Raw genomic sequence first — 57671 nt, forward strand, 5'->3', positions numbered from 1 at the left:
AATTACCTGCGCCATCCGGCCAATCATGGAACGGGTGCGCGACGCTAACCTGGCGGTTTACGAGAAAACGACCTTAGCGGCCTTTGCCCGCCGGGAAGCCGAACACCAGGAAGTTGTGGTGAATCTGGTCGACACCGAAAACCAGGCAGCCGATCCAATATAACAGGAAAGCCCACGGCGCAAACCGTGGGCTTTTTGATTTTTATGCTCCCGGACCGCTTGCACAGCCGACAAGTTTCCTAAGCGGGCTGGTGCTCCTTGCGCAGCAGGTCGTTGACGGTTTTGACCGGATTGAACGTAACCAGCGGCACTTCCACAAAAACCGTATTCCAGTCGGCCATCGCGCCATTCCACAAACCGGGCAGTTCCTGCGCTTTCAGTTCCTTTCCGTCTTTTGATTTCGAGGTAATAAAACCCGTTTGCGGATCGCGGTAAGCGGGCAGGTTGTATTTTTCGCCGTCACGGTTCTTCAGCGCACAAACCAGATCAACCGGGTTGAAGTGCGTGGCCGTATCAAAAATCTGCTTTTGATCGGCATTGCCCAGATCAATCTGCGCAGATTCCACAATTTGGAGTGAAACCGACCCATCCGAATTTTTGGCCCAGAACGGCCCACCACCGGGTTCGCCCACGTTTTTCACCATACCGCAGGCTCGGAGCGGACGGTCGAGCTTCTGGCGGAAATACTCCACTTTTTCATCCTGCGACCAGCCGTCAAAACCGGCGGGCGGCAGAATGCAGAGCGTCGTCCGTACAAACTCGTCGAGTTCGGTCACGTAGCCTTCGCTGACCATATCGTCGTTCAGCAATTCCTGGAACCGGAAAATCTGTTGCTGAATATCGAGCAGAATAGAACCCAGCACTTTCTTGTACGTAATAGTTTGCTCTTTGAGGGCATCCGGCACCACGTTGTCGATGTTTTTGATAAAAACCACATCGGCGTCAATGTCGTTGAGGTTTTCGATCAGCGCCCCGTGGCCCGCCGGGCGGAACAGCAGCGAACCGTCGGCGTTGCGGAACGGGGTGTTATCCGGATTGACCGAAATTGTATCGGTCGATTTTTTCTGCTCGGAAAACGTAATCTCGAACGTAACACCCAGCCGGGCTTCGTACTCCGGCTGAACCCGGTTGATCAGTTCTTCAAACCGGCTGCGGTGCTCGGGCGAAACCGTAAAGTGAATCCGCACCCGGCCGTTCGAGTTGGCATAAGCCGCTCCTTCGATCAGGTGCTCTTCGACGGGCGTGCGCGGCCCTTCCGCATACCGGTGGAACAACAGCAAACCCTTCGGCAGATTGCCGTAATCCAGCCCTTCGCTGGTCAGCAGTGCACTCAGTACGTGCTGATCGGTTTCACCCGACACGCCTTTTAGAGCATCGTAAAACGCAAAATCGGACAGCCGGTCGAAAAATTCATCGACGGACTTGTCGCGCTTTCCTTCCAGGGCAGCAAACAACGACTTAAACATCCGCGTAGCCGCCCCCGACGCCGGAACAAATTTCAGCAGCGAGAGCGCTGGCGCCTTCTGGTCGAACGCCGATACGATCGACGTTAAACTCTGTTCGTCAACGCGGATAATCCCATCCCCCACTGTGGCGGCTTTGATGACGGGCAGATAAGGGAAGTTATCGATAAAATGCTGGATCTGTTCGTCAACCTGCTCAAGGGTAGCGCCCTGCGCCAGAATCTGATGCTGATCTTGTTCGGTAAATTGCATAGAAAATTCGGTATAGAATGCGGTTTTGTCTGAATGGCAAATACGAAAATTTGCCGTATTGAACCAAGCCGTTAGCTACTAACTTCGTAAACAACTTCGTGGGCCTCCCAACTGGCCGGAACTTCCAGCCGGGCAATCATCCGGTCCATCGCCACATCGGGTACGACATGGAGCCGGTTACGGTTCTGCTGCCGGAGCCGGGGGTAGGGCACTTCCAGGTACACAAGCCGGACGCGCGCTTTATAAGCCGCAAACAACTCCATCAACTGCTGACGGATCTGGCGGGTCAGGGTTGTTGCGTTCCAGACAAACGAGGTACGCTGCCGGAGCAGGCTTTTGGCCTTTTCTTTGGCCAGCTGTACCACGTATCCCGTACCTTCGCGGTCGGCCGGATCAATCCGGAGTTGCCGCCGAAAATCGTCCAGACTCACCACCGGCCAGTCCGGCAGGCGTTGGGCGATGTACGTGTCTTTCCCCGCTCCCGGCAACCCCGACAGCAGCACCACTTCGCAGGCCGTTGTATCGAAAGGTTCGTAGGTGGGAAACGCGTCCTCCTTGTAGAAGTACGTAAACCGGCTCAGACCGGAAGAAAACGGATAGGGCCGCCCCCAACACTTGTTTTCTTCGCAATAGGCCCGAAAAAAGGCGATTCGCTCCAGCAATTCATCCCGATCGGGAGCAATGCGCCCGCGGACATCGGCTTCGGCCAGGAGCGCCAGCAATTGCGTATTTACTTCCAGACTGGCCTGAAGCAAGGACTTCAGCGGGTCCGGTTTCTCGAAAATCCACAGCGGCAGACCGTGATAACGCACCAGTTTGGCAATCGGCTCCCGGATTGTGAAGGGAGCCGGAAAATAGCGGTACAGCAGTTCGCGCGTTGTTTGCTCCCCCCGGCGGGCATGACCCCGGGACGTAATGCTGCCATCGGCCTCGATAACGGTCGTCGAGCGTTTTTCTACATCATGCAGCAGGGCCGCCGTCCACAGGATTTCCCGATCAAGTGGCGCAAGTTGCTGGTAGCCGGAAAGCCGTACCAGTTCTTTGATGACCATTTGGGTATGAACGGCTACATCGCCCTCGGCATGGTGGCGCGGGTCCTGGGGCACGTCCTGCATGGCCCGGACAAACCGGAACTGCTGCTCCAGATCGGCCCATTTTTTCTGAGAAGTCAACTGCCACATCACCGCACCGTTGTTTGCTGTAAAACCGGGCCGGACCGTTCCCAGGACAGCGGAGCCCGCTTCCAGTTGCGGGTCCAGTGCGCGTCGGTCTGTACGTGTCCTGCCCGAACATATTTGAACACGTTCTGTTTGAACGCAGCCACGGGGTATTCGGTCGCGTTTCGGCTGACAACGCCTTCCATGGTGCAGGGCTGCCCCGTCCGGCCGTCGCAGGAATCGAACCGGCTGGCCTGCGAAGCCCACTCTTCCACCTGGCTTTCAACCCTTTCGGCATCAAAAGGCGGGTAAGCCATCTGCAATTCAGGCACGACCGGAAAATCCAGCAGGTGGGCGTAAAACCGGGTTTCTTCCCAGGAAAGCCAACGGTCCCGTTCGCGGATGGCGAAAACGAAGAAATGGTGTTCCAGCCGCCGGTATTCAATGGAATGGATGGCGTAAAGATTTTCGCCAAACACCTCAAGAGTACCGAGGTCCCGGCGAATCATTTCCCACCGATCGCGGAGGTGCCGGGTCCAGGGCGATTGGGTCGGGGCCGCGTGGGAACGGGCAAAAACACCGTAGCGGCTCAGGCAGTTGTTTTCGCCGTCGAGTTTTTCGGTATGCACCAGGACCGGAATCCGGCGAAGGTCTTCCTGGTAATGATGATTGAAGCGGTTGTCGCTGGTCGTACCGGGTGAAAAAGGATAATGGTACGTGCGACCGTATTTTTGGGAAATAACCATGTTCATAAAGGATAAACGTAACACAGGCACCCGGTCGGGCGACCGGGGCAAATCCGTTAACGGAGAAAATCCTGTGAACAATTACATGGCTTCAATCGGTAAAACCTGAGATCAGGCGCGCAAAAATACGATTTTAATCATTCTCCCGAGGACGGATCGGTAACATTAAGCGAACGGTTGGTCCAGGCGGCCAGGCTTTCGTCCTCCTTCTGCCGCATCAGCCGGGCTTCTTGTTCGGTTTTATCGCCGTAGCCGCACAGATGCAGGACACCGTGCGCCAGCACCCGGCGAAGCTCCTGCTCTTCGGTTGCCTTTACCTGCTGGGCGTTGTCGCGAATCCGGTCGATGCTGACGAAAATGTCTCCTTCCAGCCGGTATTCTTCTTCGGAATTGTCAAACGTGATGATGTCGGTGTAATAATCGTGGTCCAGGTATTCGCGGTTGACCTGAAGCAGGTACTCATCGGAGCAGAAGATGTAATTCAGTTCGCCGACCGTGAAGCCTTCGTGTTTCGCCAAAGCCGTGAGCCACTGGCGGGTTGGTACTTTCTGAAGGAGGTTAAACTGAATGTCTTCCGTAAAAAAACGAATCATACTCTGCGTTTATATTTTCACAAAAATTTTATTGCGGTACAGCACGTAAAGCATCGTCCAGACGAGCAGCAGCGAACCCAGCGCCTGAAAAACGGTATGCCATTGCTCGGGAGCGTATTTATAAAAACCGGCGAACAGAAGCTCCGAAGTGTGGTCGAAAGCAATAAACCGGTACGCCAGGTAAACAACAATGGAGTTCATGCCGATCACCTTGAAAAAGAACGACCATCGCCGGTACCCGAGCACATCAATAATACCGTAGAAAAGCGCCAGAAAGAGCAACCCCATCCCCGCCGTCAGTAAAATAAACGAACTGGACCACAGGTGCTTGTTGATGGGAAAATGCTGGCCCCACACCAGCCCAAGCCCGATGCTGATCAGTCCCGAAACAATCAGGTAAGTCAGTTTAGTTCGGTCGGCCTGACGGGAACGCAGGAGTTCACCGGCCACAGTTCCCAGAACGGCCAAACAATGGGCCGGAAACTGCGTGAGCAGCGCGTTTTCGTCGTACGTTTTCTGCAACAGTCGCCCGGGCATAAACGTCTGGTCAAACCAGGCCACCAGATTGCCCTCAAACGAAAGGTCCCCGCTACCGTACCCCGGAACCGGGATGAGAAACAGGGCCGCGTAGTAGGCCACCAGAACAGCCGCCACCCACAACAGCCGCTGTTTCCAGGTAAAATTCAGAAACAAAAGCGTCGCCACGAAACTGGCCAGACCGATGCGTCCCAGAACCGTCCCGAAGCGAATGTTGGCCGGGTCGAAAATGTCCAGCGGAATGTTTTTATCCAGGATTCCCAACAGAAAAAGAATCATCCACCGGCGGAACGCCTTGCGGTATAGAACCGGTTTCGACAGACCGTTTTCCAACCCGGATTGTAAGGAAAACGCTAAGGAAACACCCGCGATGAACAGGAAAAGCGGGAAAATGAAGTCATAAAACGTAAACCCGTGCCAGGCCGGATGGGTCAGTTGCCCGGCAATCCAGTCGACCCAGGGCAGGCCCGTTTTGCCTTCCATGCGCTCCAGGAACGTACCGCCCCCCGCAATCAGCAACATGTCGAAACCGCGTAGCGCGTCGATGGACAACAGCCTTTTCGGCTTAGCTGCTTCCTCGGGTTGTACCGAAAGGGCCGCAGCACCGGTTTTGGTATCGGAATACATAACGAACAGGGGAATCGTTTGAACCAAAAGGTGGTACGCAGGCCAGTATACTCACGCTGTCAGAACGAGCGGTCTGCCAGTTCTGACAACGTGTATCTTAAACGACAATCTTCAGTTTCGCAAAGCTCAGCAGCAGCGTCTTTTCCCCCGCCGTTTCAAACTTGATCACGGCTTTCCGGTCGTTGCCGTCCTGATCAACTTTCTGCACCAGACCAAAGCCAAACTTCATGTGTTCGACGCGCATCCCTTCGGCCAGTTTGGACGTATCGCTGGGGGTAAAATCGCTCGACGGAACATGGGCCACCGTTGGCTGGGGTGTCTGCTGGCGGGCGGTTTTCTGGGCCAGACTTCGCACAAAACTCATCGATCCGCCAGAGGGCACTTCCCGATTAGCTTCCCGACGGTCTTCCCGCTCGGTCTGACGAACCTTGGCCATCTTCAGAAAATCCGGGTTAACTTCCATCAGAAAGCGGCTCGGTTCACAGACTTTCAGACGGCCGTAGTGATACCGCGATTCGGCGTAGGAAACCGTTAGTTTTTTCTCAGCGCGGGTGATGGCAACGTAAAACAACCGCCGTTCTTCTTCCAGGTCGGCCCGGCTTTCGAGCATCATCTGCGACGGGAACAAATCTTCCTCCAGCCCTACGATGTAGACGTTCCGAAACTCCAGCCCTTTGGCTCCGTGAATGGTCATCAGCGTTACCTTGTCGGTGTCGCCATCGTCGTCTTTTTCGTCGGCGGTTGTCAGCAGCGATACCACCTGTAAAAAGGCGCTCAGGCTCTTGTCGTCGTTGTCCGGATTGTCGACAAATTCCTTGATGGAGTTCAGCAGGGCCTGTACGTTTTCGTAGCGGGACAAACCCTCAACGGTTTTGTCGTCGTACAGTTCTTTCAGAATTCCGGATGCCTTGGCCACGTGCGCGGCTACGTCGTAGGCGTCTTTTTTGTCGAGCAGCAGTTGAAAGCTCTTGATCAGATCGGCGAACCCTTCGATGGCAATACCGGCCCGACCAGCTACGTATTTACTCACGTTGCTGACCACTTCCCAGATTGGCACCTGGTTTTCGGCGGCCACGACCGATATTTTGGCCACGGTGGTATCGCCAATGCCGCGTTTGGGCAGGTTAATGATCCGCTTGAACGCTTCTTCGTCGTTCTGGTTGACCGTAAAACGCAGGTACGCCAGCAGGTCCTTGATTTCCTTGCGCTGGTAGAACGACAAGCCGCCGATGATGCGGTATTTGATGTTCAGCTTCCGAAGCGCTTCCTCAAAGGCCCGCGACTGGGCGTTGGTGCGGTACAGAATGGCAAAATCGGAGTTTCGCAGCCCTTCCTGCATCTTGGCTTCGAAGAGCGAAGTGGCAATTAGCCGGCCTTCCTCGTTGTCGGAAGCGGCTTTGACAACCTCGATCAGCGTACCCTCTTCGTTGTCGGTAAAGACGTTTTTGCGCAGCTGCTCCCGGTTCCGGGCAATGATGGAATTGGCCGCGTTGACGATGGTTTTGGTCGAGCGGTAATTCTGTTCCAGCTTGATCGTGCGGACATCCGGAAAGTCTTTCTCGAAATTCAGAATGTTTTCGATGTTGGCCCCGCGGAAGGCGTAAATACTCTGGGCGTCGTCGCCCACCACGCAGATGTTTTGATTGACGGCGGACAACTTCCGGGTAATCAGGTACTGCGACACGTTGGTATCCTGAAACTCATCGACCAGGACGTGTTTGAATTTGTGCTGGTATTTGTTCAGGATGTCCAGGTGATCGCGGAACAGGACGTTCGTGTTGTAGAGCAGATCGTCAAAATCCATGGCGTTGGCCTGGAAACACCGCGTCGAATAGGCTTTGTAAATCCGGCCAATTTCGGGCATCCGGGCGGCTGCATCGTCGGCCTGAATCAGCGGATTGGCCAGGTAATCAGCCGGACCCACCAGTCGGTTTTTGGCCCCCGAAATGCGCGCAAAAACCATGTTTGGGCGGTATACCTTGTCATCCAGCCCAAATTCCTTGATAATGCTTCGCAGCAGCGATTTGGAATCGTCGGTATCGTAAATGGAAAAGTTACTCGTGTAGCCCAGCGCCTTCGCTTCAACCCGCAGAATCTTGGCAAAAACCGCGTGAAACGTGCCCATCCAGATGTTGCGGGCTTCCGTGCCGACCACGCTCTCGATCCGGTGGCGCATTTCACCGGCCGCTTTGTTGGTAAACGTCAGGGCTAAAATCCGAAATGGATCAATCCCTTTTTCAATCAGGTGGGCAATCCGGAAGGTTAATACCCGGGTTTTGCCTGATCCGGCACCGGCTATAATCATCAGCGGACCGTTTTCGTGCAACACGGCCTGCCGTTGTGGCTCATTCAAGGTTGAAATATAATCCGTCATCAACAGCTCTCCCTCTTCAGTGGTTAGTCATCTTAAAATAACATTCAAAACTACTAAAAAAGTTGCGGATGAACGGAAATGCAGGCAGAATCTGGGCGGTATTTGAAAGGACGCGATGAAGTTGAAAAACAGCCGGGTGGAGCCCCTATTTCCAGATGCGGACCAACCCGCTTTCCCGACCCAGCAGCGGATCGGTTTGGGGAAGTGGAACGGCGGCAATGTTTTGATCGGCTTTGGGCCGGTCGCCGGGCTGTCCGCGCAGGACGTCATAATCGCGCCCGTCGGGATACGCCCCCACGACGCCGAAATCCGCCGAAGCGTCAAGCCGTTTGTGACCGACCCCCGCCGGAATGACCACAACGTCGCCGGTTTTCACCCGGATTTTCTCACCCTGCTCCCCGCCCAGGTGCAGCAGGGCCGAGCCGCTGTAAACGCCCAGCACCTCGTGCGAAATGCTGTGGTAATGGTGATACGGAAATACGCCGTTGCGCCAGGAATTGGTCCAGTTGTTGGCCGCAAACCGTTTTTCGAGCCAGGAAGCCCCCGCCGAACCGGTTTCCGAAAAGGCGTTGTGGTAAATCAATAGTGGATAACGGCTGTTTGGAATCGTGCCGTCGTCTTTAAAAAGATGGGCTTCCGGCTCCGGGGTCGATTGCGCCATAACGGTTCGGGTTAACAACAGTACAGAACCGCCGATTGACAAAAATTCGCTTCGGTTCATCGTGTTTTTTCTGAAAGATGTTCTCCTTCAAGAACCACAATCCCCGAAACTTGTTTTCCGCGCCATTGTTGCTAAGCCGTGCGCAGGCTCATCAGGCCGCGGTCCGGTCGTACAACGGCAACGTTTTAACGGCCGATTGCCCGTCGATTTGCCGCAGAACGGCTTCCGCCGGGAATTGTCCGTCAAAATCCTTGTCAACGTAGCTAAACTGAATGTGACGGTCCGGAGCAACGACGAATAACGCCGGGTAGGGTACATCTTCGGTAATTCCGGCAATCCAGTTCCAGACCGGATCATCCGTCGAGTGAACCCCAAATTTGCCGGCAATCTGGTTTTCCGCATCCTGCACGATCGTAAACGGCAAGTCGTGCTGTTCTACCAGAATTTGCAACGATTCCGGCGAGTCGGGAGAAACCACCAGCAGGTTTGCGCCCGCATCCTGTACATGGGCCTGAAGTTCAATTAATTTTTGCAGATACTTTTTGCCGTATCCGTTCCAGCCAGCGCTGTAAAAAGCAACTACCAGCGGACCCGTTTGGAGCCAGTCGTGCAGGTGAACGGTTTTGGAATAATCAGCCTGCCAGGTAACGTACTGCCCAATCGTCCGCTGGCGATGAACGCCGAATAACGGTGCTTTCTGGCCGGATTGCAGCGGTTTCACCGGGACCAGCTTCCGGAATACCTGAGGAATCGAATACAGATCGGTGTCTTCGTGAACGGTGTCGAAAAAGGCAATCATTAGCTTAGTAAGTTTATAGACTATCTATGTTTTTAGAACAAACCTTTGAACTGGCGTTTGGTTTTGAAAGCTGACCAAAAATTGCGCCAGATTATCAGAAAAAAATGGGGTAAGGGAATTATCGGGAGCGACGGGCGGTGTGCATCAACAACCCATCCTTGTTGCAGACTGACAACAACCGTCCTTTGCAGAAACGTGGTGCAAGGCAGAAACCGATCGAGACCGGCGAACAGCGTTATGTTGTGCAGAAACTGACATTAACTATACTTTGTCAATAGATTATATGCAAATATAGAAAATGGAGTTTATTCGCTCCAAATTTTTGCCCCCTTAAATTTAGGAAACGGTTGGTGTTGCTTCCACAGAGCGGTTTTCAGGGATTCTTTTTTCGTCCGCTAAATCGGGCCTGGTTGTGTTGACGACGGCCGATTCGCCAGCATCGGTATCCACCGGACGAATACGTCGGGCGATGAAAACACTCACGAAAATAGCCGCCATCGCCAGATAGCCCACCCATGAATAATGGATCAGCGCTCCGCTTTCGGTTTTGGTCACGAGCAAACCGGCCCCGTAGGTAGCCAGGGCCTGCGCCAGAAGCTGAACCGACGAATTCATGCTCATAAAACCACCCCGGCGCTTCGGCTCCACCACCGCCGTCACCATCGCTTGCGTTGGAATGAAACGGGCGTTGGAGAAGATGAAGAACACAGCATTCACCGCCAGAATGTAGGTCAGACCGGACGGTTGCATGGACGTCAGCAAAAACATCGGGATCATAGACAGCAACGCAAAAACGACAAAAACCGGGTACTTGCCCCGCTTATCGGCCAGACGCCCAACGAGCGGCCCCGTGAAAATGGTGACCAACCCGCCAACCAGGTAGATCAGGTACAATTGATCTTCGCCCAGCCCGACATTAGCCACCAGGTAAGGCGACAGCAACGGAATGATGCTGAAATGACCCAGCATGATGGTGGTCGTCAGCCAGAGCGCCCGGAGCTGGTTGGGGTTACGCAGGATAGACGTGATTACATCCAGTGGAGCAGACTGGTTTTCGCTGGTTTGCAGGTGCCCATTCAGCCGCGGCACGTAACGGATGATCAGGGCCGTTACCAGAACGCCCAGACCGCCAATGGCCAGAAACGGCGCGTGCCAGCTAATTTTGGTTGCCAGATACAAGCCGAACGGCACACCCACCACCGAAGCCACCGAAAAAGACGTAGTAATGATCGACATGGCCGTAGCCCGCCGTTCGTATGGAACCACGTCGGCAACAATGGAGAAAACCTGCGCTCCCAGAACGCCCCCGAACAAACCGGCGGTGGTGCGGGCAACAATCAGCAGCGGAAAGGTCGGGGCCAAGCCACAGGCGATGGTTCCGACGACAAAACCAATGTAAGCCGTCAGCACGACTTTTTTCCGGTCGAAACGGTCGACGTAGAAAGCCGCCAGAAAACCGGAAATTCCGGCGCTCAGGCTGTAGGCCGACACAATAAAGCTGAACTCATGCGGATTGAGGCTGAAATACCGCATCAGTTGCGGCCCCATCGGCATCATGATGATAAAATCGACAATGTGCGTGAAGTTGATGCACGCGAGAATGAGAAGCAGGACTTTCTCCTGGCGGGTCATGTTCATTATGGTGTGGAAGTTCAGACAAAAGAGGCTAGATGCGAGCCGAAAGAGTTGCCTTTTCTCTCGTGTCAAAATCTTTTGTCTATTCGCAATTTGTTGTTTACTCTGCGGTTAGTTTATCAATCAGCCGGTTGAAATCGGCCACAAACTCATCGTAGTATTTTCCCGTTCCGGGACCGCTGAAACCGGTATGAATCTGGCGGACCGTTCCTTTTTTGTCCAGCACGATGGTGGTCGGAAAGCCTACCACCTGGTTCAGCATCGGCAGGGTTTTCGACGCTTCCGATTTAACGTTGGTACCCGCCAGAACAACGGGGTAGTCAATCTTGAAGCGGTCAATCATGCGCTTTATCTTCGGGGCCGACTCGGTCAGTTCAGCCGATTTTTCGTAGGCCAGTCCCACAATCTCGACGCCCCGGTTTTTGTTCTTTTTGTACCACGGACTCAGAAACTTGGTTTCGTCCATGCAGTTCGGACACCACGAACCCAGAATCTGAACCACAACCACTTTATTCCGAAACCGCGCATCCTTGAGCGAAACCGGTTTTCCGTTTACATCCGGAAACGTAAAATCAATGGTTTTGTAGCCCGGCTTTAAGTATGTCAGGCTGGTAGGATCCGGTAATTTAGCGTTCGGGTCAAACCGGGCCGTCCAGCTTTCGTAGCCGCTCTCGCCCGACCAGAAGCCGCCCACCAGCGTATTATCCGGTTTGCGCTTGGCCTTGAACAGGTACAAGTGCGTTCCGTCGAAGGTAGACAGCATCAGGCTGTCGCCTACCACGTTGCCTTCCAGATACCGGTAGTCGCCCGTTGTGGTCAGGAATGTTCCGGTCAGCCGGGCGCCTTTCTGCTCGAAAACACCGACTGCAACCGTCGAATCCGTTTCCGAGCGGAAGGTTGTGGCCCACTTGCCGGTCAGGTTGATGGCAGGGGTTTGGGAGGTAGGCGTAAAACGGTATCGAACGCCGTGCTGCGCCTGAAACGGCAGCGAGGTATAGTTTTGCCCGGTCCGGCGTCGGCGCCAGAATCCCCGCAGCGTATTGCCCTCGACTTTTGCCCGGATTTCTGCCTCAAAGATATCGATTGCCAGCCGAACCGAATCGCCGGTAAGTGTCACTTTATCAAACGGTAACCGCTCGGCGCCATTGAGCGCAAAGGCGGAATACGCAGACCCGTTGGCGCTGATCTCCAGGCCGAACGGCAGCTCCCCGCCTTTGCTTTGCAAAACCGCCCGCCAAACGCCGGTTTTCAGCTTGGGGACCGATTGAGCACCGCCGGAGAACGAAATTCCGAACAGGGTTACTAACAGTACTGCAACAATTTTTTTCATACAATAAAAAATAGCAGATCCAGTTCTCTTCCCGGTAGAAATAGGGGCGGTTTTGTTAAGTTTGTAACGGACGAAGATTTTGTTTTAGTTCCGAAAAGGATTTTGAAACCGATGACAAATCGGAAATCTACCAGAAAAGCCCGAAAAAATTCTGTGACTGCTGCGGGAGTGCTGATTAACAATGTGTTTATAGTTTCATGACAGGGACCAACTACCACGAACCGGTTTTATTGCAGGCTTGTATTGAAGGACTGAACCTCAAACCCGGCGGCACGTACGTCGATGTGACGTTCGGGGGCGGGGGCCATTCCCGCGAGATTTTACGGCAGTTGCAGCCCGGTTCTGATTCGGAGGGTCGGCTTGTCGCCTTTGATCAGGACCCCGACGCCCGGGCCAACGCCGACGCCATCGACGACCCGCGCCTGACGTTCGTTGCGGCCAATTTCCGGCACTTGAAACGGTATTTACGGCTTCACAAAATCGATCACGTCGACGGTATTCTGGCCGATCTAGGCATTTCGTCGCACCAGATTGACACGCCGAAACGCGGCTTTTCAACCCGCTTCGACGCCGATCTCGACATGCGCATGAGCCAGTCGGGTGAGCTGACGGCCCGCAAAGTCATCAATGAGTATCCGGAGGATCAGTTGCATAAAATTTTCGGGATGTACGGCGAGGTGATCAACGCCCGAACGCTGGCCAGCGTCGTTGCGTCGAGCCGCGTCAACCGGTCGATTGAAACCGTCAATGACCTGAAAGCCGTGCTGCAACGGTATGCGCCCCGCGGAAAAGAACATAAATATTTCGCGCAGGTCTTTCAGGCGCTGCGCATTGAGGTCAACCAGGAACTGGCTACTTTGGAAGAATTTCTGACGCAGGTTCCGGAGGTGCTGGCGCCGGGCGGGCGGCTGGTGGTGATGTCCTACCATTCGCTGGAAGACCGGCTGGTGAAAAACTTTATCCGGTCGGGCAACTTCCGGGGCGATGTGGAGAAAGACCTGTACGGAAACGAACTGAAACCGCTCCAGTCGATCACGCGCAAACCGATTGAAGCCTCGGCGGAGGAAGTCGACCGGAATCCGCGGGCACGAAGCGCCAAACTACGGATTGCTGAAAAACGGTCAAGTTAACCATTCAACGATATGGCCCAAAACACCTATAAAACACCGCCCAAAGCGCCCGTCGTGAAGAAAAAGCGCGAGAACCGCCTTCTAAACTACCTGAACCAGACCATCGGGTTCGACCGGCTGTTTGGCGAAGACAACCCCTGGCCCATCAAGCATTTCGACCGCATTATGTGGATTTCGTTTCTGCTGATCCTGTACATCGGATTCAACCACAACGCCGAGCGCCTGATCCGGAACATCCAGCGGGTAAAAGCGGTCGTGGACGAGAAACGGGCCGAATACACCACGCTTCAGGCCGATTTCAAGAAAAGCGGGAAACAATCCGAAATCAGCAAGCACGTAATTGCTACCGGCCTGGAAGAACCCGTAACTCCGCCCCTGAAGATTGTTGTTAAATCCGAGGAAGACACCCAGCCATGAACGTCAAAAAGGACATTTTACGCCGGGCTGCGCTGGCGTCGGTGGCGATTTTCCTGTTTGCTCTGGCGATTATCGCCCGGCTAACGTACGTTCAGTTTTTTCAAAAGCAGAATGGCCGTTTGTGGAAAGACCGGATTACGCAGTACCACATCAAACGGGATACGCTCCGGGCCACCCGGGGCAATATTTTCTCGCGCAACGAAGACCCGCTGGCCACCTCGCTTCCCTACTATTACGTCGGTATCGACCCCTGCGTCGCCAAGACCGATTCGTTCAACAAAAAGATCGACTCACTTGGTATCCTGCTGGCGCGGAAATTTGGTGAACGTTCGCGGGATGAGTACACCTACATGATCCGGAAGGCGCGCGAAAGCGGCCGAAAATACGTCTTGCTGAGCCGGAAAAAAATCTCGTTTCAGGAACGGATGGCAATGCAGAAATGGCCGTTTTTCCGGCGCGACCGGCGGCAGGGCCTGGGCGGTGGAAAATTCGATGCCGTTTACCAGCGCTACCACCCCTACGGACGCATGGCCCTGCGGACGGTCGGGTACCTGAACCCCGAAACGTCGCGCGGATTTGTTGGACTGGAATCCAGTTTTCAGAAGGAACTGGCGGGAAAAGACGGTGTTGGGCTGGTGGAGGAATTGTCCGGGGGAGTACGAATGCCGCTGGAAGACGGTTCGGACATCAAGCCGGAACCCGGGCTGGACATTTACACCACCATCGACGTCAACTTTCAGGACATGGCCGAAACGGCCCTGCTGCACGGCCTGGAGAAGTACCAGGCTGAACGTGGTTGCCTGATTGTGATGGAAGTCGAAACCGGCGAAATCCGGGCCATGGCGAATCTGACCCTGCAAAACGGCAAATACGTCGAAAACTTTAACCACGCGCTGGCGGGCGGCACCGATCCCGGTTCAACCTTCAAGCTGCCGACAATGATTGCGCTGCTGGAAGAAAAAGCGATTCGGCCCGATCAGATGGTGCATACGGGCGGGGGGGCGGTTCTGTACCGGGGTCGCCGGATTTCGGATACCAAACGGGGGGGCCACGGCAGCATCACCGCCCAGCAGGTTTTCGAAAAATCGTCGAACGTCGGTGTACACATGCTGATGAACAGCTTCTACAACCGCCCGGAAACGTACTGCCGGTACATGCGCCAGTTTCGGCTCGATAAGCCCATCGGGTTACAGCTCCGGGGCGAAACCAAACCCGTGGTTCCGAACCCGCAGTCGCCGGGCTGGAGCCGTTTGTCGCTCAGTTCGATGGCCATTGGGTATGAGTTAAAATTGACGCCGTTGCAGATGCTGGCCTTCTACAACGCGGTTGCCAACGACGGTAAGTGGGTGCAACCCATGCTGGTGAAGCAGATACGGCGGGCCAACGAAGTCGTCAAAGAATTTGAACCGTACGTGGCGCCGGATCCGATTTGCAGTCAGTCGACCATCCGGCTGGCCAAAAAAATGCTCGAAGGCGTGGTTGAACACGGCACCGCCCGGAAAAGCCAGAGCCCGTATTACCGGTTTGCGGGCAAAACCGGTACGGCCCAGAGGCTCATCAACGGCCGGTATCAGGTGGGCAAATATTACACGTCCTTTATCGGTTATTTTCCGGCCGAAAAACCGAAGTACAGCATTGCCGTCGTTGTGGACACGCCCCACGGTGCCAGCATCGACCTGCTGTACGGGGGCAGCGTTTCGGCGCCGGTATTCCGGGAAATTGCCGACCGGATTTACGCCTACGACATTCCCATGCACCGGCCTTTCGCCAGCACTTCCAAACCGGTTCGTCCGTCTAGCCGGGGCATCAAAGCCGGTTTTGCCGACGACATCCGGACCATCAGTACGGAGCTGAATATCAACACACCGCCCAGTCCCGACGGTTGGGTGAAAGCCGAAACGGAAGGCTCAAAAACGCAGTGGGTGAGCCAGCCCACGCAAACCCGGGTACCCGACCTGCGCGGCATGACGCTGCGCGACGCCCTGCACCTGCTCGAAAACCGGGGCTTCCGGGTTCGATTTGAAGGCTACGGCAAAGTGGTCGATCAATCGGTTCCGCCGGGAAGTCCGTTGCCACATCCGCGCAAAATTACGCTAACTTTGCGGCAAACCGCCCGGCCCGATACGCTGGCAGTTGCCCTCAACAAACATAATCAACCCGGAAAGTAAGGATGCGAGAGCCTTTTTTTCCCGTTTATCTATGCTGTTAACCCATATTTTGTATAAAGTACCGCTGCTGTCGACCTCTGGCAACATGAGTGTTGAAGTTGACCAGTTGACGATGGACTCGCGAAAGGCGCGCCCGGGCAGTTTGTTTGCCGCCGTTCGCGGGACGCAGACCGACGGCCACCGGTTTATTAATAAAGCCGTTGAACAGGGAACAACCGTTATTTTGTGTGAGGAGTTGCCCGAAAACCGGTCCGAACACGTCACCTACGTTCAGGTTCAGGACAGCAGCTACGCGCTGGGGCTGATTGCGGCCAATTTTTACGATCATCCTTCCAAAAAGCTGAAACTGGTCGGCGTGACCGGCACCAACGGCAAAACCTCAACGGCTACCCTACTGTTTCGGCTGTTTCGGCAACGGGGTTACCGGGTGGGCCTGCTCTCAACGGTGCAGAACCAGATTGACGAAACCGTCATTCCGGCCACCCACACCACCCCCGACACCATTGCCCTGAATGAGCTGCTGGCGCGGATGGTTCAGCACGGTTGCAGCCACTGTTTCATGGAAGTAAGCTCACACGCCGTGGTTCAGCACCGGATCGTCGGTCTGCATTTCGCCGGGGGTATTTTCACGAACATTACGCACGACCACCTCGATTTTCACGAGACGTTTGATAATTACATTAAAGCCAAAAAAGGCTTTTTCGACCAACTACCGGCCTCGGCTTTCGCCCTGACAAATCTGGACGACAAGCGCGGGCTGGTGATGCTGCAAAATACGGCGGCCCAGAAAGAAAGCTACTCGCTGCAAACACTGGGGTCCTTCAAGGGCCGGATCATGTCAGAGGGCCTGTACGGGATGCAGATGGATGTCGATGGGCGGGAGGTATGGTTTAAACTGACAGGCCGGTTCAACGCCTACAACCTGCTGGCGGTTTACGGAGCAGCCGTTTTGCTGGGCGAAGACCGCGAAGAGGTATTGACCCAGCTTTCCGTTTTACCGAGTCCGCCGGGCCGGTTTGAGATGGTCATTGCCGACAACAAACCCGTGGGCATTGTCGATTACGCCCACACGCCGGATGCGCTGCAAAACGTACTGGAAACAATTGCGGGGCTGCGGCAGGGCAACGAGCAAATCATTACGGTTGTGGGATGCGGAGGAAACCGGGATGCGGCCAAGCGCCCCATTATGGCCGAAATTGCCTGCAAATACAGCGACCGGGTGATTCTGACCTCCGACAATCCGCGCAACGAAGACCCAATGGCCATTCTGGAACAAATGCAGGCCGGGGTTCCGCCCGTTGCCTTCAAGAAAACCCAAACCATTGTTGACCGGCGCGACGCCATCTTTCGGGCCGTGGAGATGGCCCAGCCCAACGATGTCATTGTGGTGGCCGGTAAAGGCCACGAAGCGTACCAGGAAATCAACGGTGTCAAACACGATTTTGACGACCGCAAAGTTCTGCGCGAGGCTTTTCAACAATCCATTGCCGAAAAATAACGGGATAGCCAGGGGCTGAAGGCTGGACGCCGGAACGGTTTCCGGAAAACCACCTTCGTTGCCCCGACGATTCTGAACCGGGATATTCAACTAATTAAACGTTATGCTTTATTACCTCTTCACCTACCTCGATCAGCAGTTCGACTTTCCCGGCGCCGGGGTTTTTCAGTATCTATCGTTCCGGGCGGGCGCGGCCATTACGCTGTCGTTGCTGATTGCGGCTGTTTACGGGCGTCAGATTATCGACATGCTGCGCAAATTGCAAATCGGTGAAGAAATTCGGGATCTAGGGCTGGAAGGACAAATGCAGAAACGCGGAACGCCTACAATGGGCGGGTTCATCATTCTGGCGTCGCTGGTTTTTCCGACCCTGCTGTTTGCCAAGCTGACCAACGTGTATATTGTGCTGTTGCTGGTTTCAACGATCTGGACCGGAATGATCGGCTTTCTGGACGATTACATCAAGGTGTTCAGGAAAAACAAGGAAGGGCTGCATGGACGCTTCAAGATTGTCGGTCAGGTGGGTCTGGGCCTGATTGTGGGGCTGACGCTGTATTTCAACGACTACGTTAAGATCCGGGTTTACAAGCCAGGCGTCATCAACACTTCCATCGGGCAGATTGAATACGGATCGTTTCAGGATGTCAAATCCATGTCGACCACCGTACCTTTCTTAAAGAACAATGACTTCAATTACACGGCTTTACTGCCCGATTTTATTCCGGATGAGTACACCTGGGTTCTTTACGTAGCCATCGTCATTTTCATCATTACGGCGGTTTCCAACGGGGCTAACATTACCGACGGCATCGACGGTCTGGCCGCCGGAACGTCCGTCATCATCGGGTTAACGCTGGGCGTTTTTGCGTATCTGTCCAACAACAAAACCTTTTCCCAGTACCTCAACATCATGTACATTCCCTACTCGGGTGAAATGGTGATTTTCTGTGCGGCTTTTGTGGGGGCCTGCGTCGGATTTTTGTGGTACAATTCTTACCCGGCTCAGGTGTTTATGGGCGATACCGGCAGTTTGATGCTGGGCAGTATCATCGCCGTGCTGGCGTTGGCTACCCGGAAAGAATTACTAATTCCGGTGATGTGCGGTATTTTTCTGGTCGAACTTGTATCCGTTATTATGCAGGTTAGTTACTTTCGCTACACCAAGCAAAAATACGGGGAAGGCAGGCGCGTTTTCCTGATGTCGCCGTTGCACCACCATTTCCAGAAAAAAGGCTACCACGAAGCCAAAATTGTTACCCGTTTCTGGATTATCGGAATTATTCTGGCAGTTATTACGCTGGTGACGCTAAAACTTCGCTAACATTCGGACCGCTGTCCATCCTCAAACGTCCGACGAAAAGCGATTACAACCGATAAAGAGCTTTTGAAGTAGCTGAAATTTTCAAACACCCTTGTATTTCAGAAATATACGCTCTATATTTGCACTCCCGTTTTTGGACGGGAGTTTTTGTGTATAGCGCAAGTAATTGTCTATCAATATATAATCTCCCATAAACAAGTGGATACGTTAAGCTACAAGACCATTTCGGCCAACAAAGCGACGGCGCAGAAAGACTGGGTGGTCATTGACGCGGAAAATCAGGTGTTAGGTCGGTTGGCGAGCCAGGCGGCAAAAATCATCCGCGGCAAGAACAAGGCCAACTTTACGCCGAACGTTGACTGTGGTGACAATGTCATCATCATCAACGCCGATAAAATTAAACTTACCGGTAAGAAAATGACCGATAAGGTGTATGTTCGTCACACCGGCCACCCCGGTGGTCAGCGGTTCCGGACGCCCCGCGAAATGATGGACAAGAACCCGGCCTTCATTCTGGAGCACGCCATCAAAGGTATGTTGCCGAAAAACCGCCTGGGTAGCCGGTTGTTCACCAACCTGCACGTTTACGCCGGAAACCAGCATCCGCACGCGTCGCAGCAACCGAAAGAAATTAAACTGGATTACTAATAAATAGAGGTTAGACGTAAGACAAGAGGCTAAAGAATTGGATCGTCTCTTCTCTCTCGTCTTTCGTCTCATATCTTAAACAATGGAACGAATCAATGCATTAGGTCGCCGGAAAACAGCCGTGTCGCGCGTGTACCTGTCGATCGGTACCGGCAACATCGTTATTAACGGCCGAGATTACAAACAGTATTTTCCTACGGAAGTTCTGCAAATCGTTCTGAAGCAGCCGCTGGCTACGATCAGTGCCCCGGAAGGTTACGACGTGAAAGTAAACGTTCGCGGTGGCGGTATTTCCGGCCAGGCTGAGGCAACCCGGATGGGTATTGCCCGCGCGCTGTGTGAATTGAACCCCGAGTTTCGTCCGGCCCTGAAAAAAGAAGGCTTCCTGACCCGCGATTCCCGCATGGTTGAACGGAAGAAATACGGTCGTGCCAAAGCTCGTCGTCGGTTCCAGTTCTCGAAACGTTAATTATTTATCGTTTCACGATTTGTCCAGGCCGCACTTGTCTGATGCCGATGTGCGGTGCTGCGTATTTTCAGTATTCATTTTTCATTCTACATTCCAATGGCACAAGTAGAGTATAAAGATCTTCTGGATGCAGGTGTGCACTTTGGCCACCTTACCCGGAAATGGGATCCCCGTATGGCACCGTACATCTTCATGGAGAAGAACGGTATCCATATCATTGACCTGAACAAGACGCTGGCGTCAATCGACGAAGCAGCCGCTGCCATCAAAGGCATCGTTCGTTCAGGCCGTAAAGTGATGTTCGTCGCTACGAAAAAACAAGCACAGGAAATTGTTACGGAAGAAGCGCGTCGCCTGAAGATGCCCTACGTAACGGATCGCTGGCTGGGCGGTATGCTGACCAACTTCGCTACAATCCGGAAATCATTGAAGAAGATGCAGGGCATCGAAAAAATGATGAAGGATGAGACTACCTACAAAAGTCTGGCAAAACGGGAACGGTTGACGGTATCCCGCGAAAAAGATAAACTGGAGCGCGTATTAGGTGGAGTTGCTGACCTGACGCGTTTGCCGGCGGCTCTGTTCATCGTTGACGTAAAACGGGAGCACATTGCCGTTGCCGAAGCAAAACGGCTGGGTATTCCGGTTTTCGCGATGTGTGATACCAACTCGAACCCGGATGAAGTAGATTTCCCGATTCCGGCCAACGACGATGCGTACAAATCGATCCGTTTGATCACGCTGGCGATTGGTAAGGCAATCGAAGAAGGTCTGCTGGAGCGGAAGCAGGATAAAGACGATCAGCGCTTGCAGGAAGAGGAAGAAGCGAAACGGGCGGAAGATGTACGTTCATCGCAGGCTGAAGGCCAGTTGGTTGAAGCTGAAGGTGAGGCCAGCGGCCCGGTTGCGGCTGATCAAGCAGACGAGCAGGAGGATTAAGACTATCTAAGAGCAACGATGTTGCCAAGCTTATACGTTCGGATAGCCCGTAGCCTCGCTATGGGCTATTCCGTTTCCGGTGATCTGATTACCAAATAGTTTACACGATTTAGAACTTGCTAACAGAAAATTAATAAACAAACAATGGCTATTACCGCACAAGACGTTAACAGACTCCGGCAGGAAACTGGCGCCGGTATGATGGATTGCAAAAAAGCACTCACTGAAGCCGACGGCGATTTCGAGAAAGCAAAAGATATCCTGCGCAAGCAAGGCCAGAAAATCGCTAGCAAACGTGCCGAAAATACAACTTCTGAAGGAAAGGTTCTAACGCACGTTAGCCCGGATGGCAAAACAGGCCGTATCATCGGCTTTGCCTGCGAAACGGAACCCGTATCGAACGTGGCCGATTTCCAGAACCTGGCAATGTCCCTGATGGACAACGCCGTTGCTGCGAAACCGACGACGAAAGAAGAACTGCTGGCCTTACCGCAAGGTGATGGTCGGAGCCTCCAGGATCACATCACGGACCTGATGGGAAAAATCGGTGAGAAACTGGACGTTATTGCTTACGAAGTCGTAACGGCAGAGCAAGTAATTGCCTACAACCACTCAAACGGCAAATTAGGTGTTTTAGTTGGTCTGGACAATCTGAACGGCACTGAAGTAACCGAAGTTGGTAAAGATATTGCAATGCAAATTGCGGCTATGAAACCTGTAGCCATCGACAAAGACGGCGTTGATTCCAGCATCGTTGAACGCGAAATCGAAATCGGTAAAGATCAGGCTCGTGCAGAAGGAAAACCGGAAGCCATGCTCGAAAAAATTGCGATGGGTAAGCTGCAGAAATTCTACAAAGAAAACACACTGCTGAACCAGGAATTCGTAAAAGATTCTTCGCTGACCATTGCTCAGTTACTGGACAAAACCAGCAAAGGATTAACGGTTACGGCCTTCAAACGCATTTCTATCGGCTAAGCGAATCTTGCTTGCATCTTATAAAAAAGCCCGGTCTATTTAGACTGGGCTTTTTTTATGATATATAAACTATTTTTATTTTATTTGCACATACAATTATAATTCAATTCTGTCAATCAACATGAATACTGAGCGTTAACTCAACTAAGAAAGTTACTTTATCGCTATTTAATCGTCATACAGAATGATTGCATCGTTAGAATTAAAACGGATGACGGATGAAGAGCTTGTTCGTCTGTATGTCGCGAGTCAGAGTAACCGCTACTTTGAACACTTGTACAGCCGATACAATGATAAAGTATACCGAAAATGCCTGATGTTTACCAAAGACCCCGTCAAAGCGGAAGACTTTACGCACGATATTTTCCTGCGATTGATCGTGCGTTTAAGCAGCTTCAAAGAACAGTCTAAATTTTCGACCTGGCTGTATTCAATCACCTACAATTACTGCACGGATCAGCTTCGGTCAAACCGAAAGCGGATTGAAGTACCCGTCCATGAAGAAATGGAGTGGCTTGATGACGGTGATGATAAGGAAGTGATGGAGATGGAGGCCCAGCGGCTGCAGGTAGCCCTTGGGCAGCTAACCGTGGAGGAGCAAAGCTTGCTGCTTATGAAATACCAGGACGACGTCAGTATTAAGGAAATAGCGAACATTCATAATCTGAGCGAAAGTGCGGTAAAGATGCGGTTGAAACGGGCAAAAGAGAAGCTGAAGAAGCGCTATCTAGAAACTATGCTTTTTGTTGGCCTGCTGATTGCCAAATTTATAGCCTGGACAAGAGTTCATAAATAACGATACTGGAATAAATGGATTCAAACTATAATGTCTTCAAAGAGATTGAGCCGCCCGACTCCTGTCCTCCCCATATAAAGAGTTGGTCTCGGAGATCGATCTAATCCGTAATTCGCTCACCCTTATCGAGATTTTCGTCGATGATTTAATGAAGGTAGCATCGTCGCTGATCTCAATTCCTCAATTACCTGACAATTCTCAAAACCTTAACTAGGTCTTCTTATGGATCGGGTGCCTGCTTTCGTCGATATCTTAATCAACACATTTACCACCCTCATTAATCAGTTCATTGATTTTGTGCCCCGCATCATCGGTGCTGCATTCATTATGGCCATTGGGTTCGGTGTAGCAAAAGCACTCGCTCTGCTCGTATCGAAGCTGCTGGATCGCGTTGGTATCAACCGAATCGGCGACCGGTTGACGGAAATTGACTTCATCAAACGGCTTAAGACCGAAATCAAGCTAAGCGATATTGTTTCTAAAGTGCTGTATTATTTTGTATTATTGATTTTTTTAATGGCTGCAACCGAAACACTTGGGGTTTCGGCCATTACGGAAATGGTCAAGTCACTGGTTGACTTTATTCCCCGGTTAATTGCTGCCGCCATTATGTTACAGGTGGGAGTATTAGTAGCCGATGCGTTGAAAGGAGCGGTTATAACGCTTTGCCAGTCGTTTAACATTGCTTCGGGCAGGCTCCTGGGTATGATTGTCTTTCTTCTTTTTGATCATTACGCTCATCAGCGCTCTGGGGCAGGCAGGCATCAATACGGAGCTTCTGGAATCAAGCTTCAACCTACTGATTGGCGGAGTCATTTTTGCTTTCGCGGTTGGCTACGGGATGGCGTCGCGGGACGTCATGGCCAACATTTTATCTTCTTTCTACAGCAGAAACCGTTTCTACGAAGGACAAGTGATTCGGATTGGCGATACCAAAGGAACAATTCTTCGGATAGATCATACGTCCCTAACCCTCCAGACCGGCGACACAACCACGATTATTCCCCTACAAAGCCTGCAGGCTAGTAACATCGAAGTTTTCAACTAATCTCTCTCCTACCAGCGGTTGCTTTACAAAATGAAAAAAGAACTTTACACCTTCTTTCTGCTCTGCCTGAGTACCGCATCGGTGGCGCAAACCCTAACGCGGCTTGATTCAATCAAGGTTGTTCCATTGGATACGGTTTACTGGAAGCGGTCAGCTCAGGTTGGGATCAACCTGAATCAAGGCTCTTTTAGCAACAACTGGAAGGGTGGCGGGGTCAACTCCGTTGCTTTGGGTGCTTTTTTCAACGCGAAATCCGATTACATGCAGCGACGCTTCAACTGGACCAGTGAAGTGCAGCTACAATACGGGATTGTGAAGAATGAAGGGCAAGACTCCCGTAAAAACGTTGACCGGATCTTTCTGGATACAAAAGTGGGATATCGATTGAACCCTGTCTGGCTGGCTTTTGGTAACATTAACTTTCTGTCGCAGTTTGCTCCGGGTTATCGGTATGAATCACTGGCGGGCGGTGGTGAACGTAGTTTGTTGATATCAAACTTTTTTGCACCGGCTTTTCTAACAGAATCCATGGGTTTGGAATACAAACCGGCGACGTATTTCAACCTGCAATTTGGTTTGGGTACAATTCGGCAGACATTCGTGCTGGATGACGCTATTGAGACTGGTGAACCGACCCGTTACGGGGTAGCGCCCGGTAAAAAGGTACGCAATGAATTTGCTTTCCAGCTTATTGCCAACTATGATCGTAACATTGCGGAAAATCTTAATCTGAAAGCCCGTTACCTGCTTTTCGCTAATTACGCTACGCTGAATGCCATTGATCACCGTCTCGATGTTTCCCTGACAGCCAAGGTTAATCGCTTTGTGAATGTTAATCTAACCGGCATCATTCTTTATGATAAGGATCAGGACGAAGCTGTTCAATACAGCCAGGGATTGGCAATCGGTTTTCTGTATGCGTTTTAAGCATCAAAAACGGCCACGCTCAGGCCGCTTATGCACCGGACTATAGGTAAAAACCACCATCACAAAAAAAATATTTTCTTTATCGGATTTTAAAATGGAGGGCAAGACTAATTGTGCTTGCTCCCAAACTATTCAACCGTCTAACGGTCACCAAATCTGAAATTGCTGAATGAAAGTCTGTTTGTATTGTCGTCCCAGCGGCACCGTATGTTTCCCGATGGTTATTTCGCGATCCGAGAAGCCTTCTACCTTTTTAATGTGAACCGCGAAAGAACGGTGAACCCGAATTAGATGTGGCTCATTCAATCGTTCTAACAATGTGCTAATTGTTAACCGTATCGCGTATTTTCGGTCATTCGTAACAATTGTTGTGTAGGCCCCATCCGCTTCCAAGAGCAGAATGTCGTTCAATAAAATTTTAACAAACTGGTAATTGTGCTTAATAAAGATGAGGTTGTCGATCCGCAATATGGTTTCGCGGGAAGGAGCATCTTTTTCCAGGATCCCGTTTAATTCGGTGCCCTCATCCTGCACAGCAACTTGCTGTTTGCTGCTAAAATTGAACAGTGCTAGCTCGATAGCAATGCGGAGATTGCTAGTGATAATGGGCTTGGTTAAATAGGCAGAAGGAAAGGTGTGTTTAGCCCGTTCCAGCGTTTTTTTGTCAGACAAAGCCGTGGTATAGATAACCGGTACTGGCCGCAAAGCCTGAATCTGGCTAATGGTTTCAATACCGTCCCAATCACCTTTCAATTGAATATCGCAAATGACCAGGTCGACTCGTTGATTTTTAAATAAGTCTAACGCCTTACGGCCGTTGTTGGCAATGCCAATTACATAATATCCTTCTTCTTCGAGTGTATCTGACAAATCCATGGCTAGAATAGCCTCGTCTTCAATCACCAGAATTTGGACTTTTTCCTTTTCCATGCAGCTCCTACAATAAGGATAAATTACCAGTTGATCGCTAACATAAAGTTAACAACTGTTCAGCATTCCAAGCGTTCCATTTCAATGCCAAAAATCAACCGTTCAGGTACCAATCTATGTCGTTAATGGCTTTTTGTCAGTCTGATATTTAAGTAAAGTATAATTTGAACAATTATTCGATAACCGATTTGCAATTAGATCTTTTATTAAGAAAATTATAGTATGTTAATGCCAATCTCCAACTCCACCGTTTCCGTAACTACTGACTCTGTACTGCAACTGTATTCCCGGGGTTCACGGCAGCATTATTTCCCAACTTCAGAACTCATCTATTTGCAGGGAGATGGTAATTATACTTGGTTACATTGGGTAAACCGTCCTTCAATAATCATGCCCAAGACATTAAAACAACTGGCAGAGATGTTACCTCCTGGTAAATTCATCCGGGTCCACCGCAACAGCATTGTGAACTGCCAGTATGTCGAGCGTCTCGAACGTTTGAAAGCCGGTTTAGGCATCATTCACCTGGTTAATGGAAGTGCGCTTCCTGTATCCCGACGCCGGTGGGAATCCATTTCTGAATTATTGGGAAACGCTTAGTCTTCCAGTGAGTACCTGTTTTTGTGGCTGTTCTATCCGTTAAATAGCTATTTTTCCACTAAAACCGCCAGTAATGCCATCTACTAAAGATAATCCTCAACAACAGAACATCATCTTGTCGGATCTACTCTTTATTTATACGGAAGGAGAGCAAAACTGGATTGTTTATCTAAACAGCAATAAACAACAGTGTGTTTCAACTTCTGATTCTCTTACGTACTGGGAGAACAGGCTACCTGATTTCTGGCGCATCAATGAGTCTTATTTAATCAATCCAGCTCTCATTTACCGATTCCACCCAGCCGAAATGCCCCATTTTCCACTGCCACTGGTTGAACTGATTACAGGGAGGACTTTGGCGATCAGCCGCCAGAAAAGGGAAGTGATTCAACAAAAGTGGAATCGACTACAACACTCACTTGTTTCCTGAGAAGGAGAACAGCATCCCGGCTCTGATCGAGAAACCGGTAACAAAAAGCGCGATATCGTTGGATATCGCGCTTTTTGTTACCGGTCAATTTAGTGTGTTAGTTACTTGATAGCAAAAGAACCTTCACCAATCCGGAAACCTTCCGAGTAAAACTCGATGGTGTATTTACCCGGCTTATAAGGCACCGTACCCCGGTTGTAGGTCAACTCCACGTTCTGGTTGTTGTTGGTGAACGGTACCGTTTGTTTAACGGTATAGATCTGCTCTTCGCCGTTAACTTGGAATGTACCAGAGCCATTTGCCATGTCTGAAACCACGGCACCCGTTGGATCCAGTACCCGAACATAAACATCCTTGTTTTCCTGCCTGGTGAGCGGGTTTTCAGGCAACATATAAACGACTTTCAGTTTGTCAACGCGTTTTGACTTCACTTCATCTTGCGTCGCGTCCCGCTGCTTGCCTTTTGAATTCAGCGCGTAAACCCGAACATTTTGGGCTTTAAGGGCAGCCGCACGGGTTACTTTGTCGGTCAAATCTCGGTTAGCAGCCGTGTAGGTTGTCACCGAATCCTGTAACGTCTGTTTCTCCGTCTGCAGGGTCGTGTTAGCGTCAGTTAACGTTTGATTGTTTGTGACTAACAACTGGTTTTCAGATCTGAGCTGTGCAATCAGTGTGTCTTTTTCAACCAGATAAGCTTCGTACTGCTTAATTTTAGCTTCGTATTTAGCGATTGAAATACGTTGGCCTTTCCGAAGCGCTGCCTTGTCACGTTCCAGACTTTCTTTTACACGCTGAAGGTCCGTAACGTCACCACCTAACTTTTTAACTTCGGCGATTTTAGCATCCAAAGCCGTCGAAATCGAATCGAGTCTTGTCCGGGTTGTCGCTAGTTCTTCTACGCGGGTAGCAATGGTTGCTTCCTGATTTTTACCAACTTCTTTTTGTTCGTAAAGCAGATAACTAGATACCCCTGCAAGAATGGTCATGATCACTAAGGCGGCTACCAGCGCGCCATTTGCTTTTGGCTTATTGTTCTCCATAACTACTTTGTGCGGTTTGATTTAATTAGACAGAAGTAAACAAAAAAAATAGGTAAATAATTGTCATTCAATCGAGTTAGGGTTGTAACAAACAACTTTCATGCGCAGTTTTAATTGGACACATTGTATCCATAACGGGCACTTTTGTAAAGTTAGTGTATCACGGAAATAATTTTTATCCAAACATCAATTTCATCAAAAACCGCTTTCATTGTCAAAAGAGCTATCAGTTATAACCTGTTTTACGTCCAAAATGTTATATATAACCTATAAATAGCTCTAGAAAGTTCCCGAATCCCAGCTTATGCCTGAATTACCCGAAGTTGAAATTTATCGTCTTTACCTGGAGTCTTCCTCATTGCATCAGCCCGTTGAAGACATCGAGGTAGAAGACCCCAAATTACTAACCACTCCATTCGCCACCCTGCAGGAAGCCCTCAAGGGACGCTGGTTTACCGGTACCGAGCGAGTTGGTAAGAACCTGTTTGTTTTCACCGATGGTCCCGATCACCCTGAACAACCGTTGATTTTACACATGCATTTCGGGATGACTGGCGATCTGGAATATTATCATTCCTCGCTCGACCGGCCCAAGTACGCCCGGATTGTTTTTCACTTCCGGAACGGGTTTAATCTGGGCTTTATCTGCCCGCGTAAATTCGAGCGAATCGGCCTGATCGATGATATACCTACTTATTTAAAGCGAAAAAAGATTGGTAAAGACGGTTTGATAATCAGCCTTTCCGAACTGGATAGCCAAATTCGGCGTAAAAAAGCCTTCATCAAACCGGTTCTGATGGATCAATCCACGGTGGCGGGTTTGGGCAACTGGATTGTCGATGAAGTGCTGTTCCAGGCCCGCGTTCATCCCGAAAAACGCACCGAGAACTTAACCGACGACGACATCAAGCGCCTGCACGACGCCATTCAACTGGTGCTGACAATTGCAATCCGCCACGAAGCGCAATACCGTGATTTTCCGATTCATTTCCTGATTCACGTTCGGGAGTGGGACAATTCTCCGTACGACGATGTGGAGGCTCATAAGTTCTGCCCCCGCTGCGGTACCCGAATCGCCAAATCCGAAGTAGGGGGCCGGACCACGTATTACTGTCCGAACGACCAACGGTTATGACAGTCGAAACTTACTTGTTGCGTCCGTAAACCTGTTGTAGTCAAATTTTTGGTAGGATACGGTCCAAGGTCCGTAGGTGGGTTGGGAAAAATTGCCTTTCTTGCAAATTCCTAACCCGAATACCACCTTGGCTACCGTACTTCCTGAGTTCCGCGCGGGTCGATTGATGTCGATGGACGCGTACCGCGGTTTTGTTATGTTTCTGATGACCGCCGAAATCCTGCATTACGGCCGGATTTCGGAAGCTCTGCCCGATAGCGCCTTCTGGCGTTTCATGGCGCATCATCAGGACCACGTTGAATGGTTTGGCTGCACCCTGCACGATCTGATTCAACCGTCATTTTCTTTTCTGGTGGGCGTTGCTCTCCCCTATTCCATCGCCAGTCGGCAGTCCAGAGAATCCTCCTTTGGTTCGATGTTCCTCCAAACGCTTCGCCGGTCGCTAATCCTGATTTTGCTCGGCATCGCCCTGCGTTCGGTAGGGCGCGAACAAACCAATTTTACGTTTGAGGATACCTTAACCCAAATTGGCTTGGGATACCCATTTTTGTTTCTGCTGGGTTTTCGGCCCACGCGCACGGTCTGGATTGCGCTGGCGGTAATTTTGGTCGGCTACTGGCTGGCCTTTGTACTCTATCCGCTGCCCGGACCCGGTTTTTCTTACGAAGCCGTGGGGGTTCCCGCCGACTGGCCCTACCACCGAACCGGCCTAGCAGCCCATTTCAACAAAAACAGCAACCTGGCTTGGGCCTTTGATACGTGGTTTCTGAACTTGTTTCCGCGCGCCAAACCTTTTCTGTACAACGGCGGGGGCTACGCGACCCTGAGTTTCATCCCGACGCTGGGCACAATGATTTTGGGTTTGCAGGCCGGTCGCTGGTTGCGCGCCGAATTACCGTCTTCCGAACTGCTCAAGCGCTTTCTGATTGCCGGAGCGATTGGCTTAGCAACCGGCTGGCTCCTGACCGTTACCGGAATCTGTCCTTCCATCAAACGCATCTGGACACCCGGATGGGTACTCTTCAGCGGAGGCTGGTGCTTCCTGCTGCTGGCGGCTTTCTACTACCTGATTGATGTGCGGCAATCGCGGGGTTGGGCGTTTCCCCTCGTGGTCATTGGTATGAACTCCATTGCTATTTACTGCCTGGTTCACCTCATCGACCGTTTTATCATCGACACCTTCAAGACGCATCTGGGGCAGACGATCTTTGAGCGGTTCGGACCGTATGAACCCTTGGCGAGTGGCGGAGCGGCTCTGCTGGTTTTCTGGCTGATTTTGTACTGGATGTACAAAAAGAAAATCTTTATTCGGGTGTAGGGTTTACAGCCGTTTGCTTTCATCAACTATGATCAGAAACTGTTTTCAATTGTTGCTTTTCGTCGCCGTTCCCGTCTTTCTGGGCATGACGTTCAAGAAAACGCCCAAACCCATTGTCCTGGCCTACGTAGGCGGTTTTCGTGGTCTGGTCGACACCGATCAGATCATGGCGGAAAAACTAACGCACATCAATTATGCGTTTGTGGATATCAAAAACAACCGGGCCTGGCTGCACAACCTGGCAACCGATACCACCAACTTTCGAAAGCTGAACAGTTTGAAAAAGCGCAATCCGGATCTAAAAATTCTGATTTCAATCGGCGGCTGGGCGTGGAGCGAAAACTTTTCCGACGCCGTTCTGAGCGATACCTCACGGCTGTCTTTCGCCCGGTCGGCGGCCGATATTGTGCGGCACTATGATCTGGACGGGGTTGATATTGACTGGGAGTACCCCGGCATGAAAGGCGAAGACAATGTGTTCCGGCCCGAAGACAAGGAGAATTTCACCCTGATGTTCAAGGCACTGCGCGAACAACTGGATGCGCTAAAACAACAAACCGGAAAAAAGTACTTCGTTACGACGGCGTTACCCGGTTTTAACGAAATTTTTGTGCACACGGAAATGGGGAAATTGCACCCGTATCTTGATTTCGTCAACGTCATGTCGTACGATTTTTACGTCAATGGCCCGCGGGTCGGCCATCACACGAACCTGTACCCGGGCAGCGGAGCCGAAAATGAGCCGTCGGGCGACCGGGCCGTTCAGCTTTACCGGGATGCGGGCGTGCCGGTGGAGAAACTGGTGCTGGGCCTGGCATTTTACGGGCGTGGCTGGCAGCTCGCCAATGACAACCACGAAGATGCGCCCCGCCAGGCGGTAAAAACCAACCGTGTCGGCGGCTACACCGTCATCAAAGACAGTTTGCTGACCAACCCCGCTTTTGTGCGTTACTGGGACCGCAAAGCCAAAGCACCGTACCTCTACCAGCCGGAGCAGAAGTTTTTTATCTCCTACGACGACGAGGAATCGGTACGGTACAAATGCCGGTATGCTCGTAAAAAAGGGATGGCGGGCGTAATGTTCTGGGAGTATTTCAACGACCCCAAAGGCTACCTGCTCACCGAGATCAACCGCCAGTTTCGGTAAATCTTACGAAAACTCGTAAAAACGGCGATCGGCAGCCTCCTCCAGCGATGCGTAGGATGCGTTGTGTAGCTTCCGCATCATAAAGCCGTGTTCTTTCAGGTAGTCCAGGTTGAGTTTCTTCATCAGACGGTGATGCGGTACGGTCGGACTCTCAACGTGCTGGACCCGGTAGTTTGGGAAGTAACCGTATACTTCCCCGGGCGTAATGCTGAACGGGGCCGCGTTCATTTCCGGCGCGTATTCCAGCGTTGTCAGAAAGTACTGAGTGCCGGGCAGAGTCAGTTCTTCCATTTTTTGCAGGTACTCCACCCGCATGGGAAGCGGTAACGCCACCAGTGAAGCACGGTCGTAAACGAGGTCAATCTCGCCGACTTCCCCGGGCGTCAGTGCGAACAAATCCTTGCAAAAGATGGTCAGATTGTTCGAAATATACCGCTCCCCAACTTTTTCATAGGCAAGCTGGTTTTCCGCAAAAAACTGCAGAATAATGCTTTCGTTCTGCTCCACTCCCACGACGCGTTCCGCAAATTGACTGAAATACACCAGGTCGAGCGATCGGCCGCACAAGGGCACCAGAATCGACTTTTCCATCAACGCAAACGGCGTCAGGTGTTTCAATACGTACGGGTGAACGTCCTGGCGGTGAAAGCGGGTGTTCGAACGACCCCACGAATCTGCCCAGACTTGCTTCTCCATTAGTACTTGTTGTTGTTCTTTGTTGTTCAGTAGTGTTGTTGTTGTGTCTTTCGACGCTACAAAGTTGGCAGATCAAACCGCGTTTTGGTAGAGTGAATGTACGGTTTCTGCAAAACACGTAGTTTTACGCAATGGGTACGTACCGATCCCAGCCGGCTCTTTTCGGACGGTCTGAATGGCTAAATGGCTCCTGAAACGGACGGAATCTGGCAAGGAAAGCCTTTACTGACCGGATGTGGAGTTTTCCGGTTCGGCAACAACCGCGGGCGCAGCACCCAATGTTCTGGCTACGAGAAAAAAGCTGACCAGCGTCAAAACCGCGCTCATGAGAAAAGGCGCGCCCGGAAAGTACACCGGCGCTTCGGGCTTGGTAAAATACGCAAACAGGTTTGTCATCAGCAACGGCCCCACAATAGAGGTCATACTCGCCAGGCTGGTCAAAGCGCCCTGCAATTCCCCCTGTTCGTTCGGCGGCACCTGCGTTGAGATCAGGCTCTGCACGGCCGGACCCGCCAAACCGCCCATCGAATACGGTATCATAAACGCAAACATCATCCAGCCCTGACTGGCGAAGGCAAATAAGACAAAACCAAGGGCCGAACACGCCAGACCGGTGAAAACCGCCTTCTTCTGGCCCAGTTTTGGAATGGCCACCCGGATGACGCCCCCTTGTACGATGGCGACCGTCAAACCGATAAACCCGAGCGAGTACCCCACCCAGGCTTCGTTCCAGTGGAATTTTTCGATGGTGTAGTACGTCCAGACCGACTGGGGTGCCTGACCCGCAATGTACAGTAAAACCATGGTACCGATCAGGCCGACAATAGCCGGGTAGCGCTTCAGGCGAGCCAGCGAGCCAATCGGATTCGCCCGCGTCCAGTCGAACGGACGGCGGTATTCCTGCGAAAGCGATTCCGGCAGAATGAAATAGCCGTAGATGAAGTTCAGCAAAGACAACCCGGCGGCAATCATAAAAGGCACGCGGCTGCCGTACTGACTAAAAATACCGCCGATGATGGGCCCGACAATAAAGCCCAGACCGAACGCTGCGCCCACCAGCCCGAAATTCTGCGCCCGTTTTTCCGGCGGACTGACGTCGGCAATGTAAGCGGACGCGGTGGTAAAGCTTGCTCCGCAGATACCGGCAATAAACCGCGCCACAAACAGCCAGGCAATGGTTGGGGCAAACGAACAAAAAATATAGTCGAGTCCCAGACCAAACAGGGAAATCAGCAGGATGGGCCGACGGCCAAACCGGTCGCTCAAACCGCCCAGAATGGGTGAAAAGATGAATTGCATGATGGCGTAGGAGAATGTAAGCCATCCACCGTACTGCGAAGCTTCACTGATGCCACCACCGGTTAGTTCCTCGATAAGCCGGGGAACAATCGGAGCAATAACCCCAATTCCTGTACAGTCAATCAGAATCGTAATGAAGATGAACGTCAGTGCCTGATTGCGTTGTGGAGCCATGCGGTAAAATTTTGCCCAAAGTTACGGCTTTCTGCCCATTTTTGTCTTCATTACCCGATATTCCACCAGCAACAGGATTTTATTCATTCGGGTATCTGAACCCCGGAATTAAACCATTATGACAACACTCGAAAATGATCTTCTGAAAGTAAGCATCCGGCCGAAAGGGGCCGAACTAACTTCCCTTTATAATAAGCAAACCGGTACGGAACACCTTTGGCAGGCTGACCCGGCAGTTTGGGCCTGGCACGCGCCGAATCTGTTTCCGATAGTGGGCGGCACCCTCGACAACCAGATTACCGTCGAGGGCAAAACTTACCCGATGGAGCGGCACGGTTTTGCCCGGCAATCGGAGTTTACGCTGGTTGAAGCCACTCCCACCAAGGCGGTATTTTCCCTTCAGGCCAACGAAAAAACGCTGGCGGCTTATCCCTATCAGTTTGAATTTCAGATTGAATACCAGATTACCAGCCAGGTTCTGACGATTATTTACCGCGTGATTAACCAGGAAGCAAAACCGCTGTATTTCTCGGTGGGCGCACACCCGGCTTTTGCGGTTCCGTTCTCACCGGACGAAAAGTACGAAGACTATTACCTGGAATTTCAGAAGGAGGAAGATCTGGAGCGGCATTTGTTATCGCCCAAAGGCTATTTCACGGGCGAGACGGAGCCGGTTCTGACCGTTGAAAAGCAGTTGCCACTCACCACCGATTTGTTTGACCGGGATGCGCTGGTGTTCAAAAATCTGGATTCGCGGAGTGTCACAATCCGGAGCCGTCATCACGACCGGGCTGTCACCGTTAGTTTTCCGGCCTTTCCGTACCTGGGAATCTGGGCCAAACCCGGGGCATCGTTTGTCTGCATCGAGCCCTGGCTGGGGTATGCCGACCGCGACGGGACGCCCGTTCCTTTTGAAGAAAAAGAAGCCATTCAGCACGTGGAACCGAACGGTTTCTTTGAAACGGGTTTCACGATTGGCGTCTAAATAAAAAAGCCGGCGATGAAAATTCATCGCCGGCTTTTTGGAAAAGTCGAAACAGGTTAACGCTGCTCGGTCAGCAGGTTGAAAAACTCGTCCAGTTTCGGCAGCAGAACGATTTCGGTCCGGCGGTTAGCCTGACGGCCTGAATCGCTCGTATTGTCTTCTTTCGGGATAAATTCACCGCGACCGCCAGCCGTCAGACGTGACGGGGCAACGCCGAATTCCGATTGCAGTACCCGAACCACCGAAGTAGCCCGCATAACGCTCAGATCCCAGTTGTCTTTCAGGAATTGAGTCGAGATCGGGTAGATATCCGTGTGGCCTTCTACCAGAACATCCAGGTTGCGGTGGTCGTTGATTACCTGCGCCACTTTACCCAATACCGTGCTGGCTTGTTTGTTCAGGTTGTAGCTGGCCGAAGGGAACAGCAGTTTATCCGAGATTGACACGTACACAACGCCTTTTTTCACTTCCACTTGCACATCGCTGTCGTTGATGTCAGACAGGGAGCGCTTCAGGTTTTTCACCAGCAACAGGTTGATCGAATCTCTGCGTTGGGCTGACGAAGACACGTTTGACAGCGTCTCCAGCGATTTACGAATGCTTTCAGCACCGGCTTTGCTCACGATCGACAAATCGGCCATCCGGTCCAGCAGGTTCGTGTTGGTTTTTTTCATGTAATCCAACTGGCCTTGCAGATCGGCAATCTGGCTCGCTTTGCTTTGGAGTTCGGTGTCTTTTGAATTCAGGGAGGTTTGTAGCTCGGCTGATTTTCTGCTACAGTCGGCCAAATCCAGTTTTACTTTGTCGTGCACGGTCTGCAATTCAGCTAAACGCTTCTTGCTCGAACACGATGAAATAGCAGTTACGAGGGCAATAGCAAACAGGATATTTTTCATGTGACTAGTTAGGAGTAATAAAAATATTTTGGGTTTAAAAGCTTAAGCTCTGCAAGTTACAAAGCATTATAGCAAGGTAGCAAATATAATATTGTATTATTTTAATTTTTAAGCCTTTTCTAATTAATTGGTCAGCATTCTAAGACTTTTCTAATTTCAGAAACTTCAGAACCGGCTGAGGGCCTTTTGCGACACCGTTAAACCAATTGATAGCGAAGAGGTTGCCGCCGGAGAAGGCGCGTTACAGACGTTGATCGCCCGCTCGGTTTCTAGGATGGCGAAGTCGTCGAGCAAACCGCCCGTCCGGTCGCAGGCCTGAGCGCGCACCCCGGAGCCTCCCTCGATCAAATCGTCTTCCTGAATCGCCGGAATCAACTCCTGCAGGGCTTTTGTAAAAGCCGCTTTGGAGAACGAACGGTACATTTCGCCCAGACCGGTCTGCCAGTATTTGGCGGCCACTTTCTGAAAACCCGGCCAGCTCAGCGTCTCGTACATTTCCTTCAGGTTAACGTCCGATTTCCGGTAGCCCTCGCGCTCAAACGCCAGCACGGCGTTGGGTCCGGCTTCGATGCCCCCGCGCATCATGCGGGTGAAGTGCACCCCCAAAAACGGAAAGTTCGGATCAGGAACCGGATAAATCAGGTTGCGCACCAGGTACTGCTTCTCGGGCCGGATTTTGTAATATTCACCCCGGAACGGAACAATTCGTAAATCAAGCGCCTGACGTTGGGTAAGCTGCGCCATCTTGTCGGAATAAAGCCCGGCGCAGTTGATAACCAGTTTGGTTTCGTACGTATTCCGATCGGTCACAACCACCGACAGCGTATTGCCGGGCGTAATCTGGGTTACCTTTTCACCCAGCCGGATTTCTCCGCCCAGCTCGCGGAATTTCTGGGCGTACTTCTCACAGACCTGGACGTAATCGATGATACCCGTCTGCGGAACCCACATGCCCTCGACTCCCCGCACGTGCGGTTCGATCTCGTTCATTTGCGCCTGGGTCAGCTTTTTCAGCCCTTCCAGCCCGTTCTGCTGACCGCGTTCGTACAAATTATTCAGCAGCGGCACTTCTTCCGGTTTCGTCGCCACCACGATCTTGCCGCAAAGTTCGTAGGGAACCTGCTCCTGCTCGCAGAACTCGATCAGCATCCAGTAGCCGCGGATGCAGTTGGTTGCCTTCAAACTGCCCGGCTTGTAGTATAGCCCGGAATGGATTACCCCGCTGTTATGACCGGTCTGGTGGGCCGCCACCCGGTTTTCTTTTTCCAGTACGGTTACCGAAAGGCCGGGCCGCTGGCGCTTGATTTGCAAAGCCGTTGCCAGCCCAACAATCCCCCCCCCGATTACAACAATATCATTCATAACTTATTCGGTTTCGAATTGCATCGCGGATTAATAACGTTCCGCGTCCTGATTTTAATCTGGAAAAGAAATTTTTCCCATCGACACCGTCGGTACGCCCTGCCGGTTGCCGAAGGAGGTGTGACCGCCCGCGACGGCTTCGTTGGCCAAAACCGCAAACAGCACGGCTTCCTTGGCGTCACCGGATATACCCAGTTCATCGGTATTGGCGAAACGGAGACCGGGCAGAAGCTCCTGAATGGCCCTGATCAGCACAGGGTTGTGCATCCCGCCCCCGCTCCGGTAAACCGTATAATCGTCGCCTGGCCGGATCACTCTCTGAATGGCTTCGGCAATGGTTTCGGCGCTGAAACGGGTCAGCGTTGCGATCAGATCTTCGGCGGATAAGGTATCGACGGTCTGGCTGCGCTGCCGGGCCTGTTCGACGTACAACGTGCTAAACAGTTCCGGCCCCGTTGTTTTGGGGAAGGGAGCCTGAAAAAAGGAATCCTGTTTTAATTGGTGCAGCAATTCCTGATTTACCGTGCCGCGGCCGGCAATCTGGCCGTTGGCGTCGTAGGGTTGACCGAAAAGCTGGCGCGTAAAGGCGTCGATGAGCGTGTTGCCCGGGCCGGTATCGGTGGTAAACACTTCTTCGGCGTTCAGGTTGCCGGGCAAGTACGTAAAATTGGCGATCCCGCCCATGTTGAGCATCAGGCGGTTTTCCCCGGGCTGCGAGAAAATAAAATAATCGCCGTAGACCGCCAGCGGAGCGCCCTCGCCCCCTTTGGCGATGTGTTTCTGGCGAAAATCGCTCAGGGTCGTGATGCCCGTTGTGACGGCCACATGATCTCCGTCGCCGATCTGGAGCGTTGCGTTCGGAAACTGATCAAGCCGGTGCTGACTTTTGGGGGCGTGAAAAACCGTTTGCCCGTGGCTGGCAACGAGGTCAACATCGGTGGTTTTCAGGTCCCAGCGGTTCAGGCAATCCACGACCATCCGACCGTGAATCCGTCCAATCCAGGCGTTGAGCAAACACAGATGTTGAAAATCAATTTCTTTTTTGGCAAAAACTTTCCTTATTTCCGCCTTCAGGTCGTCGGTGTACGCGACGGTCTCAAAATGGGTTAGCGATACATGTGTTTGTGGCCCGCTACCCCGAATGCGGCACAGCGCCACGTCCAGACCGTCCATCGAGGTGCCGGACATCAGTCCGATGATCCGGCGCTCCGGGCGTTGCGCCAGTTCATAAAGGTGTTGTATTTGGGAGTTCATAGCGGATTAGGTTGGCAAAAGTACCAACTGTAAACTGTAAATCGAAACGGGGGACCACGACAACAGAAAACCGTAAACAGCGATGTGGCTGGGAGAAGAACAGTTTGACTTTTTTGAAGGGGTATTTTTCCAGACGCTGGGCCGGTCGGTCGAAGTGCTGGAAGCCCGGTTTCTGGCGGGTGGCAATATCAATACGGCCGCCCAGGTATTTTCGTCGGAAGGCTTGTATTTCGTCAAGTGGAATCCGGAAGACAATACGGACATGTTTTCCTGCGAAGCCCGCGGGCTGGAACTCCTGCGTTCGACCGAAGCCCTTTACATCCCGGAAGTGATCGGGCACGGCAAATACCGCGACAAGGCGTATCTGGTGCTGGAATACATTGATCCGGTCGTACCAAAAACCGATTACTGGGAATCATTCGGCCAGTCGCTGGCGTTGTTACATTCACACACCCAATCGAAATTCGGACTCAACTTTGATAATTACATCGGATCACTGCCGCAACGCAACGAATTAACAGACAACGGCGTTGCTTTTTACATCGAGCAGCGTTTTCAGCCGCTGGCCGGAATGGCGCTTTACAAGGGACTTCTTTCGAAAGAATTATACGATAAGTTTCAAAAATTGTATCAGCGGCTGCCGGATTTGTTACCGGCGGAACGACCGGCTCTGCTGCACGGCGATTTGTGGTCCGGCAATGTGATGGTCAACGAAAACGGCGACGTAGCCCTCATCGATCCGGCGGTCCACTACGGTCTGCGCGAAGCCGAGCTGGCTTTTACAAAGCTCTTCGGTGGTTTTGATGAACGGTTCTACGATGCCTACGACGAAGCGTTTCCGCTGGAAGACGGTTTTGAGGAGCGCGTTGCGATTTACAACCTGTATCCGTTGCTGGTTCATCTGAATTTGTTTGGAACGGGTTACCTCAGTGGGATTGAGCGGGTGTTGAAACAGTTTTAACGGTCTGAACCGACGTAACCGTGCCTCAGCAGTTGGCTGGCATTGGGAAGGAAAGCAGCCCGGCGGCTCCATGATCCTTCGTACCTCAGTTCGGACGACATAGTATGGAAATCAAATCATTCGAAGAATTTAAGCTCAACCGGCAACTGTTGAATGCCATTGAAGAAGCTGGCTATGAGCAGCCTACCCCCATCCAGCAGCAGGCCATTCCGCTGGCGATGGCGGGGCACGACGTGCTGGGGATTGCGCAAACGGGTACGGGCAAAACGGCCGCTTACCTCCTGCCGCTCCTGATGAAAATCAAATACGCGCAGGGGCAACATCCGCGGGTGCTGATTCTGGCGCCAACGCGCGAGCTGGTCATGCAAATTGACAAGGCCATGACCGAACTGGCCAAATACACCGATATCCGCCACCTGCCTATCTACGGCGGTATTGGCCCCAAAGCCCAGATTGAAGCCATTCAGAAGGGCGTGGATATCCTGGTGGCAACCCCCGGACGGTTTACGGACATCTATCAGCGGGGCGAAATCGTGGTGAAGCACCTGAACACCATGGTGATGGACGAAGCCGACAAAATGATGGACATGGGCTTTATGCCGCAGATCCGGAAAATCCTGGAGGTGATTCCGGTTAAACGGCAGAATATGCTGTTTTCGGCCACGTTTCCGGCAAAAGTAGAAGAACTGTCGTACGAGTTTCTGGAATTTCCGATGCGGGTTGAGGTGACGCCCCAGGCATCGACCGCCGACATGGTGACGCAAAAGCTCTATGCCGTTCCCAACTTCCGGACCAAGCTCAATCTGCTGGTGTATCTGCTGAGCGACGAAGCCACCAGCCGGGTTATCATCTTCACGCGTTCCAAGGAAACCGCCGACAACATTTACAAATTTCTGGCCCGCAAAGTCGTTGCCGACGACCGCATCCGTGTCTTACACGCTAATAAAGGCCAGAATACCCGCATTAACGCGATGGAAGCCTTCAAGGAAGGAAATATCCGCGTGCTGGTTACGACCGACGTAACGGCGCGGGGTATCGACGTTAATGAAGTCAGTCACGTGATTAATTTCGACGTTCCGCTTATTTACGAGGATTACGTACACCGCATCGGCCGAACGGGCCGCGCCAACCGCAGTGGGGAAGCCGTCACGTTCATGACGATTGCGGAAGAATACCACATCCGGAAAATTGAGAAAATCATTCGGATGGAAATTCCGCGCGAAGTCATTCCAGAAGCCGTTCCGATTACCGAAACACCGTTTGAGGAACAACAGGATTATCTGCGGGAAATCGACAACCAGCGGAAGAAAGAAGATCCGACTTTCAAAGGCGCCTTTCACGAGAAGAAGAACGTTCCCGCCAGAGGACGAAGCGGCCCCGCGGGCGGACGGTCAACCAAAAGCCCGGCAGCCCGCAGCAACAAACCGAAATCCGGACCAGGCCGTCGCCGGAGGACGTAACCGTTTTTTGGTTTTTTGTACTAAATTGAATGTCCCAGCGTTCTATATGGGTTAGTACGTCGAAACGTCACATGAATAATCGGACAAAAGCAATACGGTTTTTCGGTCTTCTGCTTTGCCTTCCACTGGGCGTTTTTGCTCAGCCTACCCAATTGGTCAGCTCAGCCCGAAAAGTTGAAGCGGGTGTAAATGACACGGTGGCTGAAGTAGCTAAGGAGGTCAACCACGCTACTATAAACCCCATGACGGCCCCTTTGTTTGGTGAACAGGGGAAATCGACCGCCCACATTTCCTGGGAGGTTCGCTTTTTGAGCGAATGCGACCAGAACTTTGCAAATCGTACCGAAGCCAGCCAGTTTTTTTCAAGCCGTGCCTGGGAGTATTTAACCGAAGGACAGCTGGATACGGCGGCTTACCGCTTTAACTTAGCCTGGCTCCTGAATGACAAAAATGCCGATCCCTACTGGGGACTGGGCGTAATCTGTTACCAGCAGAACAAAACCGCTGAATCGATCCGGCTGCTGAAAAAAGGGCTGGAAGTGGCGGATACCAACGCCGTTCTGATGACTGATCTGGCAACGGTTGAATTGAAGCACTACAAAGAAACCAAAGACAAGGAACTGCTCGAAGACGCTCTCCTTGTGCTCAACAAGGCGCTGCAATACGATATGACAAACGCCAACACGTTCATGCGTCTGTCGTGGGCAACTTTCGCCAAAGGTGATTATACCGCATCCTGGGAAAATCTGCACAAAGCCCGTTCGCTGGACTTGTCAGCGGTTGATCTGGCTTTTGTTCAGGAACTCCGGGAGAAAATGGCCGACCCCAAAGGATTTTTCAAATAAGCACCCAGCGAGTTCAGCCCGTGGGTCTGTTTAGGCCATAACCGTTTCCGGTCTTGCAGCCTTTCCACCAGCCTTTTCTTTGTAGTACCGAATGGTTCGGCCAATCAGCATCCCACCGATGATGCCCGGCAGGGTCCAGGCGGCTATATCAACCAGATAATGATGATGAGGCAGATAGCGGGTGTTTACCGTAGCAAAAGCCGTTGCCGTTGCGATGTATGACCCCGACATGCGGGAAATGTGCCCGTAAAACCACTCCATTTTGCCATTTCGGGCTGCTTCCGGATTATGAATCAACCTGACATCGTAGCGGGCGTTGCTGAACAGAATACCCGCAAAGAAAAAGTACAGCAATCCGAACATCGACAGGTTCCCGGTGTTCATCCAGCCAATCACCGCCTGCACACCCAAACCCGCCATCATCAGCGACGACCCCAGCGCCAGATAAGCCGCCACCCGATCGGTCAGCGTCAACCGATTCTGCGTTTTTTTGAGCCGCAAAATCCGGCGGCCCGTAAAGCAGAAGTAAAAACTCAGAATGGCAATAAACAGCAGAAACAGGGTACTCGGTTTGAAAAAAACCAGGTAAACAGCCGTCAGGCAGACCGTGGCCATGCACCAGTAAAACAGAAGTCCGGCTAGTTTGTGCAACCGGGTTCCCTTTTTCGCAAGCATGGGCACCAGCCCGACCAGCAAAGCCAGAAATCCGGCGGCAATGTGAACGATGAGTGTAATTTTCAACAGCAGATTCATGGCAGAAAAGCGTTTGGTTGTGTTCGAGTTGTTGCAACAAACCTACGCCGTGCTCAAAAATACGTCAAATTAAAGGGGTGGTTAACAGCTCTTTGGGATGTTCGTCAACCGGTGGGACCAATGACAAAGCCGCCGGGACGTTTGGCAAAGGGTCAGGCCAGGGATTTCAGTCGGGCCACGAGCGTATCGTTGTATTTACGGGCTACCGGAATCTGAAACGTCCCATTTTGCAGGTGGAGTTTGTAGCCCTGCGCGTTGCCCGTCACCTTCTCGACCCGCTCCAGATTGACAATATACGACCGGTGACACCGGACGATCGTGTTCTGTCCAGTTGTTGGATCGGTATCCTGATTAAGCTGACTCTCCAGCCGGCTGAGGCTGCTGCGGAGTAAAACTTTTGCGGGCTGCGCTTCTTTCAGATACACCACCGTTGAATAATTGTCGCTGGATTCGACGTATAGCAGGTCAGCGGGCGGCAGGATAAGGCTGTCTTTTTCGTTCTCGGCGGTTAACGCCATCAAAGCCCGTTGTTCAACCGTTGCGGTGACAGTTGTTTCCGGATGATCACGAACCGGAATTTCGCGGGCTGATTCACTGTATTTCTTAAGCCGAACGATGTAATTAACCACCACGGAAGCCGCGGCCGGAAAAATACCGATCAGAAAGGTTACAATGAGGGTTCCGGCCAAGTCGGGGCCGTGAATGGAATTGCCAATCAGCCACTGCAGGTAGAAGTAGTTGGTCAGCCCAATCAGGGTGATGAGAATGGTAATCCAGAGGATTTCCCGCCCGACGGTCCAGTTTTCGCTGCTGAAGTGTCTCGGTAACAGCACCGGTGTAACCAGATAGAGGAAAGCCGTTATCAGAAAAGTGATCAGTCCAAAACCCAGGACTTTAGCGGCTTTGTAGGGTGTTTGCCAATTGTTTAAACCAAACGGTTGAAAAATCAGCAGGAACAAGCCAACAAAAAGGCCAATCCAGAACGCCTTGACCCACCGCCGACGCACTACATCTTCACAAGGATAAGGTTGACGGAGCAACTGCCACATAAAACGGATAAAGCTGTAAGACCAGAGCGTAACGACAAAATCAGAGAATCTGCGGCCTCCTGTTCAATCTCATTGATCTACCCATTAGAACAACTTCCAGCCGGAAATCTGCTGCACAAAGCTGGGAAAGACGGGCGGATAGAGCAGCACGACGACCAGCACACCGAAAATCGCGCCGAACAAGTGCGCATCGTGGTTGATATTACCGCGCCCACGCCGGGACTCGTAGAAGGAGTAACCCATGTAAAGGGCGCCAAAAATAAACCCAGGAATGGGAATAACTCCCATGATCAGGATTTTTTCGGTCGGGAAAAACATGATGGCCCCAAACAACAGGGCCGATACTCCACCCGACGCCCCCAGGGAATTGTAATTTGAGCGGTCGCGCTGCCGAATTAACGTCGGAACGTCTGAAACAACGATTGAGACCAGGTAGAAAGCCAGCAGGTAGATCGACCCGTTCGGACCAAACAGCGCCCCAAAAACCTGTTCAATCAGCGTCCCGAAAAAGTAGAGCGTGAACATGTTGAAAATCAAATGCCCTAGATCAGCGTGCACAAAGCCCGAGGTCAGCAACCGGTACCATTGCCCCTTCCGGAGTACTTTTTGCGGATTCAGCACCAGGCCGTCCAGAAAGGCTTCGTTTTGCCAGCCATAAATGGTAACAAGCACGGTAATGACGATGATGGCAAGCGTAACAGGCATAGGTAGTTTGAATGTAGTTGGTCGGTGTGAATGAATAAGGGCTCTTTCGCCCAGAACGTCAGCTTTCCCGCCCAATAAGCTGTTCTGTAAAATCGATGAGCAGGGCCTTGCGGTCGGGTTCGGCCGACACCTGGCCGAAATTAGTGAATCCCTGCGTAAAGTAATTGTTAATTCGCTCTTCCGTCAGCTGGCGGATGCCTAGTTGGTCATAAATCGCCGTAACGGCCCGCACCTTCTCCTGTTTATCAAAGTCCGTTGCCCGCAGCCAGCCGGTCAGTTCAGTTTTCAGATCCCCCTCGGCTAGTTGCAGGGCCTTGATCAGCAGAAAGGTTTTTTTGTTGGCAATGATATCGCCCCCGACCTGTTTGCCGAATTTAACCGGATCGCCGTAAACATCCAGCAGGTCGTCTTTCAACTGGAACCCCAGACCGATGTTAATTCCGCCTTCACACAGCAGGGCGCTGGCTTCGTCGTCGGCCCCGGCAATGATTGCCCCCAGTTCGAGCGCAAAACCCAGCAGAACCGACGTTTTCAGCTTGATCATCTCAATGTACTCTTCTTCCGAAACGTCCCAGCGGGTCTCAAAATTCATATCGAGTTGCTGGCCTTCGCAGACCTCGGCGGCCGTCCGGTTGAAATGGCTCAGAACTTTTTTTAGATGCGGTATTTCAACATCCAGCAGCAGCTTGTAGGCATTCACCAGCATCACATCCCCGGACAGAATTGCAATGTTGTGGTTCCACTTTTCATGCACCGTCGGCTGGCCCCGGCGCAACGGCGCCTGATCCATGATATCGTCGTGCATCAGCGTGAAATTGTGGAAAACTTCAACGGCCACGGCGGGTTTGATCGCCTTTTTCCAATCGTCGCCAAACAGGTACGCGGCCATGAGCGTCAGCAGGGGCCGCATCCGCTTGCCGCCCAGATTCATGATGTAGCCAATCGGGTCGTATAGCTCGGCGGGCTGCTGACCGTACTCCGTTTGCTGAATTTCCTGATGAATTGCTTCTAAAAAAACAAGTGGGCTGGTTGTTGAGGTCATGGTTCAAAAATAAAGAAAACTGGTGGGATTAGGAGTTTTGAGTGAAGAGTTATGCGTCATGGGGTAAAATTTACGAGCGTAATTCGTTTAGGATAAGCTCAGTAAGAACCTCGGCGGGTTGCAGACCGTCGAGCCAGCGGATGGGAATACCGTCGCGCTCCATCTTGCGAAAAAAGGTCATCTGACGTTTGGCAAACTGGTGGATGGCCGTTTCCAGCCGGGTTACCATCGTGGGGTAATCGAGTTCCCGACGCAGGTATTGGGTCAGGAATTTATACTCTAAACCGTAAAAAATCAGCTTTTCGGCCGGAACACCGCGCTCCAGCAACCGCTCCACTTCCTCAATCATCCCGTTTTGCAGGCGCTCCCGCAAGCGATCCGAAATCCGTTGCCGACGGACTTCAACCGGCAAATCAAGGCCAAACACCGCAGCATCGGGCAGCGAACCTTTTCCCGAGAAGTCTGTAGTCGGATGGGCGCTCAGATACGTCGCAATTTCGATGGCCCGAATCCGGCGCTTGCGGGTGGACGAGTCGGCCCAGGCCGTGTACTCGGCGGGAAACTGCCGAAAGCGCTCGAGCAGTTGCTCATCGGTCTCGGTTTGCAACGCCCGGCGAAGTTCCTCATTCACCGGAATGGCGGTATACTGGTGGCCTTTCAGCACGGCTTCCAGATACAAACCGGTTCCTCCACAAAGCACCGGAATGCGTCCACGCTCCAGAATCGGAGAAAGTATCCGGTTGAAATCCTGCTGGTACTGATAGAGGAGGTAATCACTTCCGGCGTCAACGACGTTGATCAGGTGGTACGGTATGGTTTGATTGTCAATCGTGTACTCGTCCAGATCTTTGCCCGTACCAATGTCCATGTCGCGGTACACCTGCCGGGAATCCACGCTGATAACCTCCCCATTCAACCGCCGGGCAACCCGTACCGCCAACCGCGTTTTGCCGCTGGCCGTCGGGCCAAGGATGACAATCATTTTCTGCATAGTGAAGGATAGGAACATGAAGAGAACGGATTCAGGCAGCCTTTATTCTTGCCCATCCGGTGGATCTGTCCTGGCCGTGTCCCGGTAAATCTTCACAAACTTAAGGCTCCCGGCGTTATAAACCGGAATGTATTCCTCCGCTGCATTTTCGTTTTCCGTTACCCCACCGGGCAGCCGATTCGGATAATGGCGCACCCACTCGCCGGGATGAAGCCAAAACGCTTGCGGTTCGGTCTCTCCCAGACGCTGGAAACCCAGTTTTTCGTAGCTCCGCCCATCCGACCAGTCGCGGTCGGCGTAGGTCATGATGTCATCGGGCTGGAAATCGACTACGAACGCTTTCAACAGTTTGTCCAGCCCACCCACCACCGTACAGTCGCGCAGATTGGCAAACCGGACCAGTTCCACCGAGCGGTGCGGAATCCCGTCGCGGGTGATTTGCCGCGGGTGGCTAAAGGTAGCAACGGCCACCAGCAATTCGGCACAATCCGCCAGCTCCGCCCGAAAACCCGCCGACAGAACCCGGAAATACCGGGCGGGCAAAAACAACCCGTATTTGTATTTCACGTTGGTTAGTACCTGCAAATGATTATCCTCCAGAAACCGGTCGGTGGTTGGCCGGTCGATGCGCCGAACCTGCGTCAGTCGGGCCGGAATCCGTTCGGAGCGGCCCGCCAGCGCCCGGAGCCGGGACAAGACAACCGCCTTTTTCTGCCGCCAGACATCCTCCCAGAGATGAATCAGCCGCCAGCCGTCGGCGGAAAACTGTTCGGAAAGCTGCTGAAAAAAAAGCCGCGCATCCACCTGCTGATGCCAGTTAGCGTACGTCCGAAGATTAATGCAATGCAGAATAACGGACGTGTCGGCAACGCGAAAAAGCTCGAACGGCGTCTCTACGGTTTTAGCAAACGGCAGTAAAGCCAGCTGGGCGGAGATAAGTTTCTGAACCTCATGCGGAAATTTCGTGTGTTCGGCTTCCAACGGATTGGCGTGAAAAGTTGTCTATAAACCTGAAGCGGGCAGGAAATAAAGTAAAATTCAGAAAATACCCTATAATTGCCGGGCTTAGCCTTATATTACAAATACCTAAACTCCCAGACTGGTTCCCTTGCCGATGAAGTATGCTGTTCTACGGGTTATTCTGTTAGTCCTGTTGCCGGTCTGCGCCGTTTTCGGACAAAGTGCTTTACCGGATAGTTCGTTCCGGGACCAGGCCGTTCGCTACGCCCACAACCGGTACGTCGGTTCAACGCTGGATCAGGCCCGGATCTACAATGGTGCCGAATATGTGGGTCATTCACCGCGCATTAAAGGCCATCCTTACCTTGATTCGCTCTGGCAAGTCGGATCAATTACCTACGACGGAATCGTTTACGACAACATTCGCCTTCTCTACGATCTGGTGGATGATGTGGTGGTGGTGCCGCACCTCGACAGCGTCTACCGCGTTCGGTTGCAAAGCATTAAAGTCAGCCGCTTCTCCATTCCCAACCATACGGTCGTTCGGATGGTAAGCGATACAGCCGCGAAGAACGGACTCCGAACGGGTTTCTATGATCAACTTTACGACGGACGACTGAAAGTGCTGGCCAAACGGAATAAAACCATCCAGACCGAATTCGTTCAGAACACGGCGAAAGAAGAATACCTGATCCACAATAGCTATTACATCGGTAAAAACGGCGTTTATTATTCGGTCAAAAGCAAGCGCTCAGTTCTCAACCTAATGGCCGATCAGAAGAAAGCACTCCGAAGATACCTCCGCGAAAACCGCATCAAATTTTCGGAAAACCGCGAAATCGCCATCGTAAAACTAACGCAACAGTACGACGCATTCTCCCGCTAGTTATGACGAAACTCTACCGCACCATTTTTCTGCTAACCTGTTTTTTTCTTTCGTTGACGGCGGCCTCGGGGCAGCAACCCGGCGACAAACCCGTTCGCGGGCCGTTTTCGGGTTCGTTCGTCCAGTTTGTTCAGGGAGTTGAAAGTCAGAGTGATTACCAGTTTTTTTATGACCTGAAAAATGTTGACAGCGTACGGGTTGATTACCCGGACAACAGCGCCAAACCCCTGGAGACGGTCCTGAAACAGGTACTCGAAGGAACCAGCCTGTTTTACGCCATCGACGCCCAGAAACGAGTTTTCATTACCCCCGAACGCGCCATCCGAACGGAGCTGCCCATTGGCTTTTTCGAACGGGGAACGTCTGCCGAGGGCGATACCGGCGTGGTAGATTACCTGGCAGAAAAAGAAAAACGGCGGCTGACACTCGAAACCAGTTTGTTCAACATTGGCCGGCGCCCCCTCCGGCCCGGCAACGCCAACCTGGCGGGCCACATCCGAAATGCCGCTTCCGGCGAACCCGTGATTGGCGCAGCCGTTTACATCGACAAACCCCGCATTGGCGTCGTCACCGACCAGTTTGGCTATTATTCGATTACGCTGCCGCGCGGCCGGCACCAACTGCTGCTGCGTAGCATTGGCATGAAAGACACGAAGCGGCAGATCATGCTGTATTCCGACGGAAAGCTGGAGATCGAAATGGAGGACGACGTGATCGCGCTGAAAGAAGTGGTGATTGAAGCCGAAAAAGACGTGAACGTGTCGGGTTTGCAAATGGGTCTCGAACGACTGGACATCCGGACGCTCCGGCAGGTACCAACGGCGTTCGGCGAGGCCGATTTGCTGAAAGTGGTGCTGACCCTGCCCGGTGTCAAGTCCGTGGGCGAAAGCAACGTCGGCCTGAACGTACGGGGCGGTTCCACCGATCAGAACCTGATTCTGTACAACGACGCCACCATTTACAACCCCTCACACCTGTTCGGCTTTTTCTCGGCGTTCAACCCCGACATGATTAAAAGCGTGGAGCTGTACAAAAGCGGCATTCCGTCGCGGTACGGAGGGCGGCTGTCGTCGGTCCTGGAGGTCACCACGCGCGATGGCAACAAGAAAAAGCTGTCGGGGTCCGGCGGCATCGGCGTGCTGACCGGGCGTCTGACGCTGGAGGGACCGATTATCAAGGAAAAATCGTCGTTTCTGATCGGAGCCCGCTCGACGTACTCCGATTGGCTGCTCAACAGCCTGAAAAACCAGTCTTTCCGCAATAGCCGCGCGGCCTTCCACGACCTCAACGCCCACATTACCCACGAATTCAACGAAAAGAACACGCTTTACCTGACCGGCTACTACAGCCAGGATGAGTTCCGGCTCAACAGCGACACCCTGTACCGCTACAGAAACCAGAATGCGTCGGTGAAGTGGAAACACATTTTCAACACAAAACTCTACAGCGTTTTTACGGCCACCACGAGCCGCTACAAGTATTCCGTTGCCAGCGAGCAGAACCCGACCAACGCTTACCAACTGGGCTTTCAGGTTGACCAATCGACGTTTAAAACCGATTTCAATTACTACCCGACGACCAAGCACACGATGGATTTCGGCATCAGTACGAACTATTACAAACTTCGTCCGGGCAGTTTCCAGCCGCTGGGCGGGGAGTCGCTGGTACGGCCGGATGTAGTACCCACGGAGCAGGCGCTGGAAAGTGCGGTTTACGTCGGCGACCGGTTTGATCTATCGCCCCGCCTGTCGATTCACTTCGGGTTACGGTATTCGCTGTTCAATTACCTCGGCCCCAAAGACGTTTACGTTTACCCCAACGGTTCGCCCAAAACCGCCAGCAGCATCCAGGATACGCTTTCGTACGGTGCCGGAACAAACATCAAAACCTACCACGGCCCCGAATACCGGATTTCGGCACGGTATGCCTTCACGCCCGACGCATCGATCAAAGTCAGCTTCAACCGGATGCGGCAGTACCTGCACATGCTGTCGAACACCACGGCCATATCACCCACCGACATCTGGAAGCTGAGCGACCCGAATATTCTGCCGCAGGTGGGCGATCAGTTTTCGCTGGGCCTTTATAAGAATCTGAAAAACAATACGATTGAAACTTCGGTCGAGGGTTACTACAAAACGATGCAGAACGTGCTGGACTTCCGGAGCGGGGCCACCCTGCTCATGAATCACCACCCGGAAACGGAGGTCGTTCGGGCGGAAGGAATGGCCTACGGGGTTGAGTTTCTGATAAAAAAGCTCACCGGACGGTTTAACGGCTGGCTGAGTTATACGTACTCCCGCACGTTCCTGCGCGTCGATCAGAGCATTCCGCAGGAACGCATCAACAAAGGCGCGTATTACCCCAGCAACTTCGATAAGCCGCACGATGCAACCTGGGTGGGCAATTACCGCATCAACCGCCGGTTCAGCGTTTCGCTCAACTTCACCTACAGCACGGGCCGCCCCATCACGCTGCCGCTGGCGAAGTACGAGTTGGGCGGTTCGCAGCGGGTTTTCTATTCCGAACGAAACCAGTACCGGATTCCGGACTACTACCGCGCCGATCTGTCGCTCAACATCGAAGGCAACCACAAGGTCAAGAAGCTGGCCCACAGTTCCTGGACCGTCGCTGTGTACAACCTGACGGGCCGCCGAAACGCCTATTCGGTTTATTTTAACTCGTCGGGCGGGTTTGTCCGGGGTTACAAACTGTCCATTTTCGGGCAACCCATCCCGACCATCACGTACAACTTTAAGTTTTGAGTGAGCATGAGGAAATACTTATCCATCCTGGTTTCTTTGCTGATCGGAAGCTGCGTCGATCCCTACAATCCTCCAGAGGTTACAGCCCCCAACACGTTTCTGGTGGTCGACGGTTTTCTGAACGGAGCCGGTGCCAGCACGATCCGGTTGTCGCGCACGCAGAATTTAAAAGAAGGCGCCAAGCCACCGGCGGAGCTCAACGCAACCGTGCTGGTCGAAGGTGAAAACGGCAGCAGCCAGCCTTTTACCGAGCAGGGAAACGGAACGTATACCCTGACTGACGGCGGCCTGCAGTTCGGACAGAAATACCGCCTGCGCATCCGAACAGCCGCCGGTCGCGATTACGAATCGGATTACGTGACCATCAAGCAGACGCCCAAAATTGACAGCGTCACCTGGCAACCCCAGGCGGAGGGTCTCCAGTTTTACGTGACCACACACGACCCCAACAACCAAACCAAGTATTACCGGTGGGAATACGAAGAAACCTGGGAGTACTACTCCGCTTTTGTCTCCCGCGTAGAATACCTAAATAAAACCTTTGTTTACCGGAGCGAGAACGTAAATACTTGCTGGCGGTCGGATCAGTCAACCGGAATTTTTGTAGGCTCATCCACCCAGTTAACGCAGGATGTCATCAGTAATTTCCCGCTCGTCTTCATCTCCAATTCAACGTCGAACCGCCTGAAAGTTCGCTATAGTCTGCTGGTTAAGCAGTACGCGCTGACGGATGAAGCCTACGAATTTTGGCAGAACCTGAAGAAAAATACGGAGAGTCTGGGCTCCCTGTTCGATCCACAGCCGTTTCAGCCCCTCGGCAACATTCACGGCGTAACCGATCCAGGCGAAACGGTAGTCGGGTACGTAAGTGGCTACTCCGTAGAAGAAAAACGAGTTTTTGTTCAGGCCTACGAATTACCCAGCTGGCGCGTTCCTACGATGTATGAATCTTGTGTCGAAGATACCTTGCCGCTCCAACCAACGCGCGAAAAGTCATCGGCCTTTGAGATGGCCGAAGCCGGGTTTGTCCCGATTGATGAAGTTTTATCCATGTCGGGCCAAGTAATCGGTTACCGAATGAGTACAGCCTACTGTGTTGACTGCCGCACCGTGGGAACTAACGTTAAACCGAGTTTTTGGTAAGTAGAGCCCTTAGCCGATTCAACCCGCTATGAATCTGATGAAAAGACCGCTGCAGGCCATCGCCCCGTTTCTGCTGCTGACACTGGGTTTGACGATAACCGTATTGGCCCAAACCAATCCGCAGCAACCCGCCCGGCAACAACTCGAAGCCTACCGCAGCCGCATGTTGCAGGAAAAGCTGTTTATCCACACCGACCGGTCGTTCTACGTCGCCGGGGAGTTGATCTGGTTCAAGATCAATTACGTGGACGGCACCTTTCACCGACCGCTTTCGCTGAGCAAAGTGGCGTATCTGGAAGTGCTCGATAAAGACAATCGTCCGGTGCTGCAAACAAAAGTGGCGCTGGCCGAAGGCGCGGGCAACGGGTCGTTGTTTCTGCCCACTACGCTGACGTCGGGCCATTACCTGCTCCGCGGCTATACCAACTGGATGAAAAACGCCAGCCCGGACTACTTCTTCGAAAAATCGCTTACGATCGTCAATAGTTTCCGGAAGCTAGAGTTGCCCATCCTGAAAGATACACTGGCCTACGACGTTCAGTTCTTTCCGGAAGGCGGCAACCTGGTGCAAAACCTAAGCAGTACGGTGGCCTTCAAAGCCGTTGGCGGAGCTGGCAAAGGCGTTAATTTGCAGGGCATCCTCCTCGATCAGGCCAACGATACCGTCGCCCGCTTCAAGCCATTACGGTTTGGGATGGGCCGCTTTACCTTTACGCCAACGGAGGGCAAACAATACCGGGCGGTTTTGACCGACAGCCGGGGCCGCACGTTCACACGACCGTTGCCGGCCGTTCGGGCGCAGGGCTACACCATGCAGGTTGAAGAAATCGACACCGATCAGCTTCGCGTAACGGTCCGTTCAGCCGCGTCGGCGTCCTCGCCGGTTCTTCTGCTGGTTCATACGCGGCTGGCGGCTATTCAGGCCGACCAACAGACGCTGCGCGACAACGTGGCCTCGTTTACAATCAGCAAAAAATCATTGGGTGAGGGCATTTCGCACCTGACGGTATTCGACGCCAGCCGGAAGCCGGTTTGCGAACGGTTGTATTTCAAACGCCCGGAGCAGCGGCTGTCCCTTGACGCCAAAATCATGAGCGGGACCCTGTCGACCCGGGAAAAAGCCGTTGTTGAAATTACCACCCAGGACGAAGCCGGTAAACCCGCCCCAACCGACCTTTCCGTAGCGGTTTATCAGCTCGACTCCCTGTCTTCTACGGAACCGGGCAACATCCTGACGTACCTGCTTCTAACGTCCGACCTGCGGGGCGCCATCGAATCGCCGGATTATTATTTCACGGCCAGCGGCCCCGAGGTGTCCGAAGCGGCCGATAACCTGATGCTGACGCAGGGCTGGCGCCGGTTTCAGTGGGAAACCGTGCTGCAACCAGATCGCCAGCAGGAGGAATACGTGGCCGAAGCAAACGGTCATTTCATCCGCGGAAAAATAACGAACGGCACAACCGGTCGGCCGGTGCCGGGGATTAGCTCGTATCTTTCGGTGCCGGGCAAGCACATTCTTCTGTACGCTTCCCGCTCGGACGACAACGGACGGATTCAGTTTGAAATGAAGGAATTTTTCGGACCGAAAGACCTCGTAGCGCACCTGAATCCGCGCGACAGCCTGTTACGGCTTGAGTTGCAGAATCCGTTTCTGGAACGGTATTCCGCCACCCGATTGCCGGTTTTCGATTTTCCAACGACGCTGAAAGAGCCGCTGCTGGCCCGTAGCGTTCCGATGCAGGTTCAGAACGCGTATTACCGCGAAAACCTGGTTCGTTACCACTACCCGCGGGTGGACAGCATTCCTTTCTACGGAAACGCCGACGAAAAATACCGTCTCGACGACTATACCCGCTTCCCGGTAATGGAGGAGATTTTTCGCGAATACGTGCCGGGTGTCATGGCCCGCAAGCGCCGGAACGGCTACACGATCAGCGTGCTCGATGTGCCCCACAAAGATTTCATGAGCGGAGAACCGCTGGTTTTGCTGGACGGTGTGCCGGTTTTTGACATGGATAAGGTTATGGCCATCGATCCCCGGAAAGTACAGAAACTGGATGTCATGACCCGGCATTACATCGTCGGGCCGCTGGTTTTCGACGGTATTATCAGCTTTACAACCTACAAAGGCGATCTGGCGGGTTACCGACCCGATGCCAAAGCCCTGCTGGCCGATTACGAAGGCTTGCAGATTCCGCGGGATTTTTACGCGCCCCGCTACGACACGCCCCAGCAGTCGACCAGCCGCTTGCCGGATTTGCGGACGCTCCTGCACTGGACTCCCTCGCTGAAAACCAACGCCCAGGGCAAGGCGCAACTGACTTTTTACACCTCCGACCAGGCCGGAAGATTCCGGTTTGTCATCAACGGTATCTCCGCCGATGGGCGGGCCGGAAGCCAGCAGGGCACGTTTGACGTATCGAGCGTTATCAAATGATTCGGCCTCTGACCGTTCCAGGCTTTTTGGGATGCAACTTTAGAGATTCTGGATTCCTAGCTGCGGATTGGGAATTTTCCGGGCCGTAGGCTTTTTGGCGGTAGCGCTAGAGGCTTTCTTCCCTTTTCGACGACGGCCCCACCAGATGCAAAAGCCGGTAACGGGCAGACTGGCCGCGCTGAGGGCAACAACCAGCGCGATAAGTTTGGTGGGCCAACCCAGGATGCTGCCCGTATGAATCGGAAAAACCACCCGACGCGCTTTGAAGCCCATCGTTTCGTCGTCGTACAGGCGCTTTTTGACCAGATCACCTGTTTTGTTGTCAAAATAGAGAAAATCGACGATGTTGCTGATGGCGGCTTCGTGGTTCTTCTTTGATGCGGTAATCGACAGACTATCCGTTTCCGGGAAGGTAAACGTAACCACGCCCGTGTACGGTAAGAGCCGGCTCGTTTCGGCATATATTTTTTCGTACAGCTGCGTACTCTTCGGCGTACCGGCCGAAGGGTTGGCCGGGGCTTCCCGCTTGGTTTGCGGCTTGCCGTCAAACGCGTAGAAAAGCAGGTTGTTTACCCACTTATAACTCCAGACCAGGCCCGTTAAAGCAATCAGAAACACGAACGGCAGCACGTAGAAGCCTAAAATGGCGTGCAGGTCCCAGTTGAGCCGTTTGAAGGAAGCATTCCATTTTACCGTGAACCGTTGTTTGCGGTTTTTTCGATTGGGCCACCACAACACCAGGCCCGTAACCATGATAAACAGAAACATACTGCATGAAATCCCGGTGATGACCTTTCCGGTGTCGCCCATGCACAGGTACCGGTGTAGCCGCAGCACGACCGCAAAGAACGCGGCCTCCTCCTGACGGGAATCCACCACCTGACCCGTGTACGGATTGACGGCAACCGAAAGCAGATCCTTGGCCTTTTTGCTTTGCTGCAACCCGATGATGACCGTGCGGTCGGGATGGGGCTCGAGTTCAATCCGGCCTACTTTTTTACCCGGAAACTGCGCCCGGGCCGCGGCTACCAACTGGTCGAGGGGCAACCGCCGGGCGTGGGCGGGTGGCGTTACAACGTGGAAACGGGCGTAAAGGATGGGTTCCAGCTCTTCTTCAAAAACGAGCAGAGACCCCGTCAGGGCGACGATAAAAACCACAAGGCCGGAGCCAAGCCCCAGCCATAAGTGAATTTTTGCAGCTATGTTTTTTCCGATGGATGCCACCATGCAGATGTAAGTTAAAGGGTTTACTTGCCTTTTTGCTACGGGTCTCAGCGGCCGTTGCGGACATCGGCCGCTGAGAATATGTATGCTTTAGAACGTGTAGGAAACCGTCGCCATAAAGTTGCGGGGAGGACCGGGGAACAACCGTAAATAGTCGTACCCGCCCACCCAGTAGGTTTTGTTGGCCAGGTTGTTGAGGTTGACCTGAAACTGAAACTTATCGATCTTGTAATACAGGGCGGCATTGAGCAGCGCATACGCCGGAATGGTCTGCACATTATTGAGCGACAGGTTACGTTCTGTGACGAAGTTGGTACCGAAGCCCAGCCCGAGTCCGTTGAGGGCCTGCGTCACAAACGTGTATTTGGTCCAGAGGCTGCCCTGGTGTTTGGGTGCGTTGGGCTTCTGCATGTTGACCAGCACCTGATCGGCCGCCCGCGAACCCGCGTCGGTAATTTTGGCGTCGTTGTAGCTGTACGTAACAATCATGTTCCAGTGGGGAAGAATATTGCCCGTGACATCAAACTCCACTCCTTTGGCCCGCTCCTGGCCGATCTGCATCATCAGGTTGGGTTGGTCGGGGGCGTTGGCCGAGTACAGGGTGTTGCTCTGCGTGATGTCATAAACCGACGCGTTGGCCGTCAAACGACCATTGAGCCACTCGGTTTTCAGACCAAACTCGGTCAACGAACTTTTGATGGGATCAAACGGCCCGCCCGACGTAGGATCGCTCTGTACAGTGGCATCCTGCGGGTTATAACCCTTGGTATACGTACCGTACAGGTTAACGTTTTTCGTCAGGCTGTACACGGCACCGATCCGGGGCAGCAACGCGTGCTGTGTCACGTTGCTTTCGGTGGCGGTTGTGTATCCTTTCTTATCGATGTACGTGTCGTAACGGAGCGCGAGCAGAATCTGGAGCCGGTCGAGTTTGATCTGCTCCTGCGCATAAATACCGTGCAGGGAGTAAAAAATGGGCGTTGTTGATGCGTTGGTGGTTACGTTGTAGACGTACTTGGAGGGGTCTTCCAACTGGTTATTTTGGCGCGTCAGGTCGTAAGAAGGAACATTCGGTCTGGGAATGTTGCGGGTAATCCCGTTTTCGGTGTACGCATAAAACTGGTATAAGTCCGGGCGTTTGGCGTTGTAACTGGTCGTAACTCCCCCCGTCTTCAGCAGGTAGCCATTGGCAGTCTGTTGGCCGGAACCTTTGGGCGTGGTGGACTGAATGTAATCGTACCCCACCACCAGCTTATGTTCCGCCCGGCCCGTTCTGAAATTGTTGTTCAGGAACAGGGAAACATTGTCCATGAAGGATTTGGTTTTCCGGATAAAAACCTGCCGGGCCACCAGGTTGTCAATGGCCTTGCCCAGCGAGTCGACGGCATTGGTGTTACTGCTCCGGTGTTCGAGCAGGTCTTCCGTGTAGCCCGTTCGCAGGTACGCCAGGTTGAATGACGTGTTTTGCGTAAACTGGTGGTTCAACGAGGTCGTAATCAGGTAGGTTTCTTCCTTCAGGTAGTCGTTTACCGCGTTCAGAGACGTAGCCGTCGAGCTGGAGTACAGATCGTTGCCTTTTACCGACTGCCCCCGGTCGAGCCGGCTGTTCGAGTTGTTATAAACAAGGTCAAAGTTGATGCGCGTTTTGCTGGTGGGTAAAAACGAGACCGACGGCGCGACGATGATGTTTTTATCAAACTGCAAGTTCCGGAACGATTGGGCGTTGACGTAACCCAGATTCAGCCGGTACAGCAGCGTTTTGCTTTCGTTCATGGGTCCGGTAAAATCGGCCAGCACCCGCATGGTGTTGAAGCTTCCCGTGGTGAACAGCAGCGATTTCTGCGGGGTAGTCAACGGTTTTTTCGTGACGCGGTTGATGGTTCCGCCCGGCGACGTATTGCCGTACAGCGCCGACGCGGCACCTTTGATCACTTCTACCCGTTCCAGGTAATTAACCGGCGGTTGTTTCCAGAAACCCGAGAAGGTGCGTAAGCCGTTGAACAACTGCGTAGTGCTCCCGCCGTTCATGCGAAAACCCCGGATAGTCAGGTCGTCGTAAAACGTAAACTGATTCACCCCGCTCATGTTCTTGACGGCATCGCCCATCGTAAAAGCTCCCTGATCGCGGAGAACCTCCTTGGTTACGTAGCTGACGGCCTGCGGCACCTCTCGCAATACCGTAGCGGTTTTGCTGCCGATGAACGAAACGTCGTTGGTGTAGGTCGTTTCCCGGCGGCCGGTAATTTCCACCGTTTGCAGCTCCTGGGCGTTTTCCTGCGCAACCAGACTTAAGGTTGCGGTTTCATCAGCCGACAGCGCTACTTTCTGCTCAATGGTTTTGTAGCCAATGCCCGTAGCGATCAGTAGATAGTTACCGGCCGACAGCCCCGGTAGTGCAAACTCGCCCGTCGCGGATGTGGTGGTTCCCTTGCCGGTGCCTTTCAGAATGACGTGCATCAATTCGGCAGGGGCGCCGGACTCGGTGGTTATCCGGCCTTTGATGGTACCCGACTGGGCAAATACAGAGTAACTAAATAAGGCAAGTAGTAACGTACAAGTTAGTTTCATTTATGCTCAACAGATTGTATTCTGCCGCAAAACTAACCTTATTTGGATCAATTACAAATAAGGAAATTTTGATATGAAGTCCATTTTAATAAAATACTCATTT

General features: G+C 52.5%; 50 protein-coding genes and 1 pseudogene (1 of these 51 only partly in view). 26 read left to right on the plus strand and 25 right to left on the minus strand.

The genetic code is table 11. The annotated features are described in order from the left end of the window. Positions 1–163 carry the final stretch of an RrF2 family transcriptional regulator gene (locus OQ371_RS07525; RefSeq protein ID WP_265993177.1) on the plus strand. It extends 317 nt beyond the left edge of the window, so 163 of the gene's 480 nt are visible here — the last part of the coding sequence; its start codon lies off the left edge, out of view; the stop codon is at positions 161–163. 76 nt (positions 164–239) lie between these two features. Here the strand turns inward: OQ371_RS07525 and OQ371_RS07530 are convergent, their stop codons facing one another. The 10 genes from OQ371_RS07530 to OQ371_RS07575 form a co-directional block, all read right to left on the minus strand. Beyond that, positions 240–1715: a DUF4301 family protein gene (locus tag OQ371_RS07530; RefSeq protein WP_265993178.1), complete on the minus strand. Its 1476-nt coding sequence runs from the start codon at positions 1713–1715 to the stop codon at positions 240–242. Positions 1716–1786: 71 nt separating this feature from the next. Next, on the minus strand, positions 1787–2896 hold the full coding sequence (locus OQ371_RS07535) for an AAA family ATPase (RefSeq protein ID WP_265993179.1): 1110 nt from the start codon (positions 2894–2896) through the stop codon (positions 1787–1789). Next, positions 2896–3618, minus strand: coding sequence for an RNA ligase family protein (locus tag OQ371_RS07540; protein WP_265993180.1), 723 nt, complete (start codon positions 3616–3618; stop codon positions 2896–2898). Before OQ371_RS07540 ends, OQ371_RS07535 begins: the two co-directional genes overlap by 1 nt. 137 nt (positions 3619–3755) lie before the next feature. Next, entirely contained in the window at positions 3756–4211 is a 456-nt protein-coding gene (gene ybeY / locus OQ371_RS07545; protein ID WP_265993181.1) for an rRNA maturation RNase YbeY, read from the minus strand. Positions 4212–4220: 9 nt separating this feature from the next. Beyond that, entirely contained in the window at positions 4221–5375 is a 1155-nt protein-coding gene (locus OQ371_RS07550) for an acyltransferase family protein (protein ID WP_265993182.1), read from the minus strand. Positions 5376–5472: 97 nt separating this feature from the next. Continuing rightward, on the minus strand, positions 5473–7749 hold the full coding sequence (locus OQ371_RS07555) for an ATP-dependent helicase (RefSeq protein ID WP_265993183.1): 2277 nt from the start codon (positions 7747–7749) through the stop codon (positions 5473–5475). Between the two features lie 145 nt (positions 7750–7894). Further along, the gene (locus tag OQ371_RS07560) at positions 7895–8470 is read right to left on the minus strand and encodes a cupin domain-containing protein (protein ID WP_265993184.1); all 576 of its coding nucleotides are present in this window, start codon (positions 8468–8470) and stop codon (positions 7895–7897) included. 91 nt (positions 8471–8561) lie between these two features. Further along, complete coding sequence (locus tag OQ371_RS07565; protein WP_265993185.1) at positions 8562–9209, minus strand: redoxin domain-containing protein; 648 nt, start codon at positions 9207–9209, stop codon at positions 8562–8564. A gap of 336 nt (positions 9210–9545) precedes the next feature. After that, positions 9546–10847: an MFS transporter gene (locus OQ371_RS07570; RefSeq protein WP_265993186.1), complete on the minus strand. Its 1302-nt coding sequence runs from the start codon at positions 10845–10847 to the stop codon at positions 9546–9548. 97 nt (positions 10848–10944) lie between these two features. Next, entirely contained in the window at positions 10945–12174 is a 1230-nt protein-coding gene (locus tag OQ371_RS07575) for a peroxiredoxin family protein (RefSeq protein WP_265993187.1), read from the minus strand. 197 nt (positions 12175–12371) lie between these two features. Here OQ371_RS07575 and rsmH point away from each other — a divergent pair, with 197 nt between their 5' ends. The 12 genes from rsmH (at position 12372) to OQ371_RS07640 (ending at position 24513) form a co-directional block, all read left to right on the plus strand. After that, positions 12372–13304, plus strand: coding sequence for a 16S rRNA (cytosine(1402)-N(4))-methyltransferase RsmH (gene rsmH / locus OQ371_RS07580; protein ID WP_265993188.1), 933 nt, complete (start codon positions 12372–12374; stop codon positions 13302–13304). A gap of 12 nt (positions 13305–13316) precedes the next feature. Continuing rightward, positions 13317–13721: an FtsL-like putative cell division protein gene (locus OQ371_RS07585; protein WP_265993189.1), complete on the plus strand. Its 405-nt coding sequence runs from the start codon at positions 13317–13319 to the stop codon at positions 13719–13721. After that, positions 13718–15889, plus strand: coding sequence for a PASTA domain-containing penicillin-binding protein (locus OQ371_RS07590; RefSeq protein WP_265993190.1), 2172 nt, complete (start codon positions 13718–13720; stop codon positions 15887–15889). The genes OQ371_RS07585 and OQ371_RS07590 overlap by 4 nt, the downstream gene beginning before the upstream one ends. A 31-nt stretch (positions 15890–15920) precedes the next feature. Beyond that, a complete protein-coding gene (locus tag OQ371_RS07595; protein WP_265993191.1) occupies positions 15921–17387 on the plus strand; it encodes a UDP-N-acetylmuramoyl-L-alanyl-D-glutamate--2,6-diaminopimelate ligase in 1467 nt (488 codons plus the stop codon). Positions 17388–17490: 103 nt separating this feature from the next. Then, positions 17491–18708, plus strand: coding sequence for a phospho-N-acetylmuramoyl-pentapeptide-transferase (gene mraY / locus OQ371_RS07600; RefSeq protein WP_265993192.1), 1218 nt, complete (start codon positions 17491–17493; stop codon positions 18706–18708). A 198-nt stretch (positions 18709–18906) separates the two neighbouring features. Continuing rightward, positions 18907–19356, plus strand: a complete 450-nt coding sequence (gene rplM / locus OQ371_RS07605) for a 50S ribosomal protein L13 (RefSeq protein WP_265993193.1) — start codon at positions 18907–18909, stop codon at positions 19354–19356. An 82-nt stretch (positions 19357–19438) separates the two neighbouring features. Continuing rightward, positions 19439–19825 carry a 30S ribosomal protein S9 gene (gene rpsI, locus OQ371_RS07610; RefSeq protein WP_265993194.1) on the plus strand — a complete coding sequence of 129 codons (387 nt, stop codon included), beginning with the start codon at positions 19439–19441 and terminating at the stop codon, positions 19823–19825. Positions 19826–19921: 96 nt separating this feature from the next. Next, complete coding sequence (gene rpsB / locus OQ371_RS07615) at positions 19922–20764, plus strand: 30S ribosomal protein S2 (RefSeq protein WP_265993195.1); 843 nt, start codon at positions 19922–19924, stop codon at positions 20762–20764. A 144-nt stretch (positions 20765–20908) separates the two neighbouring features. Further along, a complete protein-coding gene (gene tsf / locus OQ371_RS07620) occupies positions 20909–21742 on the plus strand; it encodes a translation elongation factor Ts (RefSeq protein WP_265993196.1) in 834 nt (277 codons plus the stop codon). Positions 21743–21926: 184 nt separating this feature from the next. Then, positions 21927–22538: an RNA polymerase sigma factor gene (locus OQ371_RS07625; protein WP_265993197.1), complete on the plus strand. Its 612-nt coding sequence runs from the start codon at positions 21927–21929 to the stop codon at positions 22536–22538. 222 nt (positions 22539–22760) lie between these two features. Beyond that, a complete protein-coding gene (locus tag OQ371_RS26320; protein WP_310586622.1) occupies positions 22761–23564 on the plus strand; it encodes a mechanosensitive ion channel family protein in 804 nt (267 codons plus the stop codon). Between the two features lie 52 nt (positions 23565–23616). After that, positions 23617–24513 (plus strand): DUF3078 domain-containing protein, encoded by an 897-nt coding sequence (locus OQ371_RS07640; protein WP_265993198.1) that lies wholly within the window; start codon positions 23617–23619, stop codon positions 24511–24513. A gap of 147 nt (positions 24514–24660) precedes the next feature. Here the strand turns inward: OQ371_RS07640 and OQ371_RS07645 are convergent, their stop codons facing one another. Beyond that, positions 24661–25443, minus strand: a complete 783-nt coding sequence (locus tag OQ371_RS07645) for a response regulator (protein ID WP_265993199.1) — start codon at positions 25441–25443, stop codon at positions 24661–24663. Positions 25444–25671: 228 nt separating this feature from the next. Here OQ371_RS07645 and OQ371_RS07650 point away from each other — a divergent pair, with 228 nt between their 5' ends. Both OQ371_RS07650 and OQ371_RS07655 read left to right on the plus strand, forming a co-directional pair. Then, positions 25672–26043 carry a LytR/AlgR family response regulator transcription factor gene (locus OQ371_RS07650; RefSeq protein WP_265994279.1) on the plus strand — a complete coding sequence of 124 codons (372 nt, stop codon included), beginning with the start codon at positions 25672–25674 and terminating at the stop codon, positions 26041–26043. Between the two features lie 73 nt (positions 26044–26116). Beyond that, on the plus strand, positions 26117–26473 hold the full coding sequence (locus OQ371_RS07655; protein ID WP_265993200.1) for a LytTR family DNA-binding domain-containing protein: 357 nt from the start codon (positions 26117–26119) through the stop codon (positions 26471–26473). 101 nt (positions 26474–26574) lie between these two features. Here OQ371_RS07655 and OQ371_RS07660 read toward each other — a convergent pair whose 3' ends face one another. Further along, positions 26575–27513 (minus strand): DUF8428 domain-containing protein, encoded by a 939-nt coding sequence (locus tag OQ371_RS07660; protein ID WP_265993201.1) that lies wholly within the window; start codon positions 27511–27513, stop codon positions 26575–26577. Between the two features lie 304 nt (positions 27514–27817). Between OQ371_RS07660 and OQ371_RS07665 the strand changes: the two genes are divergently transcribed. The 3 genes from OQ371_RS07665 to OQ371_RS07675 all read left to right on the plus strand — a co-directional run bounded on the left by OQ371_RS07665 (position 27818) and on the right by OQ371_RS07675 (position 31113). Then, positions 27818–28648, plus strand: coding sequence for an Fpg/Nei family DNA glycosylase (locus tag OQ371_RS07665; RefSeq protein WP_265993202.1), 831 nt, complete (start codon positions 27818–27820; stop codon positions 28646–28648). A 172-nt stretch (positions 28649–28820) separates the two neighbouring features. Continuing rightward, on the plus strand, positions 28821–29966 hold the full coding sequence (locus tag OQ371_RS07670) for an acyltransferase family protein (protein WP_265994280.1): 1146 nt from the start codon (positions 28821–28823) through the stop codon (positions 29964–29966). Positions 29967–29994: 28 nt separating this feature from the next. Beyond that, on the plus strand, positions 29995–31113 hold the full coding sequence (locus OQ371_RS07675; protein ID WP_265993203.1) for a glycoside hydrolase family 18 protein: 1119 nt from the start codon (positions 29995–29997) through the stop codon (positions 31111–31113). A 3-nt stretch (positions 31114–31116) separates the two neighbouring features. On the opposite strand, the gene OQ371_RS07680 is transcribed toward OQ371_RS07675, so the two are convergent. Together OQ371_RS07680 and OQ371_RS07685 are read right to left on the minus strand one after the other, a co-directional pair. Beyond that, on the minus strand, positions 31117–31809 hold the full coding sequence (locus OQ371_RS07680) for a class I SAM-dependent methyltransferase (protein WP_265993204.1): 693 nt from the start codon (positions 31807–31809) through the stop codon (positions 31117–31119). Positions 31810–32031: 222 nt separating this feature from the next. Beyond that, a pseudogene (locus OQ371_RS07685) lies at positions 32032–33288 on the minus strand (TCR/Tet family MFS transporter); the annotation flags it as partial. 112 nt (positions 33289–33400) lie between these two features. On the opposite strand from OQ371_RS07685, the gene OQ371_RS07690 reads away from it, so the two are divergent. Continuing rightward, positions 33401–34267: an aldose 1-epimerase family protein gene (locus OQ371_RS07690; RefSeq protein ID WP_265993205.1), complete on the plus strand. Its 867-nt coding sequence runs from the start codon at positions 33401–33403 to the stop codon at positions 34265–34267. 56 nt (positions 34268–34323) lie between these two features. Here OQ371_RS07690 and OQ371_RS07695 read toward each other — a convergent pair whose 3' ends face one another. The 3 genes from OQ371_RS07695 to OQ371_RS07705 form a co-directional block, all read right to left on the minus strand. Continuing rightward, positions 34324–35163, minus strand: coding sequence for an OmpA/MotB family protein (locus tag OQ371_RS07695; RefSeq protein WP_265993206.1), 840 nt, complete (start codon positions 35161–35163; stop codon positions 34324–34326). 165 nt (positions 35164–35328) lie between these two features. Beyond that, positions 35329–36525, minus strand: a complete 1197-nt coding sequence (gene lhgD, locus OQ371_RS07700; protein ID WP_265993207.1) for an L-2-hydroxyglutarate dehydrogenase — start codon at positions 36523–36525, stop codon at positions 35329–35331. A gap of 54 nt (positions 36526–36579) precedes the next feature. Then, positions 36580–37779 carry an anhydro-N-acetylmuramic acid kinase gene (locus tag OQ371_RS07705; RefSeq protein WP_265993208.1) on the minus strand — a complete coding sequence of 400 codons (1200 nt, stop codon included), beginning with the start codon at positions 37777–37779 and terminating at the stop codon, positions 36580–36582. A gap of 82 nt (positions 37780–37861) precedes the next feature. On the opposite strand from OQ371_RS07705, the gene OQ371_RS07710 reads away from it, so the two are divergent. The 3 genes from OQ371_RS07710 (at position 37862) to OQ371_RS07720 (ending at position 41045) form a co-directional block, all read left to right on the plus strand. Continuing rightward, a complete protein-coding gene (locus OQ371_RS07710; RefSeq protein ID WP_265993209.1) occupies positions 37862–38740 on the plus strand; it encodes a fructosamine kinase family protein in 879 nt (292 codons plus the stop codon). A gap of 104 nt (positions 38741–38844) precedes the next feature. Then, positions 38845–40200: a DEAD/DEAH box helicase gene (locus tag OQ371_RS07715; protein WP_265993210.1), complete on the plus strand. Its 1356-nt coding sequence runs from the start codon at positions 38845–38847 to the stop codon at positions 40198–40200. 242 nt (positions 40201–40442) lie between these two features. Next, entirely contained in the window at positions 40443–41045 is a 603-nt protein-coding gene (locus OQ371_RS07720; protein ID WP_265993211.1) for a tetratricopeptide repeat protein, read from the plus strand. 30 nt (positions 41046–41075) lie between these two features. On the opposite strand, the gene OQ371_RS07725 is transcribed toward OQ371_RS07720, so the two are convergent. The 6 genes from OQ371_RS07725 to OQ371_RS07750 form a co-directional block, all read right to left on the minus strand. Beyond that, the gene (locus tag OQ371_RS07725) at positions 41076–41798 is read right to left on the minus strand and encodes a DUF2306 domain-containing protein (RefSeq protein ID WP_265993212.1); all 723 of its coding nucleotides are present in this window, start codon (positions 41796–41798) and stop codon (positions 41076–41078) included. 152 nt (positions 41799–41950) lie between these two features. After that, positions 41951–42847 (minus strand): LytR/AlgR family response regulator transcription factor, encoded by an 897-nt coding sequence (locus tag OQ371_RS07730; RefSeq protein WP_265993213.1) that lies wholly within the window; start codon positions 42845–42847, stop codon positions 41951–41953. A gap of 84 nt (positions 42848–42931) precedes the next feature. Then, positions 42932–43552 (minus strand): rhomboid family intramembrane serine protease, encoded by a 621-nt coding sequence (locus OQ371_RS07735; RefSeq protein WP_265993214.1) that lies wholly within the window; start codon positions 43550–43552, stop codon positions 42932–42934. 58 nt (positions 43553–43610) lie between these two features. After that, a complete protein-coding gene (locus tag OQ371_RS07740) occupies positions 43611–44594 on the minus strand; it encodes a polyprenyl synthetase family protein (RefSeq protein WP_265993215.1) in 984 nt (327 codons plus the stop codon). A 70-nt stretch (positions 44595–44664) separates the two neighbouring features. Beyond that, the gene (miaA, locus tag OQ371_RS07745) at positions 44665–45603 is read right to left on the minus strand and encodes a tRNA (adenosine(37)-N6)-dimethylallyltransferase MiaA (protein WP_265993216.1); all 939 of its coding nucleotides are present in this window, start codon (positions 45601–45603) and stop codon (positions 44665–44667) included. A gap of 24 nt (positions 45604–45627) precedes the next feature. Next, the gene (locus OQ371_RS07750; protein WP_265993217.1) at positions 45628–46566 is read right to left on the minus strand and encodes a PDDEXK family nuclease; all 939 of its coding nucleotides are present in this window, start codon (positions 46564–46566) and stop codon (positions 45628–45630) included. 133 nt (positions 46567–46699) lie between these two features. Here OQ371_RS07750 and OQ371_RS07755 point away from each other — a divergent pair, with 133 nt between their 5' ends. Genes OQ371_RS07755 through OQ371_RS07770 form a run of 4 tightly spaced genes read left to right on the plus strand, consistent with a single transcriptional unit; the run spans position 46700 to position 53776 of the window. Next, on the plus strand, positions 46700–47431 hold the full coding sequence (locus OQ371_RS07755; RefSeq protein ID WP_265993218.1) for a hypothetical protein: 732 nt from the start codon (positions 46700–46702) through the stop codon (positions 47429–47431). Between the two features lie 2 nt (positions 47432–47433). Then, a complete protein-coding gene (locus OQ371_RS07760) occupies positions 47434–50196 on the plus strand; it encodes a TonB-dependent receptor (protein WP_265993219.1) in 2763 nt (920 codons plus the stop codon). Between the two features lie 6 nt (positions 50197–50202). Next, positions 50203–51339, plus strand: coding sequence for a DUF4249 domain-containing protein (locus OQ371_RS07765; protein ID WP_265993220.1), 1137 nt, complete (start codon positions 50203–50205; stop codon positions 51337–51339). Positions 51340–51376: 37 nt separating this feature from the next. Then, on the plus strand, positions 51377–53776 hold the full coding sequence (locus tag OQ371_RS07770) for a hypothetical protein (protein ID WP_265993221.1): 2400 nt from the start codon (positions 51377–51379) through the stop codon (positions 53774–53776). A 39-nt stretch (positions 53777–53815) separates the two neighbouring features. Here OQ371_RS07770 and OQ371_RS07775 read toward each other — a convergent pair whose 3' ends face one another. Next, on the minus strand, positions 53816–55003 hold the full coding sequence (locus OQ371_RS07775) for a PepSY-associated TM helix domain-containing protein (RefSeq protein ID WP_265993222.1): 1188 nt from the start codon (positions 55001–55003) through the stop codon (positions 53816–53818). Between the two features lie 87 nt (positions 55004–55090). Then, complete coding sequence (locus OQ371_RS07780) at positions 55091–57568, minus strand: TonB-dependent receptor (protein WP_265993223.1); 2478 nt, start codon at positions 57566–57568, stop codon at positions 55091–55093. Positions 57569–57671 lie beyond the last annotated feature (103 nt).

This window comes from Larkinella insperata, assembly GCF_026248825.1.
Lineage (GTDB): Bacteria > Bacteroidota > Bacteroidia > Cytophagales > Spirosomataceae > Larkinella > Larkinella insperata.

What these genes read in the sequence shown, in the direction of transcription:
- OQ371_RS07530 (WP_265993178.1), bottom strand. Translation starts at nt 1,715, where the DNA reads ATGCAATTTACCGAACAAGATCAGCATCAGATTCTGGCGCAGGGCGCT.
- OQ371_RS07535 (WP_265993179.1), bottom strand. Translation starts at nt 2,896, where the DNA reads ATGTGGCAGTTGACTTCTCAGAAAAAATGGGCCGATCTGGAGCAGCAG.
- OQ371_RS07540 (WP_265993180.1), bottom strand. Translation starts at nt 3,618, where the DNA reads ATGGTTATTTCCCAAAAATACGGTCGCACGTACCATTATCCTTTTTCA.
- ybeY (WP_265993181.1), bottom strand. Translation starts at nt 4,211, where the DNA reads ATGATTCGTTTTTTTACGGAAGACATTCAGTTTAACCTCCTTCAGAAA.
- OQ371_RS07550 (WP_265993182.1), bottom strand. Translation starts at nt 5,375, where the DNA reads ATGTATTCCGATACCAAAACCGGTGCTGCGGCCCTTTCGGTACAACCC.
- OQ371_RS07555 (WP_265993183.1), bottom strand. Translation starts at nt 7,749, where the DNA reads ATGACGGATTATATTTCAACCTTGAATGAGCCACAACGGCAGGCCGTG.
- OQ371_RS07560 (WP_265993184.1), bottom strand. Translation starts at nt 8,470, where the DNA reads ATGAACCGAAGCGAATTTTTGTCAATCGGCGGTTCTGTACTGTTGTTA.
- OQ371_RS07565 (WP_265993185.1), bottom strand. Translation starts at nt 9,209, where the DNA reads ATGATTGCCTTTTTCGACACCGTTCACGAAGACACCGATCTGTATTCG.
- OQ371_RS07570 (WP_265993186.1), bottom strand. Translation starts at nt 10,847, where the DNA reads ATGAACATGACCCGCCAGGAGAAAGTCCTGCTTCTCATTCTCGCGTGC.
- OQ371_RS07575 (WP_265993187.1), bottom strand. Translation starts at nt 12,174, where the DNA reads ATGAAAAAAATTGTTGCAGTACTGTTAGTAACCCTGTTCGGAATTTCG.
- rsmH (WP_265993188.1), top strand. Translation starts at nt 12,372, where the DNA reads ATGACAGGGACCAACTACCACGAACCGGTTTTATTGCAGGCTTGTATT.
- OQ371_RS07585 (WP_265993189.1), top strand. Translation starts at nt 13,317, where the DNA reads ATGGCCCAAAACACCTATAAAACACCGCCCAAAGCGCCCGTCGTGAAG.
- OQ371_RS07590 (WP_265993190.1), top strand. Translation starts at nt 13,718, where the DNA reads ATGAACGTCAAAAAGGACATTTTACGCCGGGCTGCGCTGGCGTCGGTG.
- OQ371_RS07595 (WP_265993191.1), top strand. Translation starts at nt 15,921, where the DNA reads ATGCTGTTAACCCATATTTTGTATAAAGTACCGCTGCTGTCGACCTCT.
- mraY (WP_265993192.1), top strand. Translation starts at nt 17,491, where the DNA reads ATGCTTTATTACCTCTTCACCTACCTCGATCAGCAGTTCGACTTTCCC.
- rpsI (WP_265993194.1), top strand. Translation starts at nt 19,439, where the DNA reads ATGGAACGAATCAATGCATTAGGTCGCCGGAAAACAGCCGTGTCGCGC.
- rpsB (WP_265993195.1), top strand. Translation starts at nt 19,922, where the DNA reads ATGGCACAAGTAGAGTATAAAGATCTTCTGGATGCAGGTGTGCACTTT.
- tsf (WP_265993196.1), top strand. Translation starts at nt 20,909, where the DNA reads ATGGCTATTACCGCACAAGACGTTAACAGACTCCGGCAGGAAACTGGC.
- OQ371_RS07625 (WP_265993197.1), top strand. Translation starts at nt 21,927, where the DNA reads ATGATTGCATCGTTAGAATTAAAACGGATGACGGATGAAGAGCTTGTT.
- OQ371_RS26320 (WP_310586622.1), top strand. Translation starts at nt 22,761, where the DNA reads ATGGATCGGGTGCCTGCTTTCGTCGATATCTTAATCAACACATTTACC.
- OQ371_RS07640 (WP_265993198.1), top strand. Translation starts at nt 23,617, where the DNA reads ATGAAAAAAGAACTTTACACCTTCTTTCTGCTCTGCCTGAGTACCGCA.
- OQ371_RS07645 (WP_265993199.1), bottom strand. Translation starts at nt 25,443, where the DNA reads ATGGAAAAGGAAAAAGTCCAAATTCTGGTGATTGAAGACGAGGCTATT.
- OQ371_RS07650 (WP_265994279.1), top strand. Translation starts at nt 25,672, where the DNA reads ATGCCAATCTCCAACTCCACCGTTTCCGTAACTACTGACTCTGTACTG.
- OQ371_RS07655 (WP_265993200.1), top strand. Translation starts at nt 26,117, where the DNA reads ATGCCATCTACTAAAGATAATCCTCAACAACAGAACATCATCTTGTCG.
- OQ371_RS07660 (WP_265993201.1), bottom strand. Translation starts at nt 27,513, where the DNA reads ATGGAGAACAATAAGCCAAAAGCAAATGGCGCGCTGGTAGCCGCCTTA.
- OQ371_RS07665 (WP_265993202.1), top strand. Translation starts at nt 27,818, where the DNA reads ATGCCTGAATTACCCGAAGTTGAAATTTATCGTCTTTACCTGGAGTCT.
- OQ371_RS07670 (WP_265994280.1), top strand. Translation starts at nt 28,821, where the DNA reads ATGGACGCGTACCGCGGTTTTGTTATGTTTCTGATGACCGCCGAAATC.
- OQ371_RS07675 (WP_265993203.1), top strand. Translation starts at nt 29,995, where the DNA reads ATGATCAGAAACTGTTTTCAATTGTTGCTTTTCGTCGCCGTTCCCGTC.
- OQ371_RS07680 (WP_265993204.1), bottom strand. Translation starts at nt 31,809, where the DNA reads ATGGAGAAGCAAGTCTGGGCAGATTCGTGGGGTCGTTCGAACACCCGC.
- OQ371_RS07690 (WP_265993205.1), top strand. Translation starts at nt 33,401, where the DNA reads ATGACAACACTCGAAAATGATCTTCTGAAAGTAAGCATCCGGCCGAAA.
- OQ371_RS07695 (WP_265993206.1), bottom strand. Translation starts at nt 35,163, where the DNA reads ATGAAAAATATCCTGTTTGCTATTGCCCTCGTAACTGCTATTTCATCG.
- lhgD (WP_265993207.1), bottom strand. Translation starts at nt 36,525, where the DNA reads ATGAATGATATTGTTGTAATCGGGGGGGGGATTGTTGGGCTGGCAACG.
- OQ371_RS07705 (WP_265993208.1), bottom strand. Translation starts at nt 37,779, where the DNA reads ATGAACTCCCAAATACAACACCTTTATGAACTGGCGCAACGCCCGGAG.
- OQ371_RS07710 (WP_265993209.1), top strand. Translation starts at nt 37,862, where the DNA reads ATGTGGCTGGGAGAAGAACAGTTTGACTTTTTTGAAGGGGTATTTTTC.
- OQ371_RS07715 (WP_265993210.1), top strand. Translation starts at nt 38,845, where the DNA reads ATGGAAATCAAATCATTCGAAGAATTTAAGCTCAACCGGCAACTGTTG.
- OQ371_RS07720 (WP_265993211.1), top strand. Translation starts at nt 40,443, where the DNA reads ATGACGGCCCCTTTGTTTGGTGAACAGGGGAAATCGACCGCCCACATT.
- OQ371_RS07725 (WP_265993212.1), bottom strand. Translation starts at nt 41,798, where the DNA reads ATGAATCTGCTGTTGAAAATTACACTCATCGTTCACATTGCCGCCGGA.
- OQ371_RS07730 (WP_265993213.1), bottom strand. Translation starts at nt 42,847, where the DNA reads ATGTGGCAGTTGCTCCGTCAACCTTATCCTTGTGAAGATGTAGTGCGT.
- OQ371_RS07735 (WP_265993214.1), bottom strand. Translation starts at nt 43,552, where the DNA reads ATGCCTGTTACGCTTGCCATCATCGTCATTACCGTGCTTGTTACCATT.
- OQ371_RS07740 (WP_265993215.1), bottom strand. Translation starts at nt 44,594, where the DNA reads ATGACCTCAACAACCAGCCCACTTGTTTTTTTAGAAGCAATTCATCAG.
- miaA (WP_265993216.1), bottom strand. Translation starts at nt 45,603, where the DNA reads ATGTTCCTATCCTTCACTATGCAGAAAATGATTGTCATCCTTGGCCCG.
- OQ371_RS07755 (WP_265993218.1), top strand. Translation starts at nt 46,700, where the DNA reads ATGAAGTATGCTGTTCTACGGGTTATTCTGTTAGTCCTGTTGCCGGTC.
- OQ371_RS07760 (WP_265993219.1), top strand. Translation starts at nt 47,434, where the DNA reads ATGACGAAACTCTACCGCACCATTTTTCTGCTAACCTGTTTTTTTCTT.
- OQ371_RS07765 (WP_265993220.1), top strand. Translation starts at nt 50,203, where the DNA reads ATGAGGAAATACTTATCCATCCTGGTTTCTTTGCTGATCGGAAGCTGC.
- OQ371_RS07770 (WP_265993221.1), top strand. Translation starts at nt 51,377, where the DNA reads ATGAAAAGACCGCTGCAGGCCATCGCCCCGTTTCTGCTGCTGACACTG.
- OQ371_RS07775 (WP_265993222.1), bottom strand. Translation starts at nt 55,003, where the DNA reads ATGGTGGCATCCATCGGAAAAAACATAGCTGCAAAAATTCACTTATGG.
- OQ371_RS07780 (WP_265993223.1), bottom strand. Translation starts at nt 57,568, where the DNA reads ATGAAACTAACTTGTACGTTACTACTTGCCTTATTTAGTTACTCTGTA.